General features: G+C 53.2%; 51 protein-coding genes (2 of these 51 cut by a window edge). 16 read left to right on the forward strand and 35 right to left on the reverse strand.

The window, feature by feature from the left end; translation table 11 throughout:
• Positions 1-51, reverse strand: the 5' portion of a protein-coding gene (locus LC093_RS04300) for a uracil-xanthine permease family protein (RefSeq protein WP_226662579.1). Its footprint begins 1311 nt before the window's first position; only the first 51 of its 1362 coding nucleotides appear in the window; the start codon lies at positions 49-51; the stop codon falls past the left edge of the window.
• A 94-nt stretch (positions 52-145) separates the two neighbouring features.
• On the opposite strand from LC093_RS04300, the gene LC093_RS04305 reads away from it, so the two are divergent.
• Both LC093_RS04305 and LC093_RS04310 read left to right on the forward strand, forming a co-directional pair.
• Positions 146-373, forward strand: a complete 228-nt coding sequence (locus LC093_RS04305) for a DUF4089 domain-containing protein (protein WP_226662581.1) — start codon at positions 146-148, stop codon at positions 371-373.
• Positions 370-1788, forward strand: a complete 1419-nt coding sequence (locus tag LC093_RS04310; RefSeq protein ID WP_226662583.1) for an AtzE family amidohydrolase — start codon at positions 370-372, stop codon at positions 1786-1788. Before LC093_RS04305 ends, LC093_RS04310 begins: the two co-directional genes overlap by 4 nt.
• Before the next feature lie 250 nt (positions 1789-2038).
• On the opposite strand, the gene ushA is transcribed toward LC093_RS04310, so the two are convergent.
• Both ushA and LC093_RS04320 read right to left on the reverse strand, forming a co-directional pair.
• Positions 2039-3649 (reverse strand): bifunctional UDP-sugar hydrolase/5'-nucleotidase UshA, encoded by a 1611-nt coding sequence (gene ushA / locus LC093_RS04315; RefSeq protein ID WP_226662585.1) that lies wholly within the window; start codon positions 3647-3649, stop codon positions 2039-2041.
• Between the two features lie 143 nt (positions 3650-3792).
• Entirely contained in the window at positions 3793-6927 is a 3135-nt protein-coding gene (locus LC093_RS04320; RefSeq protein WP_226662587.1) for a TonB-dependent receptor, read from the reverse strand.
• Positions 6928-7424: 497 nt separating this feature from the next.
• On the opposite strand from LC093_RS04320, the gene LC093_RS04325 reads away from it, so the two are divergent.
• A complete protein-coding gene (locus LC093_RS04325; RefSeq protein WP_226662590.1) occupies positions 7425-8249 on the forward strand; it encodes a S1/P1 nuclease in 825 nt (274 codons plus the stop codon).
• Positions 8250-8363: 114 nt separating this feature from the next.
• On the opposite strand, the gene LC093_RS04330 is transcribed toward LC093_RS04325, so the two are convergent.
• Together LC093_RS04330 and LC093_RS04335 are read right to left on the reverse strand one after the other, a co-directional pair.
• The gene (locus LC093_RS04330; protein WP_226662592.1) at positions 8364-10007 is read right to left on the reverse strand and encodes a glycosyl hydrolase family 18 protein; all 1644 of its coding nucleotides are present in this window, start codon (positions 10005-10007) and stop codon (positions 8364-8366) included.
• A gap of 79 nt (positions 10008-10086) precedes the next feature.
• Complete coding sequence (locus LC093_RS04335) at positions 10087-12951, reverse strand: glycosyl hydrolase family 18 protein (protein WP_226662595.1); 2865 nt, start codon at positions 12949-12951, stop codon at positions 10087-10089.
• Between the two features lie 981 nt (positions 12952-13932).
• Between LC093_RS04335 and LC093_RS04340 the strand changes: the two genes are divergently transcribed.
• The gene (locus tag LC093_RS04340) at positions 13933-14202 is read left to right on the forward strand and encodes a hypothetical protein (RefSeq protein ID WP_226662597.1); all 270 of its coding nucleotides are present in this window, start codon (positions 13933-13935) and stop codon (positions 14200-14202) included.
• 106 nt (positions 14203-14308) lie between these two features.
• Here the strand turns inward: LC093_RS04340 and LC093_RS04345 are convergent, their stop codons facing one another.
• Positions 14309-14521, reverse strand: a complete 213-nt coding sequence (locus LC093_RS04345; protein WP_226662598.1) for a DUF3820 family protein — start codon at positions 14519-14521, stop codon at positions 14309-14311.
• A 208-nt stretch (positions 14522-14729) separates the two neighbouring features.
• Between LC093_RS04345 and LC093_RS04350 the strand changes: the two genes are divergently transcribed.
• A complete protein-coding gene (locus LC093_RS04350) occupies positions 14730-17033 on the forward strand; it encodes a S46 family peptidase (RefSeq protein WP_226662600.1) in 2304 nt (767 codons plus the stop codon).
• A gap of 167 nt (positions 17034-17200) precedes the next feature.
• Here the strand turns inward: LC093_RS04350 and LC093_RS04355 are convergent, their stop codons facing one another.
• The 3 genes from LC093_RS04355 to dcd form a co-directional block, all read right to left on the reverse strand.
• The gene (locus LC093_RS04355; RefSeq protein ID WP_226662602.1) at positions 17201-17386 is read right to left on the reverse strand and encodes a hypothetical protein; all 186 of its coding nucleotides are present in this window, start codon (positions 17384-17386) and stop codon (positions 17201-17203) included.
• Between the two features lie 144 nt (positions 17387-17530).
• Entirely contained in the window at positions 17531-18739 is a 1209-nt protein-coding gene (locus tag LC093_RS04360; RefSeq protein ID WP_226662604.1) for an NAD(P)/FAD-dependent oxidoreductase, read from the reverse strand.
• Positions 18740-18765: 26 nt separating this feature from the next.
• Entirely contained in the window at positions 18766-19335 is a 570-nt protein-coding gene (gene dcd / locus LC093_RS04365) for a dCTP deaminase (protein WP_226662610.1), read from the reverse strand.
• 183 nt (positions 19336-19518) lie between these two features.
• On the opposite strand from dcd, the gene imuA reads away from it, so the two are divergent.
• From imuA to LC093_RS04385, 4 genes are all read left to right on the forward strand, one after another.
• Complete coding sequence (imuA, locus tag LC093_RS04370) at positions 19519-20241, forward strand: translesion DNA synthesis-associated protein ImuA (protein ID WP_226662611.1); 723 nt, start codon at positions 19519-19521, stop codon at positions 20239-20241.
• Positions 20242-20347: 106 nt separating this feature from the next.
• Positions 20348-21862, forward strand: a complete 1515-nt coding sequence (locus LC093_RS04375) for a Y-family DNA polymerase (protein ID WP_226662612.1) — start codon at positions 20348-20350, stop codon at positions 21860-21862.
• Positions 21846-22154, forward strand: a complete 309-nt coding sequence (locus tag LC093_RS04380; protein WP_226662613.1) for a GIY-YIG nuclease family protein — start codon at positions 21846-21848, stop codon at positions 22152-22154. Before LC093_RS04375 ends, LC093_RS04380 begins: the two co-directional genes overlap by 17 nt.
• Before the next feature lie 125 nt (positions 22155-22279).
• The gene (locus LC093_RS04385) at positions 22280-25402 is read left to right on the forward strand and encodes an error-prone DNA polymerase (protein ID WP_264192898.1); all 3123 of its coding nucleotides are present in this window, start codon (positions 22280-22282) and stop codon (positions 25400-25402) included.
• A gap of 45 nt (positions 25403-25447) precedes the next feature.
• Here LC093_RS04385 and LC093_RS04390 read toward each other — a convergent pair whose 3' ends face one another.
• The 4 genes from LC093_RS04390 to LC093_RS04405 form a co-directional block, all read right to left on the reverse strand.
• Positions 25448-25693: a YdcH family protein gene (locus LC093_RS04390; protein WP_226662616.1), complete on the reverse strand. Its 246-nt coding sequence runs from the start codon at positions 25691-25693 to the stop codon at positions 25448-25450.
• A 331-nt stretch (positions 25694-26024) separates the two neighbouring features.
• A complete protein-coding gene (locus LC093_RS04395; protein ID WP_226662618.1) occupies positions 26025-26762 on the reverse strand; it encodes an SDR family oxidoreductase in 738 nt (245 codons plus the stop codon).
• A gap of 2 nt (positions 26763-26764) precedes the next feature.
• Positions 26765-28009 carry an FAD-binding oxidoreductase gene (locus LC093_RS04400; protein ID WP_226662620.1) on the reverse strand — a complete coding sequence of 415 codons (1245 nt, stop codon included), beginning with the start codon at positions 28007-28009 and terminating at the stop codon, positions 26765-26767.
• Positions 28010-28062: 53 nt separating this feature from the next.
• Positions 28063-28467 carry a GtrA family protein gene (locus LC093_RS04405; RefSeq protein WP_226662622.1) on the reverse strand — a complete coding sequence of 135 codons (405 nt, stop codon included), beginning with the start codon at positions 28465-28467 and terminating at the stop codon, positions 28063-28065.
• Between the two features lie 35 nt (positions 28468-28502).
• Here LC093_RS04405 and LC093_RS04410 point away from each other — a divergent pair, with 35 nt between their 5' ends.
• Both LC093_RS04410 and LC093_RS04415 read left to right on the forward strand, forming a co-directional pair.
• Positions 28503-29390, forward strand: coding sequence for a decaprenyl-phosphate phosphoribosyltransferase (locus LC093_RS04410; RefSeq protein ID WP_226662624.1), 888 nt, complete (start codon positions 28503-28505; stop codon positions 29388-29390).
• A 7-nt stretch (positions 29391-29397) separates the two neighbouring features.
• Positions 29398-29832, forward strand: coding sequence for a divergent PAP2 family protein (locus tag LC093_RS04415; RefSeq protein ID WP_226662626.1), 435 nt, complete (start codon positions 29398-29400; stop codon positions 29830-29832).
• A gap of 173 nt (positions 29833-30005) precedes the next feature.
• Here the strand turns inward: LC093_RS04415 and LC093_RS04420 are convergent, their stop codons facing one another.
• From LC093_RS04420 to LC093_RS04455, 7 genes are all read right to left on the reverse strand, one after another.
• Positions 30006-31586 (reverse strand): sulfatase-like hydrolase/transferase, encoded by a 1581-nt coding sequence (locus tag LC093_RS04420; RefSeq protein WP_226662629.1) that lies wholly within the window; start codon positions 31584-31586, stop codon positions 30006-30008.
• Positions 31573-32982: a class I SAM-dependent methyltransferase gene (locus LC093_RS04425; RefSeq protein WP_226662631.1), complete on the reverse strand. Its 1410-nt coding sequence runs from the start codon at positions 32980-32982 to the stop codon at positions 31573-31575. Before LC093_RS04425 ends, LC093_RS04420 begins: the two co-directional genes overlap by 14 nt.
• Positions 32975-33238: a hypothetical protein gene (locus tag LC093_RS04430; RefSeq protein ID WP_226662635.1), complete on the reverse strand. Its 264-nt coding sequence runs from the start codon at positions 33236-33238 to the stop codon at positions 32975-32977. Before LC093_RS04430 ends, LC093_RS04425 begins: the two co-directional genes overlap by 8 nt.
• A gap of 91 nt (positions 33239-33329) precedes the next feature.
• Positions 33330-35027 (reverse strand): hypothetical protein, encoded by a 1698-nt coding sequence (locus LC093_RS04435; RefSeq protein WP_226662639.1) that lies wholly within the window; start codon positions 35025-35027, stop codon positions 33330-33332.
• A gap of 364 nt (positions 35028-35391) precedes the next feature.
• Complete coding sequence (locus tag LC093_RS04440; RefSeq protein WP_226662641.1) at positions 35392-37224, reverse strand: tetratricopeptide repeat protein; 1833 nt, start codon at positions 37222-37224, stop codon at positions 35392-35394.
• Between the two features lie 112 nt (positions 37225-37336).
• On the reverse strand, positions 37337-37747 hold the full coding sequence (locus tag LC093_RS04445) for a pilin (protein ID WP_264192889.1): 411 nt from the start codon (positions 37745-37747) through the stop codon (positions 37337-37339).
• 206 nt (positions 37748-37953) lie between these two features.
• Entirely contained in the window at positions 37954-38205 is a 252-nt protein-coding gene (locus LC093_RS04455) for a hypothetical protein (protein ID WP_226662642.1), read from the reverse strand.
• Between the two features lie 27 nt (positions 38206-38232).
• Here LC093_RS04455 and pilB point away from each other — a divergent pair, with 27 nt between their 5' ends.
• From pilB to yacG, 5 genes are all read left to right on the forward strand, one after another.
• Positions 38233-39945: a type IV-A pilus assembly ATPase PilB gene (gene pilB, locus LC093_RS04460; protein ID WP_226662644.1), complete on the forward strand. Its 1713-nt coding sequence runs from the start codon at positions 38233-38235 to the stop codon at positions 39943-39945.
• 75 nt (positions 39946-40020) lie between these two features.
• Complete coding sequence (locus LC093_RS04465) at positions 40021-41235, forward strand: type II secretion system F family protein (RefSeq protein ID WP_226662646.1); 1215 nt, start codon at positions 40021-40023, stop codon at positions 41233-41235.
• Positions 41236-41254: 19 nt separating this feature from the next.
• Complete coding sequence (locus LC093_RS04470) at positions 41255-42139, forward strand: prepilin peptidase (RefSeq protein ID WP_226662647.1); 885 nt, start codon at positions 41255-41257, stop codon at positions 42137-42139.
• A gap of 14 nt (positions 42140-42153) precedes the next feature.
• The gene (coaE, locus tag LC093_RS04475) at positions 42154-42765 is read left to right on the forward strand and encodes a dephospho-CoA kinase (RefSeq protein ID WP_226662648.1); all 612 of its coding nucleotides are present in this window, start codon (positions 42154-42156) and stop codon (positions 42763-42765) included.
• A gap of 29 nt (positions 42766-42794) precedes the next feature.
• Positions 42795-43004, forward strand: a complete 210-nt coding sequence (gene yacG / locus LC093_RS04480; protein ID WP_226662649.1) for a DNA gyrase inhibitor YacG — start codon at positions 42795-42797, stop codon at positions 43002-43004.
• Positions 43005-43261: 257 nt separating this feature from the next.
• Here the strand turns inward: yacG and LC093_RS04485 are convergent, their stop codons facing one another.
• The 15 genes from LC093_RS04485 to hscA all read right to left on the reverse strand — a co-directional run.
• Entirely contained in the window at positions 43262-43759 is a 498-nt protein-coding gene (locus LC093_RS04485) for a protein disulfide oxidoreductase (protein WP_226662650.1), read from the reverse strand.
• A complete protein-coding gene (gene tsaA / locus LC093_RS04490) occupies positions 43756-44463 on the reverse strand; it encodes a tRNA (N6-threonylcarbamoyladenosine(37)-N6)-methyltransferase TrmO (protein WP_226662651.1) in 708 nt (235 codons plus the stop codon). The genes LC093_RS04485 and tsaA overlap by 4 nt, the downstream gene beginning before the upstream one ends.
• An 8-nt stretch (positions 44464-44471) precedes the next feature.
• On the reverse strand, positions 44472-45929 hold the full coding sequence (locus LC093_RS04495) for an NAD-dependent succinate-semialdehyde dehydrogenase (protein ID WP_226662652.1): 1458 nt from the start codon (positions 45927-45929) through the stop codon (positions 44472-44474).
• A gap of 142 nt (positions 45930-46071) precedes the next feature.
• Positions 46072-47466 (reverse strand): ribosome biogenesis GTPase Der, encoded by a 1395-nt coding sequence (der, locus tag LC093_RS04500; protein WP_226662654.1) that lies wholly within the window; start codon positions 47464-47466, stop codon positions 46072-46074.
• A gap of 112 nt (positions 47467-47578) precedes the next feature.
• Positions 47579-48745, reverse strand: a complete 1167-nt coding sequence (bamB, locus tag LC093_RS04505; protein WP_226662655.1) for an outer membrane protein assembly factor BamB — start codon at positions 48743-48745, stop codon at positions 47579-47581.
• The gene (locus LC093_RS04510) at positions 48742-49494 is read right to left on the reverse strand and encodes a YfgM family protein (RefSeq protein WP_226662656.1); all 753 of its coding nucleotides are present in this window, start codon (positions 49492-49494) and stop codon (positions 48742-48744) included. Before LC093_RS04510 ends, bamB begins: the two co-directional genes overlap by 4 nt.
• A gap of 67 nt (positions 49495-49561) precedes the next feature.
• Positions 49562-50824, reverse strand: a complete 1263-nt coding sequence (gene hisS, locus LC093_RS04515) for a histidine--tRNA ligase (protein WP_226662657.1) — start codon at positions 50822-50824, stop codon at positions 49562-49564.
• A gap of 292 nt (positions 50825-51116) precedes the next feature.
• Positions 51117-52238, reverse strand: a complete 1122-nt coding sequence (gene ispG, locus LC093_RS04520) for a flavodoxin-dependent (E)-4-hydroxy-3-methylbut-2-enyl-diphosphate synthase (protein ID WP_226662659.1) — start codon at positions 52236-52238, stop codon at positions 51117-51119.
• 130 nt (positions 52239-52368) lie between these two features.
• On the reverse strand, positions 52369-53493 hold the full coding sequence (locus LC093_RS04525; protein WP_226662660.1) for a RodZ domain-containing protein: 1125 nt from the start codon (positions 53491-53493) through the stop codon (positions 52369-52371).
• Entirely contained in the window at positions 53480-54265 is a 786-nt protein-coding gene (pilW, locus tag LC093_RS04530; protein ID WP_226662662.1) for a type IV pilus biogenesis/stability protein PilW, read from the reverse strand. The genes LC093_RS04525 and pilW overlap by 14 nt, the downstream gene beginning before the upstream one ends.
• Before the next feature lie 70 nt (positions 54266-54335).
• Positions 54336-55481, reverse strand: coding sequence for a 23S rRNA (adenine(2503)-C(2))-methyltransferase RlmN (rlmN, locus tag LC093_RS04535; RefSeq protein WP_226662664.1), 1146 nt, complete (start codon positions 55479-55481; stop codon positions 54336-54338).
• Positions 55482-55607: 126 nt separating this feature from the next.
• Entirely contained in the window at positions 55608-56033 is a 426-nt protein-coding gene (gene ndk / locus LC093_RS04540; RefSeq protein ID WP_226662665.1) for a nucleoside-diphosphate kinase, read from the reverse strand.
• A 267-nt stretch (positions 56034-56300) separates the two neighbouring features.
• Positions 56301-56495, reverse strand: coding sequence for a Fe-S cluster assembly protein IscX (iscX, locus tag LC093_RS04545; RefSeq protein ID WP_226662667.1), 195 nt, complete (start codon positions 56493-56495; stop codon positions 56301-56303).
• 37 nt (positions 56496-56532) lie between these two features.
• Positions 56533-56871 (reverse strand): ISC system 2Fe-2S type ferredoxin, encoded by a 339-nt coding sequence (fdx, locus tag LC093_RS04550; RefSeq protein ID WP_226662669.1) that lies wholly within the window; start codon positions 56869-56871, stop codon positions 56533-56535.
• Positions 56872-56913: 42 nt separating this feature from the next.
• Positions 56914-57671 carry the end of a Fe-S protein assembly chaperone HscA gene (gene hscA, locus LC093_RS04555; RefSeq protein ID WP_226662671.1) on the reverse strand. 1123 nt of this gene lie beyond the right edge of the window, so 758 of the gene's 1881 nt are visible here — the last part of the coding sequence; the start codon falls outside the window, past its right edge; it ends in the stop codon at positions 56914-56916.

Consider the following 57671-nt stretch of genomic DNA (forward strand, 5'->3'; position numbering starts at 1 on the left):
CGACATCGGTAGTGGCGGACGGTCATTAAAATTCACGGCAACGTTTTCCATATTTTTTCTCTCGTTTTTCTTGTCCCTTCAATACTAGTCAATTGAGAGCAAGAGCCATGCCACAGGCTATGTATCCACTGATGAGGATGACACCATGACCAATAAAATACACCTTGCACCAAAGGCCTATCTGGATTTGATGGAGACCATGATAGGTATTCCTGTGCATGAGGAATGGAAGGTCGGTGTCTGCCTGCACCTTGCAAATGCGGCGCGTATGGCAGATATCGTGGAATGCGCAGAACTGGATCCGAACAGCCTCGAGCTGGCCGGCACTTTCGAGCCGGATAGAGACAATGGTTTGATGGAGGACACTCTGTGACCCGCCTGCATTTTTCCAGCGCTGCCGATATCACCAAAGCCGTCAAAGGTGGTCGCCTAACCGCCAGCGAAGTAGTGGATTTTTTCCTCGCACGTATTTCCCGCTACAACCCCGCCCTGAACGCATTTACTGCAGTGCTGGCGGAGCGGGCGACCGCACGGGCTTCACATATCGACGCACAGCTGGCACGCGGCGAGAGTCTGGGCCCTCTGGCGGGAGTGCCCTTCGCAGTAAAAAACCTGTTCGATATCTGCAATCTGCCCACACTCGCCGGTTCCGCCATCAATGCCTCAAATACTCCATCGTGTCGCGACGCCCTGTTGATCCAGCGCTTGGAAGAAAAAGGCGCGATACTGGTGGGGGCACTGGGTATGGGGGAATATGCCTACGACTTTACGGGCGAGAACACGCACTACGGCAACTGCGCCAACCCTTGGGACACCACACATATGAGTGGCGGCTCTTCCTCCGGTTCCGGGACTGCCGTGGGCGCAGGCCTGGTACCACTGACGCTGGGGTCCGACACTAATGGATCTATTCGTGTACCCGCCTCCTTCTGCGGCATCTTCGGCCTCAAACCCACTTACGGGCGCCTGCCCCGCAGCGGTACCTACCCTTTTAGTGACAGCCTCGATCACCTGGGTCCGATGGCCCGTAACAGCCGCGATTTGGCACTGGCTTTCGATGCCATTCAGGGTTACAGCAACAGTGACCACGCCTGCGCCGACAGACCGATACTGGATACAACTGACACATTAGAAGAAGGCGTGACTGGTCTGCGTATCGCCCGCGCCAGTGGCTACTTTTCCCTCGAGGGATATCCACAGGCTGCACGTGCCGTCGACAAGGTATGCCGCGCATTAAATTGCGCTTCCGAGATCGATATACCGGCAACGCTTGAGGGCCGCTCGGCGGCCTATCTGATTACCAATGTGGAAGGCAGCCGTCTGCACTTGCCAAGACTGCGCACTCGGCCACAGGATTTCGATCCGGACACACGCGACCGGTTTATCGCCGGCGCCATGCTGCCCGCAGCCTGGTATGCCCGGGCACAGCAGGTACGTCACTGGTATGCAAAAAAAGCACGCGAGGTATTCAGGAATGTCGATGTCATCATCGCCGCTGCTACCCCCTGCGTCGCTCCGTGCATGGGAGAGAAAACCCTGATCATCGGCGGCGAGCCACAACCCTTGCGGCCCAACCTGGGCTACTTCACCCAACCGATATCCGCGGCCGGCCTGCCGAGCTGCGTGGTACCGACAATGGACCAGGAAAGCGGGCTACCCATTGGCGTGCAAGTCATAGCGGCGCCCTGGCGGGAGGATCTGGTTTTGCGGGTTGCTTATGCCTTGGAGGAGCTTGGTTTTAAAGCTTTGGAGCCGGATACTCTGTGTGAAGAACTAGTTTTTGATTGAAGGTTTGGGAATACGACCACTACAGGCAATACCCCCTTTACTTAACTTACTCTGAGGCGGTGTCGCTGCCGGGTACGGTCTAGCAAGACACGCCGTGAACCCATCCATGGGGGCTCTTCCGCGAGGTCCCTCTCGCGGAAGGTCTCGCAAGACCGTACCCGGCATCGACACCTTCGCACGTAATAGCAGTGCGAAAATGGCGTTACTAAATTTTCAGTGCCCCGGTTTCTATCACCGCAGATTCAGTGCCTCAAAACTCCGCCGGCGAGATGCTCTCCCGTCCGGCCAACAGTTCCTGCACCGCGGTAAAATCCACCACTCCACTATTTACATAGGTAGGCTTGTCCAGCAGAGGCGGATAACCGTCGCCACCGGCCGCGAGGAAACTGTTGGTCGCCAACCGGTATACCTTTTCAGGATCCAGGGGTGAACTTTCATTGCCTACTACAATATCGCCATCGTCCGTAAACGACATACCGGAAAATTGGATGCCGCGACCGTTTCCATCCGACAAGCCGATGGCCTCGAAATACTGCTGCAGCTCCTGGCCATTAAGGTCCACATAACCAATGGTGTTGGCAAAAGGCATGACCTGCATCAGTGATTTAACCGTGACATCGCCTTCATACAAATTGTCCCGAATACCACCACTATTGGTTATGGCAATATCCGCCTTTGAGAACTGAACGAATGCCTGCGTGATCAGGCTGCCAAGCGGGCTCACATTGAATGGTTCGCGCTTATCGCGACGGTCAAAGGTTTGTTCTGCGCGGGTAATGACCTGACGTAATGCGGCACCGCCCTTTTCCTGAAATTCCTGCAAAAACGCCTGCAATTCTGCGTCCGGTGTGATGCTGGCCAAAACAGCATCCTGCTCTTCGCTGTTTGCGGTTTTCAGGTTGACCGGAATCAACCGATAGTCCACCAGTTCAACAGAATCCTTACCGATAACAAGATCCGCACGGCCGACATATTTGCCCCACTCGTGCGCCTGCATTATCCAGGTGCCGTTTTCAAAATCGGGCTTGCAAGGCGCGCCCGGCCGATACGCCTTAATCACTTCGCCGTCTTTGTCAGTGCAAATCGGCTGCTGGGAATGGCCACCCACAATGAGATCGATCCCATTCACCGCCTTGGCCAGGGCTACGTCGGTACCGACGGATTTCATATCGTGTCCCATATGCGTCAGTGCAATCACCACATCGGCCTTTTCGTTCAGCTCCGGCAACAGCTCGGCCATTTCCTCTTCCGGCAGGACAAAGTCGAGACCCTCCACGTGCTCCGGGTTGCCGATATAAGTCGTGGACTGTGTTATCAGGCCAACGACGGCAATGCGCATATCACCCTTGTCGAAAATCCTGTAAGGCTTGAACAGCCGCTTGCCATTACTGTCATAAATATTTGCTGACAGAAAGTCGAAGCTGGACCACTCCTGTTGCTTTCGAATCACCGCAAGCGGGTTATCAAACTCGTGATTGCCTACCGCCATGGCATCGTAGCCCATACGGCTCATGCCTTTAAAATCCGGTTCGGCATCCTGCATGTCGGACTCTGGCACACCGGTATTCACATCGCCACCGGACAACAGCAGTGTGTAGCCACCCTCTGCAGCCACTTCTGTGCGGATCTGATCAACCAGCGCCTTGCGCGCTGCCATGCCATATTCCCCGTGCTGGTTGTGCCAAAAGCGACCATGGTTATCGTTGGTGTGCAACAGAGTCAACCGGATACTGTTACCACTCTCCTCCGCCATATTCCCAGTGCGCTCAGCACCGAACCAGGATACGGCCACTGCCAAGGCCGCTGCCAATACGGCGAGGTACAGATATTTGCCCTGCCAGGATTTAGTTTGCGTGGTCATACTCGCTTCCACTTCGTTAACTGGAACTTTTTTATGCGGACCTTGAGCTCCGCGGTACACGCACCATTAAACTTCTGCTGGTGCCTGCAAGCGAAAAAGCCGGCGCTGATGCGCCGGCTTTGAAGTAGCAATTGATATGCCGATCAGAAGTTGTATTTCAGCCCAAGTTTCACACGCCAAGCAGATTGCTCGGTGCGGAAGCGGCTGTAGTTGTCGGTATTCAGGCCACCGTAAGGTTCGCTGTAAATATACTGACCTTCATCGTTAACATCGTAATCAAACAACCTTTGCTGCGGGAACTCCAGATCGTAAACCTTGCCCCAGTCATCATTAAGCAGGTTGGCGAGGTTGTCGATGGTCAGGTAAACCAAGCCGCGGTGCTCTGGCATAAAGCCGGGCACTTCCTGGGTAATGGCCAGATCCATGGTGGTGACCCAGGGCATATTCTTGGAGTACTTATCGGTGAAACCACCGGCGGCCCCGGCTACACCCGCCTGCTGCGCGATCGCCATTATATCTTCATAGCTCAGGCCACTTTCGAAATCCACATTGGGATCGTCAGCGCCGGAGGGAATATAAGCAAGATAGACATCGGAATCGTCAAAGCTTGACTGGTCGCCCAGGTCCCCATCGCGGTATGCGTCCAGAGTCCAGGAGAAAGGACGCCCGGAGCGGCGCTCAACAAACAGGTTGAAATTGGTTGCGTAGCCCTGAACAAACTCAGTGCGATAACCGAGATTCAGGACAAAACGGTGTTCAATTTCGTAGTAAGCAGTGCCTTCCAGCGGTTCACCACGGTTCTCTACCACTTCGTACTGGTAGTTGGATTCCGCCGTAGAACTGGTGCCCGGGTTCACCTCGGTAATGTCCTGATGGGTGTAGGACAGATTGAAAGACAAACCGTTGTCAAAAGCTTTATCCAGGGCGCTCGTCCAGATGATACTGCGACCACCGTTGTCGACATTGGTCAACTCCAGGTCGTAGTTATCCTCAAACTCAGTGCCTTCGTAGATGTTGTCCCAGATAATCCGGTTGCCAACGCGCTTGCCATTATCCACTCGAGACAGATCTCGCCAGTAGACGGAGTTTTCGCGATCTACGTAGGTCAGCTCGTTGGTCCAGTTGAAGTCGCCGCCGAGCCCTGGAATTTCGAACACGTAGTCTGCGGCTAACTGATAGCGCCAGTCAGAAGGCAGTTCAAAGTCTGGATCGATACTATTTGTGCTACCGGCACCCGGTGCCAGATCATCCATGGCAACTTGGGGAATACTGGTGAAATCGACCATGCTGGGATCAAGACCAGTCAGATACGTGGCATCTTTGGTAGTACCGTCATTGGTGTAAGCATTGGAAACCCATACCAGCGGCATACCACCGCTGAAGCGGCCCACGCCACCACGCAGGGTCAGATCGTCGCTCAGGTCCCAAGTGAAACCAACTCGCGGTAGCCAGATATCACGGCCATCAAGGTTTTCCGTATTGGCATAGCCATAGGTATCCTCGAAGTTGCTATTTTTATTCGGCGAATCGTCGACAGACAGGGTTTCGTAACGCAGACCGGCAACCAATTCGAAGTTGGCAAATGGCTCCAGGGTTACATCGCCATAAAGCGAGTATTTGGTGCTGCTAACGTCATAGGCGATATCCTGGATATCGTTAGTGTATGCGTTTCCATACTCCAGGCTGGATGCGACGCGATTTTCAAAATCCTCAATGCTGTCAAAGCCCCAGGTACCCGCAGAGTCACGACCATAGAGGTTGTAGTTCCAGGTATCCTCGAGTTCGGCACCGAATCGATACTCAACGTCACCAGCGAGGTAGGTGCCGTGCACACCGAAGTTCCACACCTCGTTAGCCAGCACGTTGGCATGGCGGTTTTCATCCTGACCGGCGACGATGGTGCCGCTACCGGTGCGAATATTAACTTCACCCCAGTTTGAGTTGGTCAACGAAGCCTGCTCGTACTCTTTGTAAGAGAGGTTTACTTCCGTACTGAATACGTCACTCCAATCGGAGAACAGGTGGGAAGTGTAGTAAGTATTATCCTGAGCCATGGTCCAGAGGTTGGACGTCATGTTCAGGGTATCTTCGTCCTGGGTGTAATTGCGGGCAGAACGAGTTTCCTGATTGCTGTAGCTGAAGTCTGCGCGGTGGTTGTCACTGATATTCCAGTCCAGCTTGACCAGGAACTTCTCGTCGCTGTCCGGTGAGGGCGCGGCACCAAGGGAGTCACTTACACCGTAGACATCCTCCATAATACCCAGCACACGTGACACGTCTTCAGGCGACACTTCATGGTTTTCCAGCGTGTCCAGGTTGTAATCAAACGCAACCTCATCTTCCCAGCTCTCATAGGAGCTGAAGAAGAACAACTTGTCCTCGATCAGTGGGCCGCTGAAGGTAGCACCGTAGGTTTCTTCTTCATTGTCGATATCAAACTTGTTTACCGAGCCATCATCGGACAGTTTGTCGTCTTTTGCAGTTCCCGCCCAGGGCACGGACTCAAAGAAGGCACTGCCATGAAACTCATTAGTACCGGACTTGGTCACCGCGTTGATGTTACCGCCAGAGAAGCTCCCCTTGCGCGCGTCAAACGGCGCGAACTCAACAGAAATCTGTTCCACCGCATCCAGCGAAATCGGCGGACGGGCGTTCGGGTAGCCGTTCGATGCGAGGCCGAAGGTGTCGTTGATGCCCACACTATCGATCGTCAGCGAGTTGTACTTGGGGTTCGAGCCAGCAATGCTCAGCTCGACACCATCCGGACTGACTACGGCCAGCGGGTTGGAGCGCACTACGTCCTTGAGGTCGCGGTTGAACGTTGCCGCATTAGCAATCTGGTCTTCCCCAAATACACCGCTGGAGCCACGATTGCTGTATACCTGCGCATCAGCGATCACGACCACTTCTTCAATCGTGTTCGAGCTCATACCAGAACCCAGGTCGATCGGCAGGGTCAGGGGCGCTCCCAGGCTCAGATAAATATCGTTCAGAATCTCTTCGCCACTTTCTGACTCTACGCGAATGGTGTAGGGACCACCCACCCGAAGGCCATTCAAGCTAAAACGGCCGGTCTCACTTGAGAGAATTTCACGACGGCTGTTGGAAGGGGTGTGGATGGCGATAATCTTGGCGTTGTCCACTGGCTGGCCATCAGTGCCAGTCACAACACCACGGATGGCGGTACTGGTTTCCTGGGCGATAGCCATGGGTGCCACACCCATGGCGGAAATCACCGCTGCGGATAAGAGCCCATGTGGAAAAAGGCTGCGTTTCATGAAGTTCTCCTCATTGTCAGATGGCCTGATATAACGACCGTCGTTGTAATTTGATGCTTATCGTTATTTATATCCGTCGTAACCATTGTTGACGGAAGTCGATGCTGCGTGATTCTCAGGGAAAAATATGACATCGACGTTAAAATTTTTCGGATGTTGACCAAAAGGACAACATAGAGAAAACGCAGCAACTATCATGCCAAATCCTGTCCGCATGGTTAGGTTACATAAACGCCCCATTTAAATTACATTTTCACCCCACTTAGGTGACAACTAGCTACTTTTAGGCATAAAAGTAGGAGCCAGATCTCCAACCCGAACAAAATTTACCCACTTGCCATCCTGCAAGCGGGCACCGTTTTCGGGCACATCACTCCACCGAGACATTCCCGTGCCTCAAAAGCGTTCGCAGCAACAAATCCTGTCCACATGTTCAACTTTGGCGTGATGTATGGTTAATATAGTGACTTTGAAAATTACGATGGGGACACAAAGTGGTGAAGTCCGAGAAAGGTTTCCTGAGCGGGTTAATCCTAAATATCGCTCTACTTGTAGCAACCAGTAACGCTCTGGCCTGGGGAGAAAATGGCCACCAAATTGTGGGGGAGATTGCGTGGGTTTATCTTCAGCCAGAAGTGAAGACCGAGGTTGAGCAGCTGCTGCGCGTCGCAGGTGAACCCGGGCTTGCAGAAGCCAGCACCTGGGCCGATCGCATTCGCCGCGAAGAGCAATACAAGTGGACGGCCCCGCTGCACTACATCAACCTGCCACACGACTGGAGCGGCTACATCGAAACCAGGGACTGTCCACCTGCTGGTTGTATTGTGAAGGCCCTGGAGAAATACGAAGAGGTATTAAGCAGCCCCGATGCAACGCAGAGCGAGCGCGCACAGGCACTTATGTTTGTTGCCCACTTTGTCGGGGACCTGCACCAACCGATGCATACGGGGTTGCGGGAGGACCGGGGCGGTAACGATATAGAAGTGCATTTCTTTGGATTTCCCACCAACCTTCATGCACTCTGGGATGTGTATCTGCCCGCCGGTTTTGCCGCAGACTGGAGAAATTATGCTCAGCAGCAGCAGAAGGAAATCTCTGAGGCGCAGCGCTTGGCCTGGCAGAATAGCAACAAATATGAATGGACAGCTGAGTCACAGCATCTCGCGCACAATAATGCTTACACGGATGACCCGAACCTCGGGGAAGATTACTACCGACGTAACCGGGAAGTTGTTGAGCAGCGCCTGCGTCAGGGCGGCGTGAGACTGGCCGGGCTGCTAAATCAGGCAATAAGCCCTCAGTTGCCCAGATCTAATCCCTAGGCAAAAAAATCCCCGCATCGATAGTATGGATAGTACCGATGCGGGGATTTTCATTTCGGAAAACACAGATAGCTCAATAGGGCTACAGCAACCTGTGAATACTCCAAGCGTCCATTACGGCAGGGTGTGCACGTGGCTGCCTACCGGTCCGGAGAAAATGCCACCGTCGTGCATATCCCAGTTAATGGACCAGGTCATAACACCGTTGAAGTCCGGATAGGCCTGACTCGGGGTCAGCGTGCCGCAGTTCTGCAATTGCGTCAGGCAGTCCAGAGCGCGGTTAATGTCCGCGGTGGTTGCGTGTCCGCTACCGGCTGCACTGGGGCCTGAAGGCAGGGCCAGGCCAACCTGTTCAGGGCGCAGGCCTTCAAAGAAGCCAGCGTTGCCATAACCAAGCGGGAAGCCTTCGATCAGCATCAATGCGGAAGACACCATCATATCCACAGAGCCTGCCGCGTACGCCGCATCCTGATACGGGGTGGCAAGTCCACCGTTGTTGTACAGCTGCACGTGCAACAGGTCCAGGTCGTCGCGCAGCTGGTCAATCATCGGCAGGTAGGCACCCCAGATACCGGTGTAGGACACATAACCACCCTGCACATACGGGTGTTCCGGAGCCATGGACAGGTACATACCGGGGTACATCTGTTTCAGCTGCTTGACGGCCTTCACCATATTCTCGATTACCGGAGCGCCGTGCATTACACCCGCGCCGGATTCCAGATCGATGTCGATACCGTCAAAGCCGTACTCGTCGATCATCGCTGCGGTGCTGTTGACGAAGTTGGTGACGTTCTCGTCGGTATTCAGGGTCACAGTACCCTTTTCACCGCCGTAGGAGGCAATCACGATTTTACCCGCGGCACGCTTGGCTGCGATATCGTCGATAAACTGCTGCTTGTCGAGCCCCGGATCCAGGTTGAACGCAATACTGCCGTTACCCGCATCATCCACGAAGGCCACCACAATCACGTCCCACACATCGGATACTTCGCTGATGCGATACAGGCCAGAACCGTTGTCGAAGTTGTGCCAGTAGCCAACCAGTGCATGCTTCGGCAGCAGACCACTGTTGCCACCGGAGGAGCTGCCGCTGGAAGAGCTGCTACCAGAAGAACTCGAACCCGAGCTGGAAGAGCTGGTACTGCCACCGCTGGAAGAACTGCTGGACGAGCTGCTACCGCAATCACTCACCAGGCTCCAGGCATCTTCCCAGTGCATGCCAACTCCCGGCTCGTAGGCCCAGGCGGCATCAGAGGAACACCAACCGCCGATATTACAGATAAATTCCTGGTCGGCGTTCTGCACCAGGTCACCGGCACTGTATGTGTTACCGGCAACATATTGCACGGCACTGCAGCTGCCGCCACCGGAGCTGGTGGTACCGCCAGAAGAGCTTGAGGAAGAGCCGGAGGAAGTGGAGCCGGAGGATGAACCGGAAGAACTTGAGGTACCGGAAGAAGACCCCGAAGAGCTCGAAGTAGAACCTGAAGACGAACCGGAAGATGAAGAGCTTGATGAAGAACTGCCGTCACAAGCGCCTTCATATTTCCAGTGTGCCCAGGTACCGGAATTGGTCGCAGGATTATTGTTCTGCGTCCAGTAGTTGGCTCGATAGGCGTTGCCCTCGTATTGCGCAGGGTTTCCACCAACATATATGGCACTGCTTTCCCAGACCGGATAAGCGCTGCAATCTACAGCCGCAGCCTTGGCTGAGAAAAGCCCGAGGGCAATGGTGCCCAGAATCAGTCTTTTCATGATTATTTTCCTTGCTTGCCAATAACTTGCTTTCCAATAAAAGGGGGCGCCGTAGCGCCCCCTGTTCGGTTACCTGTGATCAGTTACAGGTAGCATCACCGATTTCTTCCCAAACATCGGCTACACCCGGCTCTTGGCCTTGGTTCCACCACTTGGCGCTGTAACGCTTGCCGTTGTGGTTAACCTCGGCACCGCCGCTGTAGGCCGTGCTCGCGTTCCAGGGTGTTTCCACACTGCTGGCCAGTTTCCAGTCTGCAGAGTCGAAACCTGGCGTCTGCTGGGTCCAGTACTTGGCTTCCCAAACCAGATCGTCGTAGCTCACCTTGTCGCCACCGAGGTAGGTGGTACCGGATTGCCAGGCCGGGTAAGTGCCGGCATTCGGATCGGTCGCACTACAGCCGTCGTCAATAACGGTGTTGGTCACGGTGACCGCTACGGTGGCACTGGTGCTTGCCAGACCGTCATTAACGGTTACGGTGAGATCGAAGGTTGTATCAGCTTCCACTTGCGGCGCGCTGATGACGATGGTCGCTTCACTGCCGCTGGCCATACCAGACCAGCTGTAGGTCAGCGCGTCGCCATTGGCGTCGGTGCCCACGGCAGTGATGGAAACGCTCTCGCCTTCCGCAGCGGTCACAGTGGCCGGTACGGAAACTTCCGGAGCCACGTTGCCTTCCGGCAGCAGGAAGATGCTAACCAGGTCGGTATCGGTCAACTCGCCATCGCTGACGGTCAGCTCGAAGACCACCTCTTCTTCAACACTGATTTGTTCAGCAGAGAAGCTTGCACTCACAGTAGAGGCGTTGCTCAGGGTTACCGCAGTACCGGATACCTGGGCCCAGCTGTAAGTCAGGTCACTGCCTTCCGGATCGTTGGAAGCAGAAGCGTCCAAGCTGACTACCGCAGGGGTAATCACCATCTGGTCAGCACCGGCGTCGGCATTCGGCGCCTGGTTGGCTTGCGCGGCCTCTACCGTGATGCTGACTTCGTCGGTGCTGCTCAGAGCGCCATCGCTAACGGTCAGGGCAAAGGTCAGTACTTCGTCCGCAGTTACACTCGGTGCAGTGAAAGTCGCGGTTGCACTGGTTTCGCCCTGCAGGGTTACGTCAGTACCTGCGGTTTGCGCCCAGCTGTAGGTCAGCGCGTCGCCGTCCAGGTCGCTGGAAGTACTGCCGTCGAGAGAAACGGAGGCACCGGAAGCAACAGTCTGGTCAGCACCAGCACGGGCAACCGGGGAGCGGTTGTCAAAACCGTCGCCGTGGCCGAGGCTCTCGTGCATGGCATTCAGGATATCGCCGTTATCCGCGTCGATTTCCCAGGAGAACAGACCAGCCAGGTTGTAGTTACGGGTGTAAGCACCTTTGGCCATGATCGAGCGCGCATTGTCAAAGGTGATCAGGTCACCGGTGCTCGGCTTGAAGATGTAAGGGGCTTCGGCGGTTTCGTCGTAGTACTCTTCCCACTCACCGGTGGCGATGCGGCCAACGATATCGCGGTAATCCACTACGCCCGCTTCCCAGGTACCGGCAACTTTGTCGGTCGCGGTGCCGGTCATGTGGTCGTTACCGGTCCAGCCGTTAACACCAGTCCAGCCGCGGCCATACATGGCAGCGCCAACAACCAGCTTGCCCGGGTCTACACCGCGGCCCAGCAGATCCTGGATACCGTTGTGGGTGGTGTAGTCGGTGTCTGGTCGCCAGCTCGGCGCGTAGAGCGCAGTCTGGTGACCGAGGACGTCGGTGCTCCAGCCACCGTAGAAGTCGTAGGTCATCACGAAGAAGTAGTCCATGTACTGCTGTACAGCCTGGTAGTCCACATCTTCGATCTTGTCGTAGCCGGCACCAATAGCAGAAGTCAGCTCGTATTTACGGCCGGTTTCCTGCTCCAGGTTATCGAGCATTGCACGCAGGTCGCGCATCAGCAGGCGATAGGTTTCGCCGTCAACCGCTGCGTCACCCAGGTTCGGGTTTGCACCCTGGCCGCCCGGGTATTCCCAGTCGATATCGACACCGTCAAAGAATTTCCAGGTACGGATAAATTCTTCGACGGAATCAACAAAGGTCTTACGCTTGGCTGCGTCGGAGAAGAAGTAGAAAGGATCAGACAGGGTCCAGCCACCGATGGACGGCAGGATTTTCAGGTCCGGGTAGGCTTGCTTCAGGGCCATCAGCTGGCCGAAGTTGCCTTTGTAAGGATCGGAAAAGGTTTGGTCAGCTTGCGATTTTTGCAGCGCGGCAAACGGATCGTGCAAGGTAACTTTAAAGTCTTCACGGCCGGCGCAGGAACGCTGCAGCGCGGCGAAGCTGCCTTCAATTTCTTTCAGGCTATCGTTAATGCCGTCACCACCACAAATCGGCACAAAGCCGTAGATAAGGTGGGTCAGGTTATAAGCCGGGATCATGTCGACGGAGAATTTACGGCCGTACACGCCCCACTCAACAAAGTAGGTACCAACAACAGAATCGGTGTTGTTGGTGTAAGGCTTGTTATTTTCACCTGCAGTCAGGGTGATCGGGTCCAGGTGACTGCCGTCCGTGTCGGCTACCACGATGTCAACGGCGGCAGAAGTCGCACAACCGTCAGCGTTACACAGGGAAACCTGCAGCGCATACTGGCCGCCCTGGCTTACTTGCAGGTTGGCAGTACCGGTTTGGGTGGCGCCGCCGCTGATGCTCTGCTCGAGAACAACTTCGCCGTTCAGCAGGTATTGCGCAGTGGTGGCTTCGTCGCCGGACCACTTGGACCAGGAAACCGGAACCTCGGCGTAGTCTTTGACTGTAACCAGGTTTTCGTAAGCAGTAGCCGCGTCGTCAACTTCGATGATGCCGAAGCTGGTTTCCATCCAGTCGATGGTCGGCGCGCCTGGCGCAGCGATTGCGGAAGTACTGGCAATGCCGAGCGCGAAAAGCGCGGGTCGCCAGTGGCTGGGTGTAAGCCCTTTCATTGATTGTCACCTTGTTCGTTATCTTTTATCGGTCAGGTTTATCAATTGGGGTCGTTATTCTTGGTAATCCGCCAAACCTCGGCGGGCTCCTTCGCCCCCGATTGAACGGCACTCAACTGCTTATGCCGGTACATCTGGTACCTCAAAAAACCGGAGTCCTCCGGCCACAAATGACACCGCTGTCATTTTTAATAAAACCATGACACCGCTGTCATTACCCTTTCACATTAACCTGCTTTCACTGCAGCTGACTATATCGCTTAGACATACCTGAGAGGTTAATCACATAGCGCAGTAAATTTTCGGCGCGAATATCAACATAAATAATGACAAATGTACCTTTTAAGGCGATCCAGTTTTTTATCTGCGCTGTTAGTTCCCTTATTTTTATTGCCCCACTGGGTTCGAAACAGTCCGCACTTCAAACTTTGGATAAAACTTTCAACACAGGGCTTATGTGACTGGTCACGCAATTTAAAGCGCAAAAAAAGAATATAAAAAAGAGAAAATTGAAGTGAGTTATCCACAAAAGCAAAGGCGGCCGACTTGTGCGACCGCCTGCCCCTTTTACCCAATCAAGCTGACTGAAGCTTCCCGATCTTTCACTCGCTGAAACCAGTCAATTTCAGATCAGTGGTCACCCGCTGTGGGCCTATTTTCGGTCATGCTCAGTCTCCGTTACGGACCGCTTCTTCTTGGCACTCCACCTCGTCTCGCGATGGGGGAGTCTTCCCGGGACACTCTCATTATAGTGTCGCACTGATTCCTCCCAAACTTTCTTCTCATTAACGTCCATCCCTGTTGTTACTTTTTTCTCATTTTTAGCCGGATAAATTACTCAACGATCTGCAGCTTCACTTTTTTCCTGTTACGTGGTGCCCAAAAAAAACCTGAACGCGCAATGAAAAATGGGAGCGACCAATTCGGCACCATACACTGCTCGAGGAATGTTCGATGTAGACGCAATGTCTGGAGTGTTTTATGCAGTTCCATTCTCTCAAACGTGCTGGCGCAGTTTCCGCGCTGGCCTTCGCGCTGGCCGGCGCTGGCTGTGCCAATATGAGCGATACAGACCGGCGTGTAGGGACCGGTATTGGGGTTGGTGCAGTAACCGGGGCTCTGGTTACCGGCGGGAAGGTGGGAGGTGCGGCGGTGGGTGCCGCGCTCGGTGGCGCAGGCGGTTGGCTGTATGACCGCGAGAAGAAAAAGCGCTATTACTACGACCGCTATGGCCGCCGTGTATATCGTTAACACGGGCTGCCCTGGCTGAGCCAGGGTTGAAACCGGAGTGGCGCCCTTACGGACCCCACTCCGGTTCGCCCAGAGCAGATTCCCGCGTTTGAATAACCTACTCTAATCAGTCGCGCTTTAGCGGCTTGATCAGTCCTTCCAGGCCTTCAATTTTTATCTCCAGCGTCATCGCCATCAGCTGTCCCAGGCGCCCATTGGGAAAACCTTTTTTCGAGAACCACAGCAGGTACTCTTCCGGCAAATCTATCAATGGCCGACCAGCATATTTTCCAAATGGCATGGGCGTGCGGGCGATATCCAGTAAGTCCTGTTTTTCCAACGTAATACCCCGAGAAACCAACAGCAGAAGTCGCGCATTCTACACTGGTTAACACCTGTGCCAGTGAATAACACTTCCCCGCCTGTCGGTATTTTTCGCATAGACCGATCTGTGAGAATATGCGTGCACATACGCACTATTGTTGTGTGTTATTTAAACGATTAAAGGTCACCAGAGTGGCCAGATGGATCAAATTTAAGGAACTGCCGTGAATCGCAATATCAGTTTTAAAGCCTTGGGGCTGTCGCTCGCCGTAGCGGCGCTCGCGGCCTGTAGCAAGCCTGCCGATAAAAGCCCCGCCTCCGAATCAACAGTCGATTCCCCCCAGCCTGCCCCAGCCAGCGAGCAAGCTGTATCCACAGAGGGCATGTGGATGCCGCGGCAGTTACCTGAACTGGGCGAAAAATTGAAAGAGCTCGGACTGGAGCTGGACCCGAAAACCATGACCGACCTGACCAGGTTCCCGATGAACGCCGTGGTCAGTCTGGGCGGCTGTTCCGCCTCGTTTGTATCCCCGCAGGGGCTGGTAGCCACCAACCATCACTGCGCTTACGGTTCTATTTCCTATAACTCCACCGAAGATAACGACCTTCTGACCAATGGCTTCCTCGCCAAGACCCTGGAAGAAGAGTTGCCTGCGGCACCCGGCTCCCGCATTTATGTCACGGTGGACATGCAGGAAGTCACCGACAAAATCAAAAGCCAACTCAGCGATGACATGGATGGCGCCACCCGCTTCAAGGCGATTGAAGACGCCGAAAAGGCGCTGGTTGCCGATTGTGAATCCGACCCGGGCCACCGCTGTGAGGTATACAGCTACTATGGCGGCGCCAGCTATTACCTGATCAAACAGCTGGCCATTCGCGATGTGCGCCTGGTGCATGCACCGGCCTCGTCCATCGGCAAGTTTGGTGGCGACATCGATAACTGGATGTGGCCACGCCACACCGGCGACTACTCTTTCCTGCGCGCCTATGTGGGCCCGGACGGCAAGCCGGCCGACTTTTCCAAGGACAACAAGCCCTACGCGCCCAAGCACCATTTGACGGTTGCTACCGAGGGCCCGAAAGAAGGTGACTTCGTTATGGTTGCCGGCTACCCCGGCCGCACCAATCGCTACCGCACAGCTGTAGAAGTGAACAACAACTTCAGCTGGTACTACCCAACCATGCAGAAAGTACTGGCTGAATGGTCTGATGTCATCGGTGAAGCCACCAAAGACAACAAAGACGCTGCCCTGAAATACGCCAGCCAGGTTGCAGGCCTGAATAACTACTCCAAAAACTTCACCGGCATGATGGAGGGTTACAACCGCAGCGACCTGCTGAAGCGCAAGCAGAAGCTGGAGAAAGACCTTCAGGAGTGGATCGAAGCGAATCCGGAATCCAAGAAGCAGTACGCTTCCGTACTCAAAGACCTGCAGAACCTGATTGCCGACCAGCAGTCCACCCAGGAGCGCGACCTGTTGCTCGGCTTTATGAACCGCTCTGCAATGCTGAGTGCGGCACAGCGTCTGTATCGCCTGAGCCTGGAGAAACAAAAGCCGAACATGGAGCGTGAGCCCGGCTATCAAGAGCGCGACATGACCCGCTTCACCGAAGGTATGAAACGCATAGAGCGCAGCTTCTATACGTCAGTGGATCAGGCCGTCTGGACCTATTTCCTGGAGCGCTACAACGCCCTGCCACAAGATCAACATATCGAAAGTTTCGACACCTTCTTTGAAGGCAAGCTGAGTGGCGAAGCTCTGCAGGAAAAGCTCGCCGGTATGTATGAAAAAACCGGGCTTACTGAGACTGAAACCCGTCTGCAGTGGATGGACAAATCACCGGAAGATTTCCGCAATAGCGACGATCCGTTCATCCAGCTGGCAGTAGCCACCTATGAAGACCGCGACGCGATCGAACAGCGCGATAAGGCCATGGCCGGACGCTTTGCACAATTACGCCCACAATACATGGACCTCCTGATCGCTTACTACAACGAACAGGGTAAACCGGTGTACCCGGATGCGAACAGCTCCCTGCGCCTGACTTACGGTCTGGTAAAAGGCTACACCCCGCCCGCCGGCACCATCAAAGGCCCTGCCGATGGCAACGACGGTAAAGACGGATTCGTACCTTTCACCACCCTGCGCGGTATCGAAGCCAAGTACACCGGCGAAGATCCTTTCGACGCGCCGCAGGCGGAGCTGGATGCGATCAAGAACAAGGATTACGGCCGTTTCTACGATGAAAAGCTGGATTCTGTTCCGGTCAACTTCCTGAGCACCGTGGACATCACCGGCGGCAACTCCGGTTCTGCCACCATGAATGGTAAAGGCGAGCTGATCGGCCTGGTATTCGATGGCACCTACGACAGCATCAACGCCGACTGGGACTTCAACGACAATACCCGCGCAATTCACGTAGATGTGGAATACATGCTGTGGGTGATGGAGAAAGTCGATCACGCCGACAATCTGCTGGAAGAGATGGGGGTAGCGGCGCCGAAAGACGGTAGCGTTCAGTAATTCCCGATTACTCTAAGTTCCATCTAACTACACAGTCCTCGTCATCCCGGACTTGATCCGGGATCCAGCAACAGGGGTGCCGAGAACCGCGGTGCCACATTTCTGGATGCCGGATCAGGTCCGGCATGACGGGGCGGTTAGATTGCCAACTGCCCGCGAAATAACAACTACAACAACTTGGTCTTGGTTTTTCCACACCGCTGGCAGCGGTATTCCGTGACCAGCTTCCCCTGTTTCACATCAAACTTGCGCTCAGTCACCACCACCCATTTGTGGAAACCATCGCGGCACAGGCTGCTACCCTTGTGCTTTTCCCAGGCCGTCTTGCGCTTGAATGGAACTACATCACCCATATCTTCTCTGCCCCATTTTCCATCCTGCCCCCTACCCTGTAGGAGCCTGCTTGCAGGCGAACCATTTGGCTTCATCCACCGTAAGCGCTTAACCACCGTTCGCCTGCCAGTAGGCTCCTACAAACAGTGTCAGCGCTCGTAGATTTATACCTCGCCACCGGCCGCGTGCGCAGACGCCCAGGCCCACTGAAAATTAAAGCCTCCCAGCCAGCCGGTTACATCCAGAACTTCACCGATAAAATACAGGCCCGGCTGTTTCATGCTTTCCATACTGCGGGAGGAGACTTCATTGGTATCCACACCGCCCAGGGTCACTTCCGCCGTGCGGTAACCTTCTGTACCTTCCGGGATCAGCGACCAGCTCTGCAGCTTTTGCCCGGCTTCCAGCAATGCTGCTTCGCTGTACTGTTTGAGCGGCTTACTTTCCAGTGCGTTTTTCTGCAGTAAAAACTGCACCAGTTTCTTGCTCCAGAGCTCCGCCAATACCGTATGCAGATAGCTCTCCGGTTTTTTCGCACGCTGCTCGCGCAACCATTCAGGCAGGTCCATACCCGGGGCCAGGTCGAATTCGACCTTTTTACCTTCGCGCCAGTGGCTGGAAATCTGTAACACCGCCGGCCCGGAGAGGCCTTTATGCGTAAACAATATCTGCTCGTGAAAATGCCCCTGCTCGCAACTGGCGTTCACCGCCAGCGAGGTGCCCGGCAATTCTTTCTGCCGATCCAGTGCGCGCTTGTTCAGGGTAAAGGGCACCAGTGCCGGGCGGGTAGGAATAATGCTGTGACCGAACTGACGCGCGATCTCGTAACCGAATCCGGTGGCGCCCATGGTTGGAATCGACAGGCCACCAGTAGCGACCACCAACGATTCGCACACGACCTTGCCAAGGGAGGTATGTACCTCAAAGCCCTTGCCGGCGCTTTCTGCGTCGAGTGGTTCGATGCGCTGGATTTCACAGCGGGTGCGAATCTGAGCTTTGGCCTCACGACACTCGCTCAGTAACAGGTCAACAATATCGCGCGACTTGTTGTCGCAGAACAGCTGGCCGAGGGTTTTCTCGTGGTAGGGAATCCCGTGCTTTTCCACCAGCGCGATGAAATCCCACTGGGTATAGCGGGCCAGTGCAGACTTACAAAAATGCGGGTTTTCGCTGTAGAAATTGTCCGGCGCGGTGTACAGGTTGGTGAAGTTGCAGCGGCCGCCACCGGACATCAGGATCTTCTTGCCGACCTTGTTGGCGTGGTCCAGCACCAGCACACTGCGCCCACGCTTGCCCGCCACCGCCGCACACATCAGGCCGGCGGCACCGGCGCCGATGATCAGCACATCGGCCTGGGCGGGAAAATCAGTCATGGCAAAAAATTTTCAGAATAGAACGATCAGGTCTTCGGCAGGGTCACGCCGCGCTGGCCCTGGTACTTGCCGCCGCGGTCCTTGTAGGACACATCGCAGATCTCGTCGGATTCGAAGAACAGCATCTGGGCCACACCTTCATTAGCGTAGATCTTGGCTGGCAGATTGGTGGTGTTGGAGAACTCCAGGGTCACATGCCCTTCCCACTCCGGCTCCAGCGGGGTCACATTCACGATGATGCCACAGCGGGCATAGGTGGACTTACCCAGGCAGATGGTCAGCACAGAGCGCGGGATACGGAAGTACTCAACCGTGCGCGCCAGGGCGAAGGAGTTTGGCGGGATAACACAGTAATCGCCGGTCACATCCACAAAGCTGTCTTCATCAAACGCTTTTGGATCCACAGTCGCCGAGTGCACATTGGTGAAGATCTTGAACTCACTGGCACAGCGCACATCGTAACCGTAACTGGATGTGCCGTAGGAAATCAGTCGGTCACCCGCGGCGCCGTGGCGCACCTGACCTGGCTCGAACGGCTCAATCATGCCTTCGTTCTCAGCCATACGACGAATCCACTTATCGGATTTGATACTCACCCTGTCCCCTCGCTTGTTCAAAACTGCCGGTCAATAAAGAGGCCGAATCATAGCCGGTTTGCCCTGTGCGAAAAAGTGCCAAGAACCTGGTACGGTCTTGCCGCCCCCAAATAAACACTGTATAAATTACCAGTAGACACTGTATGGATACCCAGTTAACCGCACCCCGGGAGCAAGCAGACCGTGAACAGCGCCGAAAACTTCATGCAAAACAAGCAGTTAAGTAAACAGGCCGGCAATGAGCCAGCACAGCCTCAGCCCCTGCAACAATTATTGACCCGGCCGGACATCTGGCAACTGGCCACCCAGCAGCGGCGCCCCCGCACTGGTATCACCACCGGTTACCGCGGTCTGGATGCCCTGCTCGCCAGTCGCGGCTGGCCCCGCGGTGCCACCAGCGAACTACTGGTCGACAAGGCCGGTATCGGTGAAATGTCCCTGCTCCTGCCCACCCTGGCAGAGCTGACCCAACAGGGCCGCATGGCGGTTCTTGTAAATCCACCCCACATTCCCTACGCACCGGCACTGGTTCAGGCCGGCGTGCAGCTGGAGAAGTTACTGATCGTTCACCCCAGAGGACAGCGCGACCAGCTCTGGACCGCGGAGCAGTCCCTGCAATCCGGGGCCTGTGGTGCTCTGATCAGCTGGCAGGGTAAGGAAATACCCGCAGACAAAGACCTGCGCCGCCTGCAGCTGGCCGCGCGCGAGGGCGACAGCCTGCATTTCCATTTTCGCCCCAGCTCCAGCGCGGCCACGCCCTCCCCCGCCGCTCTGCGCCTGCATTTGCAGGGCGATGGCGAGCAACTGGCGGTACACCTGCTCAAGCAGCTGAATGGAAAGTCCGGCCAGCGTATTCACCTGGCCCGCCGCGCCGACCTGATCCGCCGCGACCAGCCGCTGCACTAACTCACATACGTAGGAGCCTGCTTGCAGGCGAAAAGACTGCCACAAAATTCTCTTATTCGCCTGCAAGCAGGCTCCTACAGACAAGAATCAGAAAGGAACCTCCACCATGCTCTGGCTCTGCATACAGTTTCCCAAACTGCCTCTGGAAGCGCTCACCCGAGCGCGCAAGCAGGGCGAAGATTCGCCACAGGCGGTGGTAGAGAGCAACCTGGTCGTGGAGTCCAACCCCACCGCCGAAGCGCGTAATGTCACCGCCGGCCTCAGCATCGCCACCGCCTGTGCCTACTGCCCCGCACTGGAATTACTCGAGCGGGATCGGGAGCGGGAAAGCCAGCTGCTGCAGCAGCTGGCCCAGTGGGGATACAGTTTCACCCCGGTGGTTTCACCTCGGAGCAGTACGGGTAGCGGTAAGAAAACGGATCGGGGAGAGAGCAACCCGGCCTGCCTGTATCTGGAACTCAGTGGCAGCCTCAAAGCACGCGGTGGCCTCGCGGCCCTGCTGCACCAGCTGCGCAAGGAGCTGCACAAAATGCGCATCCAGCACTTTATGGGTATCGGTCACAGCCCCTGCGCGGCTCATCTGCTGAGCCAGTTACCGGAGCATCGCCAGTGGTTGGCAGAAACCAAAACACCGCCGACACCACAGCAATGGCGTCAGTGGATCAGCTTTGCCCCCAGCAAGCTCCTCGACTGCAACAACAGGGCCATCGCCAAACTCTATGCCAGCGGGATCAAGCGGGTGAGCCAGCTGCTCGCCATTCCCCTGTCAGAAGTGGGCAATCGCTTCGGGCGTAATTTCATCGATTACCTGGCGCGCCTCAACGGCACCCGCCCGGATCCGGTGCCCAGTTACGAACCACCACCGGAATTTCACAGCGAACTCTTTTTCCCCAGCCCGCTGGATAACAGTGAGCAACTACTGTTTCCCGCAGGGCGCCTGGTACGCGAGCTCTGTCGCCAACTTCAGCGACGCCAGCTCTACAGCCAGCAATTGTCCTGGGTACTGGACTACGGCAGCCGCGGCAAACAACAGGTCAACGTGGATGTTTCCCGCCCGCTGTTCGACCCTCAACGGCTGATCGCACTCACGAAATTACAGCTGGAACGGGTAGAACTGAAAGAACCCGTACAGGCGCTGGCCCTGCACTGCCAGCAGTTGCGGCCACTGGAGTCACAAAGCCTGCGGGAAGATTTTTTCGATGAAGGCAGCAAGCTGCACGACAGCTACCAGCTGATCGACAAACTCAAGGCCCGCCTCGGCCACGAGGCACTCTCCGGTGTCACCCTGAAAGAGAGCTACCTGCCGGAACAGGCCTGGGCCAGCGCCGACAGCCTTACTCTGCAAAGCAAATCCCGCAGCCATCAACTCCACCCGGTAAACGCACCCCGACCAAGCTGGCTGTTACCGAGGCCGGAAAAAATCCAGCAGCGGGATCACAAGCTGTTTTACGACGGCGAGCTTCAGCTCCTGCAGGGCCCCGAGCGTATCGACGGCTACTGGTGGCAACACCACCGCCACGCCCGCGATTACTACATCGCCCGCGGCAACCAGGGCAGCCTGTACTGGGTGTATCAAGACCTGACGTCCGAGAATTGGTTTTTGCATGGTGTGTATTCATAACCAAAAGCAACCTTGTGTTTACCTACTTGCCAGCAAGTGCAATGGCACCCTCTACACAGGAGTCACATCCAACCTTGTACAGCGGATCTGGCAGCATAAGAAAGGTGTAGTTGAAGGTTTTACGCAAAGGTATAACGTGAAAATACTGGTCTGGTATGAATTACACCACACGATGGAAAGTGCTATTCAGAGAGAAAAGGCGATTAAAAACTGGCACCGGGCCTGGAAGCTGAAACTGATCGAAAGCAGTAACCCCAAGTGGAATGATTTGTACCCCGAAATACTCCAGTGACAACAAGCACCCCCCGTCATCCCGGACTCGATCCGGGATCCAGCAACAGGAGTACAACGAAACCACAGCGCTCCATCTCTGGATACCGGCCTACGCCGGTATGACGAGTGAACGAAAACACCGGTATGCAGTACGCCGAACTTTTTTGTCAAAGCAATTTCTCTTTCCTCCAGGGCGCCTCACACCCGCAGGAACTGGTCGCCACCGCCTGTAAGCTTGGCTATCAAGCGCTGGCGATTACCGACGAATGCTCTATGGCCGGTGTAGTGCGTGCTTATAGCGAGCTGGAAAGACTCAAAGCCGAAGGCAGTACACTCAAACTGATCTGCGGCAGCTTTTTCCGGCTACAGGAAAACGGTTTGCAATTGGTGCTGCTGGCCCAGGACAAAACCGCCTATACCGAAATCTGCCAGTTAATTTCCCACTCGCGCCTGCGCAGCGAAAAAGGCAGTTACCACACCCAGCTGCAAGATGTGATTCGAATTTGTAGGAGCGCGCTCTGCCTGTGGATACCCACTGAGGAAGTAGCCGATATCCCCGCCGCCCTTCTTGGCCATTTTCGTGCCCGAATCTACATTGCCTTGATTAACAACCTGCATCCCGGGCAAAACCAGCAACACCAAAAGTTACAGGCCCTTGCCCAAAAGCATAAGCTGCCGCTGGTCGCCACCAATGCGGTACTGATGCACAACCGCAGCCGCAAGCCCCTGCAGGATGTCCTCAATGCCAACTACCATAACTGCACACTGAACGAACTTGGATACCGCCTGCAGCAAAATGCCGAGCGCTACCTCCGCCCGTTACAGGAAATGGAAAACCTGTTCCCACAGGAAACCCTGAACAACAGCGCAAAAATTGCCGAACGGTGCACATTCAGCCTGTCAGAATTGCGCTACCAGTATCCATCAGAGGTACTCCCATCAGGAATCTGCGCCAGTGACTATTTGCGCAAGCTGGTGGAAAGCGGGCTTAAAGCCCGCTGGCCCAAAGGCCCTGAGGAACGGATACGCAAGCAGATCGAAACCGAGCTCATACTCATCGCAGAACTCGAGTACGAGCATTATTTCCTCACCATCTACGACATCGTGCAGTTTGCTCGCAGCCAGCACATTCTCTACCAGGGACGCGGTTCCGCCGCCAACTCGGTAGTGTGTTACTGCCTGTTTATTACCGAGATAGACCCCCACAAAATCGGCCTGCTGTTCGAGCGTTTTATTTCCCGCGAGCGCAATGAACCGCCGGATATCGACGTGGATTTCGAGCACGAGCGGCGCGAGGAAATTATCCAGTACATCTACCGGAAATACGGCCGCGAACGTGCCGGCCTTGCCGCCACCAAGATCACCTACCGGTTCAAAAGTGCGCTGCGGGATATCGGCAAGGCACTGGGGCTCGGTGCCGCTACCATCGAGCGCCTGCAGGCCGAGCGCACCTGGTGGGACACGCTGGAAGACTTCCCGAAACAGATGGAAAAGGCCGGTATCGATACGAGTAGCACCACCGGCAGAATGCTGCCCACCCTGCTGCAGCAGATTTACGGTTTTCCCCGACACCTGTCCCAACACGTGGGCGGGTTTGTCATTACCGAGCAGCCACTCAGCCACCTGGTTCCGCTGGAAAATGCCTCGATGGAAGACCGCACCATCATCCAGTGGGACAAGGAAGATATCGAAGACCTGAAGCTGATGAAGGTGGATATCCTCGCCCTCGGCATGCTCACCGCCCTGCGCAAATCACTGGCATATATGGCACTGTATGGGCGCAAAATGAAGCTTCAGGACATCCCACCAGACGACCCGGCGGTCTATGAAATGATGTGCCGGGCCGATACCGTCGGTGTCTTCCAGATCGAATCCCGCGCACAGATGAGCATGTTGCCGCGTCTGCAACCGCAGCGCTTTTACGAACTGGTGATAGAGATTGCCATCGTCCGCCCGGGCCCGATTCAGGGCGGCATGGTGCATCCCTACCTGCGCCGTAAACAAAAGCTGGAACCGATCAATTACCCCCATGAAAACCTGCGCCCGGTACTGGAGCGCACCCTGGGCGTGCCGATTTTTCAGGAGCAGGTGATCAAGCTTTCCATGGTGGCCGCCGGCTTCAGCGGTGGCGAGGCCGATGCCCTGCGCCGGGCGATGGCCAGCTGGGGGAAAAACGGCAACCTGATTCAGTTCCGGGAAAAGCTGATCGCCGGGATGCGGGCCAACGGCTACAGCGACGCCTTCGCCGTACAATTGTTTGAGCAGATGAAGGGCTTCGGCTCCTATGGTTTCCCCGAATCCCACTCCGCCAGCTTCGGCCTGCTGGCCTACTTTTCCGCCTGGATCAAATGCCATCACCCGGCCGCCTTTTACTGCGGCCTGCTCAACAGCCAGCCCATGGGCTTCTACGCTCCCGCACAGCTGGTCTACGATGCCCAGCGCCACAACGTCACCGTACTGCCCATCGATGTACAGTACAGCCACTGGCACCACAGCCTGGAACTTCCCACTTCGTCATCCCGGCGAAAGCCGGGATCCAGCAACCTGCACCAGCACGACAACAAAACCAGCGCACCAGCCCTGCGCCTGGGTATGCGCCTGATAAAAGGCCTCAACGAAGACAGCGCAGAAGCAATCGCTACCCAGCGTCAGCAGTACCGTTTCGAATCCTTGGAAGACTTCCACCAGCGCGTAACCATCTCTCCCGAACAACGCGCCTACCTGGCCAGTGCCAACAGCTTCCACAGCCTGGCGGAAAACCGCTACCAGAACACCTGGCAGGCCCTGAGTAACCAACTGGACAGTCTGCCAACCAGCGAACACCAACCCGAGCACACACTGGAAGACAATACCTACAGCGACTACGCCAGCACCGGCCTCAGCCTGCGCGAACACCCCATCGCCCTGCTGCGCAAACAGCACCGCTACCGCAACCTGTTGAGAGCCTGCGACCTGCCAAACCGCAGGGATGGCGAGCAGGTAAAAATCCTCGGCCTGACCACCTGCCGACAACGTCCGGGCAGTGCCGCCGGGGTTATGTTCCTGACACTGGAAGATGAGACCGGAGTGGTCAATGTGGTGTTGTGGGAACAGGTTCAGCAACGCTATAGAGCCGAGATTAAAGGGGGGAATATTTTACTGATCGAGGGCCGGTTACAGGTCAGCACCGAGAAGGGGGATCGACACTACTCAGTCATACACTTGGTAGGCCAGAAGTTACATTGCCTGGAGTGGAGCGAGATTCAGAGCGTTCGCAGCTTCCATTGATGCTCAATCACCTCTTCCACAGATTGATAGCAACAAAACTTATGCCTAGGACTGATGATTTTTGGCCGTTTGATAAAGCTGATCTTTCAGGCGAGCACGCTGGGTTTTCAGCTCTTTAAAATGGTCATCATCAGTAGCTACACCGCGCTCTTCCAAGCCTCGGATCGTCTTATCCAGCTTATGGTAATTGTCGCGGTCACTCTTGAACTGAATACTGTCCTGAATCAGGTGCCGGATACTGTCGGCGAGATCGGGGAACTCGGTTTCCAGAGTACGTGAGGCACTGGCCATTGACGGTAACTCCTCATAATATTGGCTTCATCAGCCATTTTAGTATCCGATCTATCAATAACAACAAAGTATCAACAATTTATACTTCGATTCCCACCTTTTCCGGCTGCCAAAAGCCGGTAGTCGCAACGAGAGTTGGCTCTACCAAGCGCATCCAGTCAGATGCCTCGACTACAGTAGAGCCTACTCCCTAAACAGCCAGAGATCACAAAAGAGCGACACATCTAACCGCCACCTCCCAGCACAACGACGGATCCAGTTATGAAGATCCGATCCATCGCATGGATGGTGAAACTACAAGTAACTTATACCCAAAATAAATCTCGAAGCACTACAAACTAGTACGCAGAAAGATAAATCTTGGAAGATTCCGGACAACCCCCATAATCCCAGCCCAAAAAAATGGAAGGTATACCACTGACTTTTTTGTACTGATAGCTCTCACGATGCCTTCAGCAACCTTTTCTGGTTTAGCCCAAAGTACTCCCTTCGCGAAATCTTTAGTCATAGGGGTATCAACAAATCCTGGACGGATATCGAGCACTACAACCCCCTTTGAGAACAGACGGTGGCGCATGCCTTCTAAAAAAGCTGACAGCATAGCTTTCGCCGCACCATATACATAATTAGATTTCCTGCCCCGATCCCCTGCAACACTGGTAATTACCGCAATTGTTCCCTTGCCTACGTACTCCATTTTGTTTGCCAGATGTGTCAAAAGAGACACAGAGCTCAAAGCATTCACTTTTATTTCGGAAAGCGCACTTTCGGCAGAATTCTCACAAAGTGACTGATCAGGCAATGTACCATGTGCGAGCAAAACAACATCGACCTCTCCGAGCCGGTCGAATACATCGTCAAGTATGGAAACGTGAGCGTCAAAATCACAAACATCAAAAACCGCAGAATGCACATCGGCCGCTCCACGCACACGCAAATCGTTAACTATTTTGTCGAGTCGCCCTTGATTTCTCGCCAGCAGATAGATTTCGTCGCCTTGCTTCGCGTAAAGGCGGGCCACAGACTCTGCAATCGAGGAAGTGGCACCGATAATCAATATTTTCTTCATACTTAAAGACCTAATCGCTGAGATTGAGTGGAATTGAAATGTTTATGCGCACCCCATTGCCTTCTTAATTCGGAAAATTTTTCCCAGCGAGGATAACTTTTTCGGAATACTTCTTTTGACATACGAGCATCTTTAGCCAAGTAAACGCGTCCGCCATAAGCGACAACAATCTCATCAAGCTCATCCAACAAAGAGAGAACCTCTCTAGAAAGCTTCAAATCTAAAGCTAACGTATACCCTCCTAAAGGAAATGAAAGATGGTTACAATTTTCGGTTCCAAACATCTTCAACACAGCGAGAAAAGAGCCCTTCTTTGAAGCCGACAATCGACTTAGAATAGCCGAAAGACCTTCAATACCCGCTTCTTTCGGAATAACAAACTGGTACTGTAAAAAACCACCGGCGCCGTACAAGCGATTCCAGTTAAGAATACCGTCTAACGGGTAAAAATAGGGTTCGTAATGTACAATCGCATGAGATCGAACCTTTGTCATACGATGATAGTAGGCACTATTAAAAGCCTGCATCGTAAGGCCGTTAAGAAAAAAATCCGGCATATCAAAAGGAACAGATAGCTTGGCCTTTTTCCCCACAACCAACCCACCTTCCTTCGTGTGTTCGCCTAGCATAACTAAGGAACGCCCAAGCCCACTTCCGGTAGTAAGGCAATCAATCCACGCAACCGAATAAGTCGAAGAGTGATTCTCTTCAAGTATTTCGACCGTTTCTTCGAGATTCTTCGTTTTTATTGTCGTCGCGTCGATAAAGCTACTTGGAACTCTTTTGAGGCGGATTTCCACTTCCAGAATTAAGCCGGTCAACCCCATCCCACCACAAGTCGCATAAAAGAGGCTCGCATTTTGATTTCTAGAGCACTCAACTACACCGTTGGGAGTCGCGAGCTTAATCGACTCCACGAATTCAGAAAAACAGCCATCTAGATGGTGATTCTTACCATGAACGTCACTCGCCACAGCACCACCAACGGTCACAAATTTTGTACCTGGTGTAACCGACAAGAACCAGCCTTCAGGTATAATCAACTCAAGAATAGATGCTAAAGTCGTTCCTGAAGAACAACGCAAAAGACCAATTTTCTTATCAAAGAAACGAAAATGGTCCAGATATAAGCTATGTAACGTAGTGTGGGCTAATGCGCTATCTCCGTAACTTCTTCCGAGCCCGCGTCCAATGAGCGATTGTTCACCGGCTAGCTCCACCAACTTCTGAACGTCACCATCACACAAGGGGTATTCGGCATGAGAATCTATGTAGGGGTAGCGCCCCCACCCGCTTAGTCTCACGATACACCTCGAGAAACAAAAACAAATCGCTTGTCTAACTGATATTTCACGAAATAGCCAATCCCCAAACCAATCCCCCCCCCTAAATAGCGCATAGATTTCGACTGAAAAATCAGTTCAAACGTAAACTCCATTCCCCAAAAAATGAACGTGGTTAACACGCCCATTACCGCATAAAGACCAAACATCTTCGCATCCTGTTGCATCCCCTTGCCTACGAACCGGAAGATGTAGTGCTTGTCCAAATAATACTTGACCAGCAATCCGGCAATAGTCCCAACCAAGATAGAACCTGCGATGGAGTAAGTCCCAGCATACAGGCGCAAGCTAAAGTCTTGGCTACAGATATTGATTACGGTAGCGAAGGTCGCAAAAATCGTGTAGCTTAGGGCGATTCGCATATTAGAACTATAAGTTATTGATTTAGGGGGTAATTTTGCTAAATTCTACGGTATTCACCGAGGGAAGCAAATGGCTTTCGCCCGGTCTCATCAAATTGATGCGCCCTAAACAGTGGATCAAAAATACATTTGTACTACCTCCGCTGATCTTTTCTGGTCAATTTTTGAACGCTTCCGCTGTTACGCAAGCACTAATAGCGACTGCGCTTTTCTGTATAGCATCCTCTGCCACATATATAATCAATGACTATCACGATATCGAACGCGATAGGAAACACCCAGCCAAGTCCCTAAAACGACCATTAGCATCAGGCCAAGTCACCAAAGCCCAAGCGCTGGTTCTACTTGCCAGCTTATACGCCGTGCTCACCTGGGGATTTACAGTCGCCCCTAGTGTGATCGGTGTAATTTGTGGCTATCTCGCATTAAACCTTGCCTATACCTTCTACCTAAAGAACCAGCCTGTATTAGATATATTCACAATCGCAATTGGATTTGTATTGCGAGTGTACGCAGGCGCTACAGCAATAGATGTGCCAGTATCTTCCTGGATGTTTACCACCACACTGTGTCTTGCCTTATACCTTGCGGCTATCAAGCGGAGACAAGAGCTGACTCAAAATGGAAGCGAGGGAAGGAAAGTACTACAGTACTACTCCCTCCCCCTTATTGACCGATATGCGGAAATGGCCGCAGTTGGAGCACTCCTCTTCTACAGCTTATTTGTGATGAACGCTCGCCCTGAACTGGTTATTACAATCCCACTAGTGATATTCGGACTGTTTCGTTATTGGTTTGTTGTAGAAAGCCGTAATGAAGGCGAGTCTCCAACTGATGTACTTTATTCCGACAAGCAGCTCATGCTCACTGTCGTCCTCTGGGGAGTCGCCAGCACTGCAGCAATCTGGCCGACTGGAGCATAAGCCTCGAATGAACTTGACCTATGCCATCACTCCATTCGTAACCTGGCTCGTGGCCGGGTCAATGAAATTTGCCATCAACAGTATTAAGGCCAAGAGGTTGGCCTTCGGCCTTATCGGGTACGGTGGGCTACCCAGTAATCACAGCGCAATTGTAAGCAGTATGGCTGCCCTAATTGCTCTACGAGAAGGAATCAATCACCCCGCATTCGGGGTAGCTATAGCGCTAGCGTTCATAGTAATCCTTGACGCCAATAGTCTCCGTAGGGAGGTAGGGAAGCACGCTGAAAGCATAAACCAAATTTACGCCGAGAGACCCCAGTTAGCACATAAAAAAAAATTACGTGAACGTATTGGCCACTCTCGCCTAGAAATCATTGCAGGAATTATCACTGGAACCATTACTGCCTGGGCAATAGAATGGAGCTTTAGCATTTTTCTATAAAAGAAAAAATAATAGCGAATCAGAATTAACTTTCGCGCTTAGTTAGAACCATTCCACCGATAGGCAAATATATTAAAACCCTATTAAAAAATTTCGAAGAAAGCGAAATGTCAACACTCAACTAACAGCAATGCCCGCCTCCGATATATACACATATAGCCCTGAAAACTCTTTTAGTCTGAAGAGGAAAACTGAATCTGGCATAACGCATTCTCTTGACCCGCCAGAGGTTCGGCCAGAAATGGGCGGTCCCAAGATAAGAAATAAGCCTGAGCCGAAACCAAGTCGACATCAACTTTCAGAAGATAACGCAATATGTGCCTATAAGTATTCACAGTAGAAACCGGCCTACCTGAATCTATAGAAGAAAAAACCTTCGAATCACTTGAATAAACTGCATACAAGGGACTAAAACGTTCCTTATGGCAAGTCCTATAATTACTGTCATGTCGCAAATGTGCTCCACCTCCATGATCCCCCTGGACGATTACAATCTTATTACCAGGAACATCCTCAACTAAATACTTTAGCGTTGTGTAGATTTGACTATTAGTATAAGTAAGCTTCTCTATATAACCTTGTTTATACTGAGAGACCAGTTCCTCATCCCCCTTTGTCATATGGTCACCATCACCTATATCTAAAAAATCTTGATATTTAAATGTTGTTTCCCCATTTTTGGTTAATGAAAATGGAGGGTGGGGCGCTAGCGTATGAGAATAATAATATCTAGGCTGTGGAACGCTCTCAAAATACCGACTAGACAAATTTGCTCGAACCTGCTTATTCCTCGATTCAATTGAAACAACACTTTCATCCCCAAACAAACTGAACGCTGCTTTTAATGGCGACAATGATAAGAAATATTCTTCAAAGGGGCCCAACTCCATATAACCCAAAGCATCATCATTAACAAAAGATCCTATTGGGTAAGAAAGAAAATCATAGCCTGTATTTTCAAAAGCCAAACTATAACCATTCATACGGAAAAGCCTCGGCACAACACCATCTGTCACTTGCTTACCCCAGTCAACCCGCAAAACATGCGGGTTAGATGGAGTAATGATCTCAGGCTTAACCACAAACTCTCCGGACATCACTGATGCCATCGAAGGCAAAGTCTGGTTGTAAGGGGAAATAGCTTTTTGCATCACTAAAAAGCCCAGGTCTTCGAGTCCGTCTTCAAATTTGGAGTTATCAAAAGAATAGAAATCAGACAATACTGATGAATTACTATAGCCATCCAATACAAAATGGTAAATATCTGGAGTTTCTACAAAACCTCGCCCTTCGGACAAGCGAACCAAATCATTGGCTTTATCGCTCGGCAAAGTATTAACCTCTAACCCAAGCTTTCCAAAACCAAATAGAAGCATACCTAAAAAGAATATGCTCGCCACATTAGCGCTTAAAGTAAATGATTCGCCGAAAGTGAATATTTTTTCGCTCAAAAATAAAAAAAACACGACAAAAAAACAGGCCAGAGAAAAACCCACGGCCACATTAGGCGCAAGTAGTGCCACAAAAAGAAAAACGGTGTACACGCCTGCCGAATGAACATTAGAGATTTTAGAAAGCAAATAGAAAAGTACGAGTGAAAATGCCGTCGAAAATCCCAAGGTCCGCAGCGTACTATCAAAGGAAAACAATGAAAAATTTGACTGAAACACCGCAAGGGGAAAATATAAACTAATGAGAATTAAATATAATGGGAATCGAAATATCCCCCCGAAAACCTCCTTACTCTTTTTCATACCACACCAATACCCGATCAACACCCTCAACCGCAACCTCTTTTACTACCTTTCGTCTCGCAGCAAGAATGTTAATAAAGTTATCGTAGGTATAATCAGGAAAAACATCCTCTCGCAGCGCCAACATCTCTTTTATAGAAATATCCTCTTTTCCGACAAATTCGATTATTCCACTATCACCAAAGGAAAGCAGCCAATCAATTACTTGTTCCAGAGGTATATTCCGCCCTATTGCCAGATGATGGATAATGGCAAATGCGATTACGGCGTCTGCTGAGACCCTTGATTTAATACCTTTTCTTTCACTACTATCCCACCCTATAGACGGCGATGGATTACAAGCATCCATGTATAATGGGATCAATCTAAGTTGATTCTCTTTTGCGCGGCAATACGCGAGGTTCAAACTACCGGAATCAAAGTCAAAACCAACTACTGACTTAGAGCCAAACTCTAGTGCCAACTGAGAGTAGTGGCCGGAATTACACCCCATATCGATAAGAGCTGATGGTGAAATACTTTTACAAAACTCTTCTAACACCTGTTCCTTGACTCGACGCCCGGCGTCAGAATAAAAATTTTCAAATTCGTAATTTTCCCAGACACCCGCATTCCCCTGCCCCAAAAAAAGCTTAGCTATAAAATTCCTTAAAGACTTCAGCAAGCCGACGTATGCCTGCTTAGGAAAAGGTCGCTTAACAGAGCTTTTCGCTTTTGTATTAGAGAGCCGTTTAGTTCCCAAAGATTTTTTTTGAAAATAGTTAGGCAGTATAATATTTGATAAAAGCACCCAAGAGAAACGGCTCGACCAAGGTAAGAGTTTAGCCATATCCTCAATAGAAATACCTTCAAGTGCGCCCCGATACCAACTGTTCGAACGAACGCCCATTTTAGACTGCAGAAGAAGCGGGTTTAAAAATTGCTCACAAAACTGTCGCTGCCCCAGCCAGTATTCCCCATCCTGATAAGGACGTATAGAAAGTAAATCTATGAAGATCGGTCGACACGATTCACCATGAAACTGTACGTTATACGCCGTCGCATCTGTCAACGACCATCCATTTTCAAGTAGCTTCAAATGAAAATCGAGATGAAAAAGTGCTGCATCCTTTAACTGAGAAAAGCTCCACTCATATGGGTAAGATATAACCTCCAATTTCCGGTGTTTCACGAGAGCTTCGGGGGCCCGCTCCCCAAAACCTGACACGAGCGACGGGCAAACCTCTTCTGAGTCAATCAACCATCCATCTTTAATCAGGCTTGCCAATACACCACTTTCTCGTAGCTCCCTAAACTCCAGCATCCTCTGCTTATTAATTGTTCTATAGACGCCATCATTAAAATAAAAAATAGAGCCTGCCGGATCACGAAACGATCCCCTATCAAATTCAATCATCTTTTTTTATTTCTCGCATACTCGAGGCCGTGAATATTTCCGACTCATCTTCTTCAGTTAAATCAGTAACTTGATTTACCCCAGAAAAAAAATCCTTTATTTTTTTCCAATAAATCCCGGCATACGTGATAGCTCCTGCAATCAAAGCCATGGCACCCTGTACAAGCATTGTACCCGTACCCGGATCAAGATATGCATAAGAAGGATAAGAAAAAAAACAAGCACAGAGAATCAAGATAATGCGGTAAAAATTCATAACACACCCATAGAAAAAATAAAAATCGAAACAGACTAAAAAGTTCAGAACGTTCCACTAAACCAAGAAACAGTGAGTAAACGTTAACCTTCTATCTAAACACTATCCGCATGCCTACTACAGGCGGTTCGCTTAACTTCCAATTTATCGCACCACCATGCTGTATACCCAAACAGGAAGGTTTAGCATTATTTTGAACAGGAACCCCCGGCAGTCCAATCTTTTCCTTGTTAAACTCTACTTCAACCTGGGAATGAAAACCCGAATTCAGACGCCAAATTGCTGCGGCTCTCCCCTCCGCAAAAAGCGAAGCCGTTGTTGCGAGCTGTACATCGTCAAAAAGTGCCTTTAACCTCGAACCAGCAAGCCTATTTTCACCTAAAACAATAGATTCCAAGTACCCTTCAGGGAAAGCTCGCTCGAAATGACCAACCCTCGCATTAGAGCGTGCAGGCAACCTAGCAAGTAAAGGGTCTGCCAAAGCGAGTGGGTCAATCCAATGAATCGCAGGACCTGCACCAAACCCAACCATTCCGATAGAACACCGCACAAAAAAACCCTGCTGGCCACTTAGGAGCTGCCCCTCGACTAACCATGGATGGTGGACCACCCCCTTATTTATAAGCGCAGGTTTTAGGCCCGTGCCCTGATAATAAAAAGCTCGCTCATCTGCAATACCATTTTCCGAAATAGTTTGAGAATTAAATGACAAAGGCGAGATTAATGTATTACCTAGCGCACCTACACTTAAAAACACGAAGGGAGTGAAAAGAATAGCTTTAAACGGCCTCAAAAAAAACAAAACCATACAAGCAGCCAATAATATCGGAGTACTGAAAAAACGCCCTCCCATATAATCTCCGCCCACATAAAAATAAAATATTAACCACAATAATAAACCGAAAAAGAAGACACGCCCTCTTTGGTTAATCCATGCGGCACAGCCACCGAACAACAAAAGGAATAGTGAAAATGTATCGTGGCGATACATCCAACTCAATCCAGCCCACGCCTGCTCTACCGCCCCCAAAAAAGTGGTACCTGTACCCACTTTTGCTAACGCCGTATTAGGTATTGGCGCCCCATAATAGAAAACCGAAAAACAAACCCAACAAGCTACTGGTAGGCCACCTATCAACGCCGGCATTATGGAGCGAGAGTTATAAACTAGCGATAACAGCGAGGGGATTACTAGTAAAAGAGAGTCAGGACGACATAAAAATAATGCTGAACCTAACGAAAATAGTAAATACGCCCTACATCGCCCCTCGAATTTAAACCAAACCCATACATAAGCAGCGACGAGAAAATGTGTCAGAGGGTTTTCTAGGCCAGAGCTAGAATAGTCCACAAATGATCGGGAAAGTAGAAGAGAAAAAATTACAGCCAAACTTCCCCAGGTAAGTTCTTTAGGTAGCGTAAAGAGCAAAAAAATTGTAAAGCACAACAATAGGTAGGAGATGGCCAAACAGACGAAATATGGGTCTCCGAAAACCGCGACCAACCCGAGCTGCACCCCAAACCAAAGAGGGTGGGTGTATACTTGGACCCGCTCACCTGGATTCCAAGTCAACCCATAGCCATTTAATGCGTTATCTATAACCCGGAAAGTAATAAACGCGTCATCGGCTACCCATGCGGTATTGAAAAAGGCAGCAGAAAACAGCAGTAAAGCTACAATCAACCATGATAATCTTTTGTCACTGGATAAAATGGTGCCAAACCTCTCCAGATACCACAATTCAATCTCTTTTATTTTTTTTCTCATACCACTTACAGCCGAAATCATTTACTAGTAGCCCACTTCGGGCCACGCCACAAGGCAGTTATCTTGCTATATCTTTTGGCCTATATAGCTTTTCAGGCTTACTAAAAATGCTTCACCAGAACGCGAGCCATAACAAAACTTAACGCATGACCAATCACATTTAACCTGCCACCGTCACACTCGAAAAACTCGAGTCAAAACTACTCCCAACTGAACTTAACCAAATTCCAGAAAAAAGAAATGGAATTTTCCGAACAGAAATTCTGACAGTGCCAATAATCATGGCACTCTCAAGCTACAGGATCGATCTGTATTTATCAGACAAAACTATCCTGCTGTCGGACCAAACCAATCTCAAAACCCACACAAACAAGATGGCATATAGCTATTGCGGAAAGAACTCATATTCAATCTCACCTTTTAAAAGCCGGTCAAAATAGAGTCTTACTTTATCCCTTTTGTCAGAAGGGGCCATCAAATTTATGCCAGTTGAAAGATTCTCCTCCGCTTTTTCCTTGTCACCAACCAAATACCAATAGATCCCTACGTTGATTATGAACCATGGGTGCGAACTTAGCTCCTCGATGTTTACAGCGTTATCCACATACCATGCAGCAGATTCCAGCTCGTTCATTCGCAGCAATGTATTGAATGCGTTATTGAACGCGATTGGCGCTATATTGCTTCCCGCGGCCGTACCCTCAGAATCAAGCACCTTCAGAAATTTCTCAATGGCAGCATCGGGATTATTTTCTTCAATATCCTGCATCCCCCTATGCACCAAAATCATGGATTTCTCGCTAGACCTGCCATACTCGGCAGCAAGAACATCCGCGGTATCGATAGCCTCTTTCGCACCTTCAACATCACCGCTTGAAAAACGAGCATTTGCTAAATTTATCCAGCCATTAATATACTTGGGAGATGTTGCAGTAACCCAAGTCCACAAGCCTAACTCACTAGACCACAAAGGGATTATGGACTGGACTGTTACGACTGAAATAAAAACAAAACAGGCCGTAGCACCAAGAATAAGAGTCCGTATTTTCTCCCCCACATTCAGCAGAAAGCTTACAAGAACTGGAGAAAAAACTACCACTAGTACCGCTAGCGGGAATTGAAGGTAGCGCTCTTGCACTAGATTGTCTGCCAGCGGTGATTGAAAAAGGTGCAGGGCTGGGATCAGCGCCAACAAGAAGATGGAAGCTGAGGTTAGAGACCACCACTTATCTTTCACCACTCCATACAGAGTTGTACAGATATATAAAAGAACCGCAACAAGTGCTCCCCATGCAACCCAATCATCCAACTCAATTGGAAATTTCTCATAATGCACAGGAGACAAATGCAGAAATGGAAGCAGGGCAATTTTTAAATATCCTAGCAGGGCTTTTGCCGACAGCAAAATTCGCTGAATCCAGGAGCCGTAATCATTGTAATGCATACCTGAAAGCAGATAGCCTAGGGCTTCATAGCGAACCCAAAGATATATGCAGCCTGCGATCACCAAAGAGGTATAAGTAAATATATTTTCCCTTATAACGAAAAAAACGCCACTATTGCTCCGGTCAGAAAGCCTTGCGTTTACAAGATGGAGCATGGGTAGTGAGAAGCAAAACCCTACAGCTGCTTCCTTGGAAAAAGCAGCTAGCAGAAAAAAACAACCAACGCAGAAAGCCCTGAACTTGGCCACTTTTATAGCTTGGTCAGAGTATAAAGCCAATAGTAAAAACAGCGTCATCAACAGGTCAAACCTGCCTGATACCCAAACTACAGCCTCTGCCATAGCCGGGTGCACAGCATATAATAACGCCAAAACAGCCGAGGCTACGTTGCGAACATAAGGGGGACAAAAAACCACATTATGGGAGCGTGAAATCAGCAAGTGGCAAATCAAAAAAACCAGCAACGCATTTGCTATATGTATCGCAAGATTTAAATCATGGAATGGTTCTGGATCTAATCCACTCTTAGCCTGTAAATAGTACGTTAATAGAGGCAAAGGCCTATAATAATCATCAGAAATAAAAAAACGTTTTAGAAGAACATCATCAACCACTGAGTTGGCATTACGCAAATCAGGCAACTGAACAATAAAATATTGATCATCCCAAACAAATGAATTATCTCGAGCCCCCCAAAACAATACCGCTACGACGACTGCTATAAAAAAAGCAAGGAATATCTTACGACTAAATAAAAAGGAAGAATCAAACATAACATCACTTGTTCACACAAAAACAAAAAAGGGAGAACTACAAACTCTCCCTTTTTTAGCTAAAACGCTCTAACGTTTAAGCGGTGCCTATCTCGTCAAACGAGATATTGCCTTAGCCGCGACACTCAGCAGGAACATACTTTTGGGTAGAAGCTGCTGTGCTGCAGGTCCAAGTAACCGGCGCGCCTACTGTCAGTCCTGGAGCAAGTGTCAACACAACGCTTTGAGCAAGAGAGCTCATAGTCACAGTGATAGTCCCGGTGCTATCTGCAACAGACACGGATGACACATTTTTAGTAGACGCCGGCGCGGTCCAGCCAGACGCGGTCAATGCGAACACACCATTACTTTGATATGTTTCAGATACCGCTGTTTTCGCTGAAGACGCAATGCTCAAACCCTCAGACACACGAGCCCTTACAGTGTAATCCTGGTAGGCCGGCAGTGCGACCGCAGCCAAAATACCGATGATCGCGACCACGATCATCAATTCAATAAGAGTAAAACCCTGTTGTTTTTTCATGTAACCGTCTCCATACAGACTGTTGTTTTTGGAATGAAATCCCTAAAGGAAGTCGGCAGTAACAATACCCGCAATGTGGGAAAAGGCGCAAGCTCACAAAACTAACCAGAATCGCAATTTTGAACGAAAGTCAGGCAAGGGGTGCCCAAAAATCATCCAGGCGGATCACATAACAACCAGCCCGATTCTGAACGTGACCTATTTTGTCAGTTATTTAGCCCTTGTTTACTTTCCCCTCTATTAGTTGGCGCACCTTTTAGTTGGCTAGTTGGCGCACCTTTATTAAGCCATCCTGATTGTTTTCCGTGCAACTTGATTCGCATTACCCAAAATGCCCTCGCCAGGCCATTGGCGGGCGCCAGCATATTCGCTATATTGGCTCGCAAGCTGGCGGCGGATTTAACTTTTTGTGCCTGATTCGCTCCGAACCGCCCAAAGTCAAAAAACAGCAGTAACAAACGTTATCTCACAGACAGCGATCTCAAATGAGCAGCACTCCTCTAAGCGGCCTCGCCAAACGGCTGGTATCCGACAACGCTATCGACGAACCGACCATTCAGTCAGCCCTGAAGGCGGCCAAACGTGAAGGCCAGAGCTTTGCTCAGCATGCGGTTGAGACCAAACTCATTAAGAGCCGTGAGCTTGCCAACATCGCTTCCATCGCATTTGGAACCCCACTGTTCGACCTTTCTAGCTACAACTTCGACATGCTGCCGAAGGATATTGTTGATGAAAAATTAATCAGCAAGCATTTCGCGCTTCCTTTATATAAAAGGGGAAACCGCTTATTTGTTGCAGTAGCAGATCCAACCAATCTCTCTGGGCTGGACGAGATCAACTTCAATACAGGACTTAATACCGACGCTGTTCTCGTCGAAGCCGATAAGCTGGCCAAGGCAATAGAAAGCTACCTGTCAAACAGTAGCGATATTGGCGGTGGGCTCGAAGGTTTAGACGATGAAGACCTTGATAGCCTCGACGTAGAATCAGGGGAGCCAAGACGGGATGATGACAACGAGCCAGGCGGGGACGAAGCTCCAGTTGTTCGTTTTGTAAACAAGGTTTTACTGGATGCTATTCGTACCGGCGCCTCCGATATTCACTTTGAACCATACGAAAAGCTCTATCGAGTACGACTTCGTACCGACGGGATCTTACACGAGGTGGCCCGCCCACCAATTCAGCTCGCCACGCGTATTTCTGCGCGCTTAAAAGTAATGTCCAAAATGGACATTTCCGAGCGGCGAGTTCCACAGGACGGCCGTATTAAGATGAAGCTATCTAAGACCAAGGCTATCGACTTTCGTGTAAACAGCCTACCCACTCTTTGGGGCGAAAAGATCGTATTGCGGATTCTCGATCCTTCGTCCGCAAAGCTGGGTATCGATGCCTTGGGGTATGAAGAGGAACAAAAACAAATCTACCTTGATGCCCTGGCCCAGCCGCAAGGCATGATTTTAGTCACAGGGCCAACCGGCTCAGGCAAAACCGTGTCGCTTTACACAGGCTTAAATATTCTCAATACCGCCGAACGCAATATATCCACTGCGGAAGATCCGGTCGAGATCAACCTTGAAGGCATCAACCAAGTAAACGTCTCCAACAAGGTAGGGCTGAACTTTGCGGAGGCTCTGCGATCATTCCTTCGCCAAGACCCCGACATTGTCATGGTGGGGGAAATCCGAGATCTCGAAACCGCTGAAATCGCCATTAAAGCCGCGCAAACCGGTCACTTGGTGCTTTCTACACTCCATACCAATTCGGCCCCAGAAACCCTGACCCGTTTGATGAATATGGGGGTACCCACGTTCAATATTGCCACCTCGGTAAGCGTTATTATCGCCCAGCGCCTCGCACGTAGGCTCTGTGGTGAATGCAAAAAGCCAATTACACTACCCGAGGAAGTCTTAAGAGAAGAAGGCTTCGATACCGTCACCATCCCGCAAAGCGACTGGAAAATATATCAGCCTGTCGGCTGCGAGCACTGCTCCAAAGGTTACAAAGGTCGCGTAGGCGTGTATGAAGTAGTTCGCATAACTGATGGAATTTCACGCATTATAATGGAAGGCGGCAACTCAATTCAGATTGCAGACCAGGCAAAAAAAGAAGGGTTCAATAATTTGCGCACTTCAGCCCTGCGCAAAGTAGTGATGGGCGTTACCAGCTTGGAAGAGGCCAATCGTGTTACTAAGGATTGATCACTGACCGGCTAATATTAGCTGAGCTTTACTCCAAAACATTAAAAGACAAAAGTAAAAACCGGGAATGACAGTATGGCCAACGCCGCAGTAGCAACTGCCTATGTATTCAAGGGTGTGGATGCCAAGGGCAATAAAGTTCAAGGGGAAATCAGCGGTTCCAGCCCGGCACTGGTCAAAGCTCAATTGCGCCGGCAAGGTATTATAGCCAATAGAGTGCAGAAAAAACCCAAACCTCTATTCGGTGGTAAGAAGAAGGTTAAACCTGGTGATATCGCTGTGTTTACTCGCCAAATGGCGACAATGATGAAAGCAGGTGTGCCGTTAGTGCAAAGTTTTGAGATCGTTGCTGACGGACTGGACAACGATGGATTAAAAGAACTAATACTTAAAATCCGTGATGACGTTGCATCCGGTACAGCTTTTGCTGACGCACTTAGCAAGCATCCTCTGTATTTCGATAATCTGTTTTGCAACCTGGTCGCTTCCGGCGAACAATCAGGTGCGCTTGAAACAATGCTCGACCGCATAGCGACTTATAAGGAAAAAACAGAATCTCTAAAAGCTAAGATCAAAAAAGCAATGACTTATCCCATTGCGGTTTTAGTTGTGGCGGTAGTAGTAACAGCCATCCTACTGGTCAAAGTAGTTCCCCAGTTCGCAGAGACTTTTTCTAGCTTTGGCGCTAACCTTCCTGCATTCACACTATTTGTACTGAGCATTTCAGAATGGATGCAAGCAAATTGGCTGTGGGCTTTTGCGGCCCTGGTCATCGGTATCGGCGGCACTCTCGAAATTAAAAAGCGTAACAAAAAAGTAGCCAATTTTTTTGACCGCTTAATGTTGAAGTTGCCTATTTTGGGTCAGATCACCTACAACTCGATTGCTGCCCGGTTCGCTCGTACGCTATCTACTACATTTGCCGCGGGCGTACCATTGATCGACGCACTAAAGTCGGTTGCCGGAGCCACAGGTAATGTCGTGTACGAAGAAGCGACCCTGAAAATTCGCGATTCTGTTGCAACTGGTATCCCTCTAAATGGCGCCATGCGCGCTTCGGGTCTTTATCCAACCATGTTGGTCCAAATGGCTGCCATTGGTGAAGAATCGGGCGCATTGGATGAAATGCTAAGCAAGGCAGCTGACTTCTATGAAGAAGCTGTAGATAACTTAGTCGACAATTTAACCACTCTGATGGAACCGATGATCATGGCAGTCCTAGGTATCCTTGTTGGCGGCCTGATGATTGCCATGTACCTGCCCATCTTCCAGCTCGGTCAGGTTATTTAAAACTGTAAAAGTAATCCCAATGCTCGAAACATTTCTCTCCCATCAAGCGCTGCTTTTAGGCAGCGCTTTTGTTTTAGGACTCTTGGTCGGCAGCTTTCTCAACGTCGTGATCCACCGCCTCCCCATCATGATGGAGCGGGAATACCAGCGGGATTTTTACAGCTATTTCGACAAGACACCTTCTGCCAAAGAGCAAAAGCAGCTGGACGAAACCTTCAATCTGGTCCTGCCCCACTCCCACTGCCCCAAGTGCGAGACCGTCATCAAGCCGTGGCAGAACATCCCCATTGTCAGCTACCTGCTGCTCGGCGGTAAGTGCGGCAACTGCCGTACGCCAATCTCCAAGCGCTATCCGCTGGTAGAGCTGGTTACCGGAATCCTCACCGCCGTGGTCGTATGGCAGCTGGGTTTTACCTGGCAGGCGCTGGCCGGGATATTTTTTACCTGGGCACTGGTGGCACTGACGGGGATCGACTTTGACAAGCAACTGCTACCAGACAACATCACCCTGCCTCTGTTATGGGCCGGCCTGCTGATTAATATCTGGGGTGTATTTGCACCGCTGCAGGATGCCGTAATCGGCGCCATCGCGGGTTACCTGGCGCTGTGGAGCGTGTTCCATCTGTTCAAGCTGATCACCGGCAAGGAAGGCATGGGCGCGGGGGATTTCAAGATCCTGGCGGCAATCGGTGCCTGGTTTGGCTGGCAGGTACTGCCTCTGGTGATCCTGCTCTCTGCCGCTGTGGGTGCGCTGGTAGGAATACTGTGGACATTGATTTCCGGGCGGGACAAGAACCTTCCGATCGCCTTTGGGCCTTACCTGGCGGGTGCCGCCTGGATCGCCATGCTCTGGGGTGAGCAGATCATCGGCTGGTATTTCCGGATTTCCGGCCTGTCCTCATAACCGGGTAGCCGCACATGTTTATCGTCGGGCTTACAGGTGGGATTGGTAGCGGCAAGTCGGCGGCCGCCAATCGCTTCAGACACCACGGGGTTAACGTGGTCGATGCCGATCAGGCTGCACGGTTCGTGGTTGAGCCCGGACAGCCGGCACTGGCTCATATTGCCAGCCACTTCGGGAGCCATGTGATTCAACCTGATGGGCTCCTGGACAGGGCCGCGCTGCGCCAGCGGGTTTTTGACAACCCGGAAGAGCGGCAGTGGCTTGAGCAGTTACTGCACCCGCTGATTCGCCAGGAGATCGTTCAGGCCTTAGCGGCCAGTGCGCAAACTCACACCGCACCTTATGCCATTCTCGAGTCGCCACTGCTAATCGAGTCCGGACAGTCAGAGCTGGTTCAGCGGGTATGTGTGGTGGATATTCCCGAGATACTGCAGCTGGAACGAGCCAGTGCGCGGGATGGCAACTCGCCCGAGCAGATCCGCAAGATTATGGATGCCCAGATATCGCGGGCCGAGCGATGTGCAAAAGCGGACGATATTCTGGATAATGGCGGCAGCTTGGCGGCACTGGAACGGCAGGTGGACGACCTCCACCAACGTTATCTCCAGCTTGCGCAATCCGCCTGAATCCATCTTTTCGATTTAAAGTGTTACCCATGTCTGATGATCGCCCTACCCTGAGCTGCCCGACCTGCAAGAAGCCTATCGAGTGGACCGACAAGTATCCACACCGCCCCTTCTGCTGCGAACGCTGCAAATTGATCGACCTGGGTGAGTGGGCCAGTGAGGGCCACAAGATACCGGGACAGCCGGTGTATGACGATGTGCTGAGCGACGACCTGGATCCCAACAAGACCCGTCACTGATTTGCGGTAGTTGCCTACCGACGGGGTTTAACCTCACGAATCCCAATTAGTTGCTCGCCTAACCGCTCCCTCCCTACCGTCATCCCGGGCTTGACCCGGGATCCAGCTATTAGCCAGCACTAGGCTCCGTGCCATGAATCTGGATACCGGCCTTCGCCGGTATGACGAGAATGTGACGAAGAGGCTCGAGTCAGGCACCTTGATACCCTAACGGGTCGATTCCGGCATGACGTATTTGCCGGTATGACAGCAGGTAACTAATCCGCGAGCCATAACCGAGCCAGCAACCCCCACTTGGATGCCATGCCGGAGGTCACGGCGCTGATCTGCCCTTCACTATCGACGATTACGACGGTCGGCGTGACCTGTAGTCCCCAGCTGCTACTGAGCGCACCTGAGGGGTCGTTGATGGTGGCGAACGCGAGCTCATGCTTCTCTTGGTAAGCAGCCACTTCCGTATCATCACCGGATTGCAGGGCAACGGAGATAACCTGGTGATCAGCCGCCAAATCGGAAACCGATGGCGAGACGACGCGGCAGTAGCCACACCAGGTTGCCCAGAAGTAGATCAGCACGGGGCCGTTCTTCGTCATCGCCTGGAGGTCTACCATCTGCCCTTCAATATCCGCGAGCTCCAGTTGCGGCGCAGGCCCTTTGGGCATATTGCGGCTGTGATACCAGGATAACGCGCTGGCGACCAAGGCCGCCAGCAGGATGAATTCAGCCAGGGTCAGCACACTGCGTTTTATATTCACGAGGCAACTCCTGCGGCCAGGCTGTCCAGCGCCAGTACCTGTATGCCGCCATCACGATAGCACCAGCGCAGGTTAAAGCCGCACAATTCCATCCCGTATACCCGCTCGGGATCCGGTTGCTGGTATGCCGGTTTTGGGTCCTGGCCCAGCACCTGCCGAATCAATTGTTCCAGATCTGTGCCCCAGTTATCCCGATAGGCCCTCGCGACCTGCAGAACCGGATCAGGGATATGTACCGGAGTAGCGGCCGGCGCACTTCCGGCAAACTCACTGACTGCATTGGGAATGGCATCGGCATAGGGGATATAGGGTTTGAGATCCAGAATGGGCGTGCCGTCCAAGAGATCGGCTCCGCCGATAATCAGCTCAACCTTTGGGTGGGTACGTACCTCGATCAGGCGCACCACCGACAATCCAATATTGTTGGGTCTAAAGGGAGAGCGAGTGGCCAGGACACCCAGCTTTTTGTTACCACCAAGGCGCGGTGGTCGCACTTTGTGCGACCACTGGCCGGCGACCTCATGAAACTGAAAAATCACCCACAAGTGGCTGTTTTGTTCGAGGCCGGCGACGGCATCGGGGGTATTGAGTGGCGGTAACAGCTCGATGGATGCACGACTGGCATCTGCCAATAGAGGCTGGCGGGGGATACCGAACTTCTCGGTAAAACAGGAGTGCACGAGCCCTATTGGATTCATTTCCATCGTCGCGTTCAAATCCCACCCATGCACAGGTACTTGATCTCCAGGTAGTCATCGATACCGTACTTGGAGCCTTCCCGGCCAATACCGGATTCTTTTACCCCACCGAACGGCGCCATCTCATTGGAAATGATGCCTTCGTTGATCCCAACCATACCGTATTCAAGCTGCTCTGCTACTCGCCAGATACGGCCGATATCTCTGGAATAAAAATAGGATGCCAGGCCAAACTCCGTGTCGTTGGCCATGCGGATAACATCTTCCTCTGTGGAGAACTTGAAGATTGGCGCCACAGGGCCAAAGATCTCCTCTTTGAACAGGCGCATGGTGTCATCTGCCGCGCCCAGGACAATAGGGGTAAAGAAGCACTCACCCATGTCACTCAGTCCGCCTTCATTCAGGGCTTTAGCGCCTTTGCTCAGGGCGTCTTCCACCAGGTCCTTAACATCCTCGACCGCACGGGGGTTAATCATGGGACCGACTTCAACCCCCTCCTCCACCCCATTCCCCATTTTCAACGCAGTAACGGCGCGGGCGAACTTTTCCGCGAACTCTTCGTACACGCCGTCCTGCACAAAAATCCGGTTCGCGCACACACAGGTCTGACCGGCATTGCGGTATTTACAAACAATCGCACCTTTGACTGCCGCATCAATATCCGCATCGTCGAATACGATAAAGGGTGCATTGCCGCCGAGTTCCATGGAGGTTTTCTTGATGGTCTCCGCGCACTGGGCCTGAAGCTGCTTGCCCACGGCGGTGGAGCCGGTAAAGGTGAACTTGCGCACCAGCGGGTTACCGGTCATTTCTTTGCCGATTTCCCGTGAGCTTTTACCCACCACTACATTGAATACACCCGCGGGCACGCCGGCCTCTTCCGCCAGTACCGCCAATGCGAGCGCGGAGAGCGGGGTTTCCGAAGCCGGTTTGGAAACGAATGTACAGCCTGCGGCCAGTGCCGGAGCCACCTTGCGCGCGATCATTGCGCTGGGGAAATTCCACGGTGTAACAGACGCAGTGACGCCGACCGGCTGCTTGATCACTACGATACGCTTATCTTTGGAAGGTGGTGCGATGACATCGCCATAGGCGCGCTTGGCTTCTTCAGAGAACCACTCGAGATAGTTGGCACCGTAGATGATTTCAGTCTTGGCTTCGGCCAGTGGTTTACCCTGTTCAGCCGTAAGGATCGCCGCCAGGTCATCGGCGTTATCGAGGATCAGGTTGTACCAGTCACGCAAAATTTTTGCGCGCTCTTTGACAGTGAGGTCCCGCCAACCAGCCCAGGCTTTGTCGGCGGCTTCGATAGCCCGGGCGGTTTCTGCTGCGCCGCAGCTGGCGATGGTGGAGACGATTTCGCCGGTGGCAGGATTGATGACGTCGAGCGTTTCGCCAGAGTCCGAGTCAATCCACTGGCCATTGATGTAGGACTGGGTACGCAGTAGCTCGGTTTTTTTTAGGCTTGGCATGGATTCTCCTTTCCGTTTTGCGTTCGCCTGCAAGCAGGCTCCTACAGGGATTAGTAAAGGCGGCCGATTACCGGGCAAGTTTAGTTTGCACCGGATCGGCTGCCTTCACTTCGCGGATAGTCTGCCGCCCCGCGCAGCCTGATTATTTTTTCTTTTTCACAAACTTCATCAGGCGGCGTTTTTTCGCTTTCTGACGGTCGGACAGCTTGTTCTTTTTCTCCGCATAGGGGTTCTTACCGGTACGGAACTCGATTTTCACCGGTGTACCGTGCAGCTCCAGCGCCTTGCGGAAGGTTTTTTCCAGGTAGCGCACGTAATGATTCGGCACTTCTTCGGTCTGGTTACCATGGATCACGATTACCGGCGGGTTCTGGCCACCAGCGTGCGCGTAACGCAATTTGATACGGTGGCCGTTGACCAACGGCGGTTGGTGCTCACTTACCGCCCACTGCAGAATACGCGTGAGGTGATTGGTGGAGAGCTTGTCTGTCGCGGACTGGTAAGCGGCCTCGATTGACTGGTACAGGTTACCAACGCCGGTGCCATGCAACGCGGAAATAAAGTGAATATCCGCAAAGTCGACAAAGCGCAGGCGGCGCTCCAGCTCGGTCTTGATAAAGTCGCGGTGGTCCGGATCCAGGCCGTCCCACTTGTTCAGCGCCACCACCAGCGCGCGGCCGGCCTGGATTACACTGCCCATCAGGTGCAGGTCCTGATCCACCAGGCCTTCGCTGGCATCGATTACCAGTACCACCACATTGGAGTCTTCCACCGCCTGCAGGGTTTTGACGATGGAGAATTTCTCCACCGATTCCTTGACGTTTTTACGGCGACGAATACCGGCGGTATCGATGATGGTGTACGGCTTTTCATCGCGGGTGTAATTGATATACACGCTGTCGCGGGTGGTGCCCGGCTGGTCGTAAACCACGACCCGGTCTTCGCCCAGCAGGCGATTGACCAGTGTGGATTTACCCACGTTCGGGCGGCCGACGATGCCGATCTTGATTCCCTTCGCTTCTTCTTCAGCCTCTTCTTCAGCAACTTCCGGCATCCCTTCGACCAGTCGCTCCATCAGGGAGCGCACACCGCGGCCATGGGTCGCGGTCGTGGGGAAGAGTTCACCGATGCCCAGCTCGTAGAACGGCGCAAGGGCGATATCCGGGTTCACCCCATCTACCTTGTTGGCCACCAGCAGGGTCGGTTTGGAGCGTGTACGCAGACGTTCGGCAATCATCTCGTCTGCCGGTGTCAGACCCGCGCGACAGTCCACCAGGAACAGCACGAAATCCGCTTCTTCAATGGCCTGCATGGATTGCTGGGCCATGGCTGCGTCGATCCCTTCTTCACCACCGCTGATACCCCCGGTATCCACCAGGATCATTTTGCGGCCTTCAAACTCCGCCTCACCGTACTTGCGGTCGCGGGTAAGGCCGGCGTAATTGGCCACGAGCGCATCGCGGCTCTTGGTCAGGCGGTTGAACAGGGTGGATTTACCCACGTTGGGGCGCCCGACAAGGGCGATTACAGGCAACATATTCGAATCTACTCAAAACTGGCGACTCGCCAGAAATACAAACGCCCGCAAACTGCGGGCGAAGGTCAATTGGACTGGCGCAACACAGGTGTTGCGCCGATCCCCAATCTATTTACTGCAGGCGCTCCAGGCGCAGGGCCACCAGTTCACCGTCATCAGACAGTGCAAACAGGAGGTCGCCATCGGCCAACAGCGGGATACGCACCGGGTCGCGATCTATGCGCTCACGCCCAACAAAACGACCGGTGGAGGGGTCCAGTACATGCAGGTATCCGTCGTAGTCACCAACAACCACAACATCACCAAAGTACGCTGGTCCACTCAGTTCCCGGCGGAGCAATTCGTTATTGCTCCACTCAATCTGCCCATTACCCACATTGTAGGCATGGACACTACCATCAGCGCCGCTCAGGTAGACCTGGCCGGCGCCCACAGCCACGCTGTGGTTGGTAGAGGCGTCACGAGCCCAGAGTCCGCGACCATCTTCACTGGAAAGAGCGACAATACGCCCCTGGTAACTGGCCGCAAAAACCAGTTCGCCGCGCACAACCGGCGCACCATCAATATCCACTACGCGCTCCAGTTCCGCGGAACCTTGCGGAATGGCCACACGCTGCTCCCAGCGAGAGAGACCGTCAGTTGCGTTCAGAACAACCAGCTTACCGTTATCGAGGCCAGCGAAAACTGCGCCACCGGAAATCACCGGACTGGCGGTACCGCGCAGGGTCAGGACCGGCAGCACCGTATTGTGGCGCCAGCGTTGTTCGCCGGTACCGGCGTCGAGGCCAAGTAGTTTGCCGTCAACAGTCTGCACCACCACGACACCCGCACCGACGGCCGGCGTGGCTACCACTTCGCCACCCAGCTGGGTTTCCCAGCGCTGGCTTCCGTCTGTCAGGTCCAGAGCCACGATGCGACCGCGGTAGTCAGCGACGACTGCGAGCCCCTGGCCAACGCCCACACCGCCACTGATGGACTGGTCCAGGTCGACTTTCCACAAACGCTTACCGGTTGCGCGCTCAAAGGCAAACACATCGCCATCGCTGTTCGCGGCAATCACTTTGCCATCAATCAGGCCAGGCTTGAGCATGGCATAACGCAGGGCGTCGATATCACCAATATTTTTTGACCACACCTCGCGCAGCTTGACGGATTCAGTAATCTCCGTCAGTTCCACCGGGTCCGTATCTTCCTTTTCGTCGTTGGAAGCACAAGCGGTCAGCAGCGTGGCGAGCGCCAGTGCGACAAACCGGTTGAGCGCTTTTGGAGTCAAAATCATTGCGCGTCATTCTCCTTTTCCGATTCAGCAGCCGGCTGTTCTACCGGCTGGGAATCTTCCGCGTCTTTTGATTCTTTTGCTGATTCTTCTTCAGCGGCTCCGCCCAGACTTTCGAGCTTGAGCGCCAGCAGCTGACCTGCGGAAGCCTGCTCGGGCAACAGCTGGGTGCGGGCTTCGATGTAGGCTTTGCGCGCGGCCTCCTTGTCACCCTGCTGGACCAGGATGTCACCACGGGTCTCCGCGTACAGCGCCGCAAATTCTGACGGCACCTTGCCGGACAGCAGCGCAAGCGCTTCCTTCTCCTCACCGCGAGCCGCTTTTACGGCCGCGAGACGACGGGTCGCCACATACTTGAGGGCGTCGTCGCCAGTATTGTCGATTACCCACTGCAGTTCTTTGGCTGCGGTTTCCAGGTCATTTTTTTCCGCCGCCAGTGCGGCCAGACGCAAAGATGCCTGCGCTGCATAAATACGCTTGGCGTAGTCGTCTTTCAGCTCGCGGGCCAGGGACTGAGCCGTGGTCAGCTGTTTGTTGTCAGGCTTGCCTTCGTTGGCGGAGACCGCCTCAACAAAGCTCTGGTAGACATTAGAGGCCGCTTCCGCGTCACCGCGTGCTTTGCCCTGCCACCACTGCCAACCGAAATAGGCGGCCAACGCCAGCACTACGCCGGATACGATGCCGGTGCCATTTTCTTTCCACCAGCGCTTGATCGATTCAATCTGTTCTTCTTCGGTCAAATGGTCAGCCATTTTGTTATTCGCCTTATTCTAAAAATCCAAACTTCGAATACGGTTTGACGATTGCGCAGCCCTCAGGTCAGGCCTGCAGGATACTGGACAGTTCAGTCAGTGCCACGGTCTGCTGCTCGGCTTCCGCGCGCAGAGGTTTTACCGTCACCAGCCCCGCAGCAGCCTCGTCTTCGCCGATGATCAATGCGTAATCCGCGTTGCTTTTATCGGCCTTTTTCATCTGGCTCTTGAAGCTGCCGCCCCCGCAATGGGTCTGCAAGCGTAACCAGGGCAGCTCGGAGCGCAGTTGCTCTGCGGCAGCAAGGGCCGCCGATTGTACATCACCCACGGCAACCAGATAGGCATCTACCTGCTGATCCAGTGCTTCCGGCAAGACTTCCAAGGTTTCCAGCAGCAATACCAGGCGCTCAACACCGAGTCCGAAACCGACCGCAGGGGTGGCTTTACCGCCCATCTGCTCGACCAGGCCATCGTAACGGCCGCCGGCACACACAGTGCCCTGGGAGCCAAGACTGTCGGTTACCCACTCGAATACGGTCTTGCCGTAGTAGTCGAGACCGCGTACCAGACGCGGATTTACCTCATAGGCGACACCGGCCGCATCGAGGAATGCGCGCAATTGGCCGAAGTGCGTACGGGATTCCTCGTCAAGGAAGTCCAGTAGACACGGTGCATCGGCCAGCAGTTCCTGAGTCTGGGCATTTTTACTGTCGAGAATCCGCAGCGGATTCCGTTCAAGGCGGCGCAGGCTGTCTTCGTCCAGCTGATCCTTGCGCGCAGACAGGTATTCCACCAGTGCATCGCGGTAAGCTGCGCGGCTCTCGCTATTGCCGAGGGAGTTAAGCTGCAGGGAAACATGTTCCGCCACGCCCAGTTGCTTCCACAGGCGCGCGGTCATCATCAGGATTTCCGCATCAATGTCCGGACCCTCGATACCAAACACCTCCACCCCAAACTGATGGAACTGGCGCAGGCGGCCTTTCTGCGGGCGCTCATACCGGAACATCGGGCCGAAGTACCACAGCCGCTGGGGCTGGATCAGCAGGTTGTTCTGGATCGCCGCACGCACAGTACCGGCAGTACCTTCCGGGCGCAGGGTGACGCTGTCGCCGCTCTTGTCGTCAAAGGTATACATTTCCTTTTCGACGATATCGGTAGCTTCCCCTACCGCGCGGCTGAACAGCTGGGTAGATTCCAGCAGCGGTGTGCGGATTTCGCTGTAGCCGTAACGGGCGAAAAGCTCGCTCAGAGTGCTTTCAACGTACTGCCACACCGGAGACTGGGTGGGCAACAGGTCGTTCATGCCGCGAATGGCGCGAAGTTGTTTCAACGGTCGTCCTTACTTACTAATTGAGCGTCATGCCGACACAGGTCAGCTTCCAGCTCCAAACTGGATCCCGGCTCAGGGCCGGGATGACGGGAATAAATTACTTACTTCGTCATACCGGCGCAGGCCAGTATCCAGCTCCGAACTGGATCCCGGCTCAAGGCCGGGATGACGGGGATACGTTACTTACTTCGTCATACCGGCGCAGGCCGGTATCCAGCTCCGAACTGGATCCCGGCTCAAGGCCGGGATGACGGGAAAATTCTAATAACTTCGCCCGGCACGGTAACCGGAATTAATCGATGGCTTCCTTGGCGATGATATTGGCTTCCGCCTCCGCCTTGGCGGCGGCTTTGGCGCGGATCAAGCGCTCGAGGTCATCGACCAGGTTGTCGTTTTTCAGCTTCTGGTCCGGCTGGCCATCCACGTAAATTGCGTGGCTGGGGGTACCGCCAGCGAGGCCGATATCGGCCTCTTTGGCCTCACCCGGGCCGTTGACGATACAGCCGATCACCGCCACGTCCAGCGGCGTGGTAATGTCTTCCAGGCGGGTTTCCAGCTCGTTCATGGTCTTGACCACATCGAAGTTCTGGCGCGAGCAACTCGGGCAGGCGATAAAGTTGATACCTTTGGTTCGCAGGCGCAGGCTGCGCAGCAGGTCCCAACCTACTTTCACTTCTTCTACCGGGTCTGCAGCCAGTGATACCCGAAGGGTGTCACCGATGCCATCCAGCAACAGCGCACCAAGCCCAATCGCGGACTTCACCGTACCGGAGCGCAGGCCACCGGCTTCGGTAATCCCCAGGTGCAGCGGCTGCTCGATCTGGGAGGCGAGTTTGCGGTAAGCAGCGGTGGCCATAAAGATATCAGAGGCTTTCACACTCACCTTGAAGTCCTGAAAGTCCAGGCTGTCGAGGATATCGACGTGACGCAGGGCGGACTCCACCAGTGCGTCCGGTGTCGGTTCACCGTATTTTTTCTGCAGGTCTTTTTCCAGTGAGCCGGCGTTGACACCGATACGAATCGGGATATTCATGTCGCGGGCCTTATCCACTACCGCACGGATGCGCTTTTCGCGGCCGATATTGCCCGGATTGATCCGCAGGCAGTCCACACCCAGGTCAGCGACACGCAGGGCGATGCGGTAGTCAAAGTGGATGTCCGCCACCAGCGGCACATTGACCTGCTTCTTGATCTCGCCAAAGGCTTCGGCAGCGTCCATAGAGGGCACGGAAACCCTTACGATGTCTGCGCCGGCCTGCTCCAGACGCTGAATCTGGGCCACAGTGGCGGCCACATCACAGGTCTCGGTATTCGTCATGCTCTGCACAGAAATGGGCGCACCGCCACCAACTGGCACATTGCCCACCATGATCTGGCGCGATACGCGACGAACTATGGGTGACTCAAACTGCATAGCAATACCTTGCGACTTAATCCCTGCAACAGCAGGTTGGAGACCAAAAAACAGGGGGGGATTATAGAGAGATTGGGCGCAAACCTACAGAGGCTGCGCCCTACGGAGGAATTTAAAGTTTAGACCGAGCTCAGCCGCCAACGGTCAGCTTGCGTGTGCGGCGGTTACCAAGCGGTGCGCTATCAACTACTTGACCCCGATAGCTAACCGTAGTGCCCGCTGCGTTACCCAACATCAGACTGAACGGCGCCTCACCAGTCAGTTCCACGCGGGATCCCGCCGGCTGGAGCTTCGCCAACAGTTTGTTGCCGCTGGCGTCGGTTACCTCCACCCAGGCCTCCTCAGTGAAATCCAGCAACAGCGCCTCGACGTCGGCCGCGGCGACGCGAGATTCCGCATCGCTGACAACCTCTTGTGACGCTCTCGTCGCGGTTTGCACAGTTACTTGTGCTGCCGGCTGCTGTGCCGGTGCCGGAGAGGAGACCACCAGGTCAGTCGCCGCTCTTTCCGGCAGTTCAGCCTGCTCAGGCTCAACAACCGGTTCACTCGGCTCACCGATGTCACTCGCAACATCCAGCTGGGCATCGGTATCCAGCGCACCTTCCTCAAGTATCGGGGACTCGACTTCAGGTGCCACCGCAATCCCGGAAGGCTCCTCCGCTACCGTCTCATGCTCGACTACCTCAGAGGCTTCCTCCGGGTTATCGACAGCGTCCAGAGCCTGCCACGCCTCAACCTGAGGCTCGCTACTCACCGCCTGCTCTTCTGTTGCCGGCGACTCAACGCTCGCAACCGGCACCTGACTGGTCGCACCCGATTGCTGGTTGAACCACCAGTAGCCACCTCCGGCGGCCACAAGCGCAGTCACAAATACGAGGCTCGACAGACCACCAGAAGAAGACTGCCCACCTTTTGCGATAACCGGACCGCTCGGCTTGCGGGATTGAGCGGCTCCCTCTACCGGAGTCGGCAACTGACGTTCGAACGCTTCCAACACTGGCTGCGGGTCGACACCGAGCTCTTTACAGGTGTTGCGAATATAGCCGCGCACGTATGTCGCACCCGCAAGCCTCTCGAAATCATCCTGCTCCAGGTGTTCAAGCTTGTGCGGAGTCATGCACATGCGACGGGCCAGTTCTTCCCGCGTCAAACCTGCCGCTTCACGCGCACTCGTAATCAGCCGGCCCGCCGTCATTGTAGCGGCGGCTTCAACCTGTTCTGCGGCGGTGGCCGCTGCTGCATCAACGTTGTTCATTTTCGGCCATCATTTTCTGGTACTTCAGAGTTTCCTCTGAATAGGGAAAGAGGTTTTTCAGCGCGAGACCGTAACTTCTTTCCTTGTCGCGATTGCCAAAAGTTTTTTCAATTCGGATGCCCAGCCACAGGGATTGCGGCACCTGGCGATTCCGCTCGCCAAACCGATCCAGATAGTGTTTTGCCTGGGCATACTCCTTGCCCGCAAATTTCAATTCCGCCAGCTCCAACAGGGCTACGGGCAAATCCGGGCTCAGGGACAGAGCCTTCTGGAATGCTTTTTCTGCACTTTCTGAATTGCCCAGGCGCAGCTCCGCACGGCCGAGGTTGGCCAGCGCGTAGGAACGTCGGTTATAGCTGAGATCTTCAGAGGCGATCTGGAACTGTTCTTTGGCGTCGCCGTAGCGCTCCTGCTGATACAGGAATACACCGTAGTTCACCCGCGCCATGGAGAAGCCGCTGTCATAACGCAGGGCTTTTTTGAAATGGGATTCGGCCACCGCCAACTCACCGTCGACCTGATACAGCAGCGCGAGACCGTGGTGCGCCTCCGGGTCTCTTTTGCCCAGCTCCAGTGCCTGCTGAAAGTGATGGCGGGCAGCCTCGCGGTTTTCCCCGCTCTGCAGGTAGCGCAATCCCAGCTGAACATGGGTTTTACGGGCTTTATCGAGATCGACTTCTTTACCGCCGGGACCGGTGGTAACACAACCACCCAGCAATAGAGTAAGCACTAACCCGGCGAGAGTAGCCGGGCTGGAAATTCTTGCTAACACGAGCTTCACCTTGTCGTTATTGGGTGCGTTCTACTACTGGCGCACGCCGGACGAATCGGCGATGCAAGTATCAGGCCTGCCCCACGATGCGCACCGGGCGCTCCGCGTTGCGGTAGCGTTCCGAGCGACGCGTGCGGTCATTCACCTGACCAGCCAGCTGACCACAGGCCGCAGCGATATCATCGCCCCGGGTGGTACGCACGGTTACGGTATAGCCTTTGTCCAACAAAATCTGTTGAAAACGTCGCAAAGCGTTGTTGCTGACCCGCTGGTAGTCGGACAGTTCGAACGGATTGAAGGGTATCAGATTTATCTTTACCGGCACATCTCGCAGCAGCTCTGCCAGCTGCTCGGCATGTTCGGGACGGTCATTCACTTCCCGGATCATGGTGTACTCGATAGTCATCTTGCGATGATTGTCCGGCATATTCTCGATGTAGCGCTTGGCGCTGTCGAGCAGCATGGCGATGGGGTACTTCTTATTGATTGGTACCAGCACATTGCGCAGCTCGTCGTTGGGCGCATGCAGGGAGATCGCCAGGCTCACATCGGTGACTTCCGCCAGCCGATCCAGAGCGGGCACCACACCGGAGGTGCTCAGGGTTACCCGACGCTTGGAGATGCCGTAGGCATTGTCTTCCATCATCAGGTTCATGGCATCGACCACGTTGTCGAAGTTGAGCAGGGGCTCTCCCATACCCATCATCACAACATTGGTCACCATTCGCGGGCCGTTGGGTTGCAGCTGGCCAAAGGATTTACAGGCAATCCATACCTGCCCGATGATCTCGGCCGCGGTGAGATCGCGGTTGAACCCCTGCTTACCGGTTGCACAGAAGCTGCAATCCAGCGAACAGCCGACCTGGGAAGAAACACACAGGGTGCCACGGTCACCGTCCGGAATATAAACGGTCTCGATCACATTACCGCCAGAGACTTCGATCAGCCACTTGCGGGTGCCATCGGAGGAGTCCATCTGCTTGAGGACTTTGGGGGCGCGCACTTCGGCAATTTCAGCCAGCTTGGCACGCATGACCTTGCTGACATTGGTCATCTGCTCGAAATCATCCACGCCATTCTGGTGGATCCACTTCAAGACCTGCACAGCGCGAAAGCGCTTTTCACCCAAACCGGCAAAGAAGTCTGCAAGCTTGTCTACGGACAGCCCCAACAGGTTTACTTTTTCAGTTTGAACGGTTTCAGCGGTATCGGTCATGGATTCACCTTGTGCCGGGTACGGCACGTCAATGTGGTACATCGTGTAGGAGCCTGCTTGCAGGCGACAGGTTCAGTACTTGGCCCTGTTCGCCTGCAAGCAGGCTCCTACAAAGCGCGTGCTGGATTAGCGTGCGCAGATTTCTTCAGCAGCGAAGAAGTAGCTCACTTCACGCTCAGCGGAAGCCGCAGAGTCGGAACCGTGTACGGCGTTCGCATCGATGCTGTCAGCGAAGTCAGCACGGATGGTGCCTGCAGCCGCTTCTTTCGGGTTGGTAGCGCCCATCAGGTCGCGGTTGGCCAGAATGGCGTTTTCGCCTTCCAGTACCTGCACAACAACCGGACCGGAAGTCATGAACTCAACCAGATCCTTGAAGAAAGGACGTTCTTTGTGCTCAGCGTAAAAGCCTTCCGCTTTTTCCTGAGACAGCTGAACCATTTTCATGGCAACAATGCTCAGACCAGCTTTCTCGAAGCGGCTCTCGATTTCGCCGATTACATTCTTGGCTACTGCGTCTGGCTTGATGATGGACAGAGTGCGTTCCAGGGCCATGGTTTTCTCCATTCTAGGTTTTGAAAAAAATTGTCATAAGACAGATACGAAAAGAGCAACTTCCGTTGCTCTTCCCTGAATTCTTTTACCGCAAAGGTGGTGAATAATTAACCAGCTATATGCGTGGAGCGCGGATTATACGCGCTGTGAGATGAAGTTTGTACTATTTGATGCAGTAGCTGTAGGAGCCTGCTTGCAGGCGGAAGGTTCAGCGCTCGCTTCATTCGCTGGCAAGCAAGCCCCTGCAGGCTTGCACCCAATACCTGACTACCCGTTCTCTTCAATCCAGGCGGCCTGAATTGCCTCCAGGATCTTTTCCCCACAGCGATCGGGGTCGTCATCAAAGCCCGGCAGATCCATGACCCACTTGCGCAAATCAACGAAGTTGACTGACAACGGGCTCACATCCGGGTGCGCGTCACTGAGTTCGATAGCAATATCGTGAATATCCGTCCACTTCATGGCTTACTCCTAAATCGCTCCGAGGGCCGCGGCAATATCAGTGCCGTTCGGAAACCTGGTTGATGGTGTACTTGGGAATCTCGACCACGAGATCCTCTTTATCCACAACCGCCTGACAGGACAGGCGCGACTCTGGTTCCAGCCCCCAGGCTTTATCCAACAGATCTTCCTCAAGCTCATCGGGCTCACCGAGGGAATCAAAACCTTCACGCACGATCACATGGCAAGTGGTACAGGCGCACGACTTCTCACAGGCGTGCTCGATTTCCACACCGTTCTGGAGCGCGGCATCACACACAGTGACTCCGGGCTCAACCTCAATGACTTTACCTTCCGGGCAGAGCTCCGCGTGGGGCAAAAATACGATCTTCGGCATTACTCAATAACTCTTGTCTGTGTCCGTCGGCCTTATAGAGGCTCAGGACTGATCAAATTCGTCCAGGCTGTGGCCCTGCATGGCCCGCTTGATGGATTTATCCATGCGGCGCCCAGCAAAAGGCTCCGACAAAGTGTTCAGCGCTTCGACCCGGCTGCGGATCTCTTCTGCTGTGCCACCATTATGCGCCAGTCGCAGCGCTTCCATCGCGCGCTCCAGCTCATCGAGTTCCTCGTTGCTCAGCAGCTCCGCACCGTCTTCCTGCAGCGCCACCAGCATGGCCTCCATGGAGCGCTCGGCTTCGACCTGCGCTTCACGCAGGGCCCGCGCGACGACATCTTCTTCCGCGTGCGCATAGGAATCCTGCAACATGCGGGTGATATCGGAATCCTCAAGTCCGTACGACGGCTTAACCGTAATTTCCGCAGCGACTCCGCTACTTTTTTCCACCGCACTCACAGACAACAGGCCATCTGCATCCACCTGGAAAGTCACACGGATATGCGCGGCCCCTGCCACCATCGGCGGGATACCCCGCAACTCAAACCGGGCGAGCGAGCGGCAGTCTTTCTCCAGCTCCCGCTCCCCCTGCACCACATGTATCGCCATGGCCGTCTGGCCATCTTTGAAGGTGGTAAATTCCTGTGCTTTGGCCACTGGAATGGTGGTGTTGCGGTGAATCAGCTTCTCGGTGAGACCACCCATGGTCTCAAGCCCCAAAGACAGCGGGATCACATCCAGTAACAGCAGGTCTTCGCGGGACTTGTTGCCCACCAGTACATCCGCCTGCAGGGCGGCAC

This window comes from Microbulbifer aggregans (assembly GCF_020524005.1).
Taxonomy (GTDB): domain Bacteria; phylum Pseudomonadota; class Gammaproteobacteria; order Pseudomonadales; family Cellvibrionaceae; genus Microbulbifer; species Microbulbifer aggregans_A.

Excerpts from the sequence above, each read along its gene's own strand:
- LC093_RS04305 (WP_226662581.1), top strand. The coding sequence starts at position 146 with ATGACCAATAAAATACACCTTGCACCAAAGGCCTATCTGGATTTGATG.
- ushA (WP_226662585.1), bottom strand. The coding sequence starts at position 3,649 with ATGACCACGCAAACTAAATCCTGGCAGGGCAAATATCTGTACCTCGCC.
- LC093_RS04320 (WP_226662587.1), bottom strand. The coding sequence starts at position 6,927 with ATGAAACGCAGCCTTTTTCCACATGGGCTCTTATCCGCAGCGGTGATT.
- LC093_RS04330 (WP_226662592.1), bottom strand. The coding sequence starts at position 10,007 with ATGAAAAGACTGATTCTGGGCACCATTGCCCTCGGGCTTTTCTCAGCC.
- LC093_RS04335 (WP_226662595.1), bottom strand. The coding sequence starts at position 12,951 with ATGAAAGGGCTTACACCCAGCCACTGGCGACCCGCGCTTTTCGCGCTC.
- LC093_RS04340 (WP_226662597.1), top strand. The coding sequence starts at position 13,933 with ATGCAGTTCCATTCTCTCAAACGTGCTGGCGCAGTTTCCGCGCTGGCC.
- LC093_RS04355 (WP_226662602.1), bottom strand. The coding sequence starts at position 17,386 with ATGGGTGATGTAGTTCCATTCAAGCGCAAGACGGCCTGGGAAAAGCAC.
- LC093_RS04360 (WP_226662604.1), bottom strand. The coding sequence starts at position 18,739 with ATGACTGATTTTCCCGCCCAGGCCGATGTGCTGATCATCGGCGCCGGT.
- LC093_RS04375 (WP_226662612.1), top strand. The coding sequence starts at position 20,348 with ATGCTCTGGCTCTGCATACAGTTTCCCAAACTGCCTCTGGAAGCGCTC.
- LC093_RS04380 (WP_226662613.1), top strand. The coding sequence starts at position 21,846 with ATGGTGTGTATTCATAACCAAAAGCAACCTTGTGTTTACCTACTTGCC.
- LC093_RS04385 (WP_264192898.1), top strand. The coding sequence starts at position 22,280 with ATGCAGTACGCCGAACTTTTTTGTCAAAGCAATTTCTCTTTCCTCCAG.
- LC093_RS04390 (WP_226662616.1), bottom strand. The coding sequence starts at position 25,693 with ATGGCCAGTGCCTCACGTACTCTGGAAACCGAGTTCCCCGATCTCGCC.
- LC093_RS04395 (WP_226662618.1), bottom strand. The coding sequence starts at position 26,762 with ATGAAGAAAATATTGATTATCGGTGCCACTTCCTCGATTGCAGAGTCT.
- LC093_RS04405 (WP_226662622.1), bottom strand. The coding sequence starts at position 28,467 with ATGCGAATCGCCCTAAGCTACACGATTTTTGCGACCTTCGCTACCGTA.
- LC093_RS04415 (WP_226662626.1), top strand. The coding sequence starts at position 29,398 with ATGAACTTGACCTATGCCATCACTCCATTCGTAACCTGGCTCGTGGCC.
- LC093_RS04420 (WP_226662629.1), bottom strand. The coding sequence starts at position 31,586 with ATGAAAAAGAGTAAGGAGGTTTTCGGGGGGATATTTCGATTCCCATTA.
- LC093_RS04425 (WP_226662631.1), bottom strand. The coding sequence starts at position 32,982 with ATGATTGAATTTGATAGGGGATCGTTTCGTGATCCGGCAGGCTCTATT.
- LC093_RS04430 (WP_226662635.1), bottom strand. The coding sequence starts at position 33,238 with ATGAATTTTTACCGCATTATCTTGATTCTCTGTGCTTGTTTTTTTTCT.
- LC093_RS04435 (WP_226662639.1), bottom strand. The coding sequence starts at position 35,027 with ATGATTTCGGCTGTAAGTGGTATGAGAAAAAAAATAAAAGAGATTGAA.
- LC093_RS04440 (WP_226662641.1), bottom strand. The coding sequence starts at position 37,224 with ATGTTTGATTCTTCCTTTTTATTTAGTCGTAAGATATTCCTTGCTTTT.
- LC093_RS04445 (WP_264192889.1), bottom strand. The coding sequence starts at position 37,747 with ATGAAAAAACAACAGGGTTTTACTCTTATTGAATTGATGATCGTGGTC.
- pilB (WP_226662644.1), top strand. The coding sequence starts at position 38,233 with ATGAGCAGCACTCCTCTAAGCGGCCTCGCCAAACGGCTGGTATCCGAC.
- LC093_RS04465 (WP_226662646.1), top strand. The coding sequence starts at position 40,021 with ATGGCCAACGCCGCAGTAGCAACTGCCTATGTATTCAAGGGTGTGGAT.
- LC093_RS04470 (WP_226662647.1), top strand. The coding sequence starts at position 41,255 with ATGCTCGAAACATTTCTCTCCCATCAAGCGCTGCTTTTAGGCAGCGCT.
- coaE (WP_226662648.1), top strand. The coding sequence starts at position 42,154 with ATGTTTATCGTCGGGCTTACAGGTGGGATTGGTAGCGGCAAGTCGGCG.
- yacG (WP_226662649.1), top strand. The coding sequence starts at position 42,795 with ATGTCTGATGATCGCCCTACCCTGAGCTGCCCGACCTGCAAGAAGCCT.
- tsaA (WP_226662651.1), bottom strand. The coding sequence starts at position 44,463 with ATGGAAATGAATCCAATAGGGCTCGTGCACTCCTGTTTTACCGAGAAG.
- LC093_RS04495 (WP_226662652.1), bottom strand. The coding sequence starts at position 45,929 with ATGCCAAGCCTAAAAAAAACCGAGCTACTGCGTACCCAGTCCTACATC.
- der (WP_226662654.1), bottom strand. The coding sequence starts at position 47,466 with ATGTTGCCTGTAATCGCCCTTGTCGGGCGCCCCAACGTGGGTAAATCC.
- bamB (WP_226662655.1), bottom strand. The coding sequence starts at position 48,745 with ATGATTTTGACTCCAAAAGCGCTCAACCGGTTTGTCGCACTGGCGCTC.
- LC093_RS04510 (WP_226662656.1), bottom strand. The coding sequence starts at position 49,494 with ATGGCTGACCATTTGACCGAAGAAGAACAGATTGAATCGATCAAGCGC.
- ispG (WP_226662659.1), bottom strand. The coding sequence starts at position 52,238 with ATGCAGTTTGAGTCACCCATAGTTCGTCGCGTATCGCGCCAGATCATG.
- LC093_RS04525 (WP_226662660.1), bottom strand. The coding sequence starts at position 53,493 with ATGAACAACGTTGATGCAGCAGCGGCCACCGCCGCAGAACAGGTTGAA.
- rlmN (WP_226662664.1), bottom strand. The coding sequence starts at position 55,481 with ATGACCGATACCGCTGAAACCGTTCAAACTGAAAAAGTAAACCTGTTG.
- ndk (WP_226662665.1), bottom strand. The coding sequence starts at position 56,033 with ATGGCCCTGGAACGCACTCTGTCCATCATCAAGCCAGACGCAGTAGCC.
- iscX (WP_226662667.1), bottom strand. The coding sequence starts at position 56,495 with ATGAAGTGGACGGATATTCACGATATTGCTATCGAACTCAGTGACGCG.
- fdx (WP_226662669.1), bottom strand. The coding sequence starts at position 56,871 with ATGCCGAAGATCGTATTTTTGCCCCACGCGGAGCTCTGCCCGGAAGGT.